Annotated in this window: 47 protein-coding genes and 2 pseudogenes; 22 read left to right on the top strand and 27 right to left on the bottom strand. The window is 58.4% G+C overall.

The window, feature by feature from the left end:
* Nucleotides 1-30 precede the first annotated feature (30 nt).
* The 5 genes from F8N21_RS19870 to F8N21_RS19850 form a co-directional block, all read right to left on the bottom strand.
* Nucleotides 31-1,005, bottom strand: a complete 975-nt coding sequence (locus tag F8N21_RS19870; RefSeq protein ID WP_150643730.1) for a serine/threonine protein kinase — start codon at nucleotides 1,003-1,005, stop codon at nucleotides 31-33.
* 359 nt (nucleotides 1,006-1,364) lie between these two features.
* Entirely contained in the window at nucleotides 1,365-3,266 is a 1,902-nt protein-coding gene (locus tag F8N21_RS19865; protein ID WP_150643729.1) for a PhoX family protein, read from the bottom strand.
* A gap of 283 nt (nucleotides 3,267-3,549) precedes the next feature.
* Nucleotides 3,550-4,314 (bottom strand): TOBE domain-containing protein, encoded by a 765-nt coding sequence (locus F8N21_RS19860; RefSeq protein ID WP_150643728.1) that lies wholly within the window; start codon nucleotides 4,312-4,314, stop codon nucleotides 3,550-3,552.
* A gap of 101 nt (nucleotides 4,315-4,415) precedes the next feature.
* Nucleotides 4,416-5,720, bottom strand: a complete 1,305-nt coding sequence (locus F8N21_RS19855; protein WP_150643727.1) for a hypothetical protein — start codon at nucleotides 5,718-5,720, stop codon at nucleotides 4,416-4,418.
* On the bottom strand, nucleotides 5,710-6,207 hold the full coding sequence (locus tag F8N21_RS19850; RefSeq protein ID WP_150643726.1) for a glycine-rich domain-containing protein: 498 nt from the start codon (nucleotides 6,205-6,207) through the stop codon (nucleotides 5,710-5,712). The genes F8N21_RS19855 and F8N21_RS19850 overlap by 11 nt, the downstream gene beginning before the upstream one ends.
* Between F8N21_RS19850 and F8N21_RS30510 the strand changes: the two genes are divergently transcribed.
* On the top strand, nucleotides 6,207-6,419 hold the full coding sequence (locus F8N21_RS30510; protein ID WP_191624359.1) for a hypothetical protein: 213 nt from the start codon (nucleotides 6,207-6,209) through the stop codon (nucleotides 6,417-6,419). The genes F8N21_RS19850 and F8N21_RS30510 overlap by 1 nt on opposite strands.
* Nucleotides 6,420-6,614: 195 nt before the next feature.
* Here the strand turns inward: F8N21_RS30510 and F8N21_RS19845 are convergent, their stop codons facing one another.
* Nucleotides 6,615-7,349 carry a ComF family protein gene (locus F8N21_RS19845; protein WP_150643725.1) on the bottom strand — a complete coding sequence of 245 codons (735 nt, stop codon included), beginning with the start codon at nucleotides 7,347-7,349 and terminating at the stop codon, nucleotides 6,615-6,617.
* 94 nt (nucleotides 7,350-7,443) lie between these two features.
* On the opposite strand from F8N21_RS19845, the gene bioB reads away from it, so the two are divergent.
* The 8 genes from bioB to F8N21_RS19800 all read left to right on the top strand — a co-directional run bounded on the left by bioB (nucleotide 7,444) and on the right by F8N21_RS19800 (nucleotide 18,476).
* Nucleotides 7,444-8,499 (top strand): biotin synthase BioB, encoded by a 1,056-nt coding sequence (gene bioB, locus F8N21_RS19840; protein WP_150643724.1) that lies wholly within the window; start codon nucleotides 7,444-7,446, stop codon nucleotides 8,497-8,499.
* A gap of 139 nt (nucleotides 8,500-8,638) precedes the next feature.
* Nucleotides 8,639-9,817, top strand: coding sequence for an 8-amino-7-oxononanoate synthase (gene bioF / locus F8N21_RS19830; RefSeq protein ID WP_150643723.1), 1,179 nt, complete (start codon nucleotides 8,639-8,641; stop codon nucleotides 9,815-9,817).
* A complete protein-coding gene (locus F8N21_RS19825; protein WP_150643722.1) occupies nucleotides 9,810-10,541 on the top strand; it encodes an alpha/beta fold hydrolase in 732 nt (243 codons plus the stop codon). The genes bioF and F8N21_RS19825 overlap by 8 nt, the downstream gene beginning before the upstream one ends.
* Nucleotides 10,534-11,346: a malonyl-ACP O-methyltransferase BioC gene (gene bioC, locus F8N21_RS19820; protein WP_150643721.1), complete on the top strand. Its 813-nt coding sequence runs from the start codon at nucleotides 10,534-10,536 to the stop codon at nucleotides 11,344-11,346. The genes F8N21_RS19825 and bioC overlap by 8 nt, the downstream gene beginning before the upstream one ends.
* Nucleotides 11,343-12,023, top strand: a complete 681-nt coding sequence (gene bioD / locus F8N21_RS19815) for a dethiobiotin synthase (protein ID WP_150643720.1) — start codon at nucleotides 11,343-11,345, stop codon at nucleotides 12,021-12,023. Before bioC ends, bioD begins: the two co-directional genes overlap by 4 nt.
* 311 nt (nucleotides 12,024-12,334) lie before the next feature.
* Nucleotides 12,335-14,140, top strand: coding sequence for a phenylacyl-CoA dehydrogenase (locus F8N21_RS19810; RefSeq protein WP_150643719.1), 1,806 nt, complete (start codon nucleotides 12,335-12,337; stop codon nucleotides 14,138-14,140).
* Between the two features lie 425 nt (nucleotides 14,141-14,565).
* Complete coding sequence (locus F8N21_RS19805) at nucleotides 14,566-16,362, top strand: acyl-CoA dehydrogenase C-terminal domain-containing protein (protein WP_150643718.1); 1,797 nt, start codon at nucleotides 14,566-14,568, stop codon at nucleotides 16,360-16,362.
* A gap of 335 nt (nucleotides 16,363-16,697) precedes the next feature.
* Nucleotides 16,698-18,476, top strand: coding sequence for an acyl-CoA dehydrogenase C-terminal domain-containing protein (locus tag F8N21_RS19800; RefSeq protein WP_150643717.1), 1,779 nt, complete (start codon nucleotides 16,698-16,700; stop codon nucleotides 18,474-18,476).
* A 301-nt stretch (nucleotides 18,477-18,777) separates the two neighbouring features.
* On the opposite strand, the pseudogene F8N21_RS31025 reads toward F8N21_RS19800, so the two are convergent.
* A pseudogene (locus F8N21_RS31025) lies at nucleotides 18,778-18,957 on the bottom strand (hypothetical protein); the annotation flags it as partial.
* On the opposite strand from F8N21_RS31025, the pseudogene F8N21_RS30505 reads away from it, so the two are divergent.
* Both F8N21_RS30505 and F8N21_RS19785 read left to right on the top strand, forming a co-directional pair.
* A pseudogene (locus tag F8N21_RS30505) lies at nucleotides 18,958-19,128 on the top strand (hypothetical protein); the annotation flags it as partial.
* Nucleotides 19,129-19,170: 42 nt separating this feature from the next.
* Nucleotides 19,171-19,329 carry a YqaE/Pmp3 family membrane protein gene (locus tag F8N21_RS19785; protein ID WP_003228885.1) on the top strand — a complete coding sequence of 53 codons (159 nt, stop codon included), beginning with the start codon at nucleotides 19,171-19,173 and terminating at the stop codon, nucleotides 19,327-19,329.
* A gap of 10 nt (nucleotides 19,330-19,339) precedes the next feature.
* Here the strand turns inward: F8N21_RS19785 and F8N21_RS19780 are convergent, their stop codons facing one another.
* Both F8N21_RS19780 and F8N21_RS19775 read right to left on the bottom strand, forming a co-directional pair.
* Nucleotides 19,340-19,972 carry a TetR family transcriptional regulator gene (locus tag F8N21_RS19780; RefSeq protein ID WP_150643716.1) on the bottom strand — a complete coding sequence of 211 codons (633 nt, stop codon included), beginning with the start codon at nucleotides 19,970-19,972 and terminating at the stop codon, nucleotides 19,340-19,342.
* Nucleotides 19,973-20,141: 169 nt separating this feature from the next.
* Nucleotides 20,142-20,612: a hypothetical protein gene (locus tag F8N21_RS19775; protein WP_150643715.1), complete on the bottom strand. Its 471-nt coding sequence runs from the start codon at nucleotides 20,610-20,612 to the stop codon at nucleotides 20,142-20,144.
* 388 nt (nucleotides 20,613-21,000) lie between these two features.
* On the opposite strand from F8N21_RS19775, the gene F8N21_RS19770 reads away from it, so the two are divergent.
* Nucleotides 21,001-23,070 (top strand): AsmA family protein, encoded by a 2,070-nt coding sequence (locus F8N21_RS19770; RefSeq protein ID WP_150643714.1) that lies wholly within the window; start codon nucleotides 21,001-21,003, stop codon nucleotides 23,068-23,070.
* Between the two features lie 101 nt (nucleotides 23,071-23,171).
* Here F8N21_RS19770 and F8N21_RS19765 read toward each other — a convergent pair whose 3' ends face one another.
* The 3 genes from F8N21_RS19765 to F8N21_RS19755 form a co-directional block, all read right to left on the bottom strand.
* A complete protein-coding gene (locus F8N21_RS19765; protein ID WP_150643713.1) occupies nucleotides 23,172-24,026 on the bottom strand; it encodes a hypothetical protein in 855 nt (284 codons plus the stop codon).
* On the bottom strand, nucleotides 23,956-24,717 hold the full coding sequence (locus F8N21_RS19760) for a hypothetical protein (RefSeq protein ID WP_150643712.1): 762 nt from the start codon (nucleotides 24,715-24,717) through the stop codon (nucleotides 23,956-23,958). Before F8N21_RS19760 ends, F8N21_RS19765 begins: the two co-directional genes overlap by 71 nt.
* Nucleotides 24,718-25,029: 312 nt before the next feature.
* On the bottom strand, nucleotides 25,030-25,938 hold the full coding sequence (locus tag F8N21_RS19755; protein WP_150643711.1) for a LysR substrate-binding domain-containing protein: 909 nt from the start codon (nucleotides 25,936-25,938) through the stop codon (nucleotides 25,030-25,032).
* A gap of 141 nt (nucleotides 25,939-26,079) precedes the next feature.
* Here F8N21_RS19755 and F8N21_RS19750 point away from each other — a divergent pair, with 141 nt between their 5' ends.
* From F8N21_RS19750 to F8N21_RS19740, 3 genes are all read left to right on the top strand, one after another.
* Complete coding sequence (locus tag F8N21_RS19750) at nucleotides 26,080-26,718, top strand: FMN-dependent NADH-azoreductase (RefSeq protein WP_150643710.1); 639 nt, start codon at nucleotides 26,080-26,082, stop codon at nucleotides 26,716-26,718.
* Nucleotides 26,719-26,727: 9 nt separating this feature from the next.
* A complete protein-coding gene (locus tag F8N21_RS19745; RefSeq protein ID WP_150643709.1) occupies nucleotides 26,728-27,033 on the top strand; it encodes a DMT family transporter in 306 nt (101 codons plus the stop codon).
* Nucleotides 27,034-27,129: 96 nt separating this feature from the next.
* Complete coding sequence (locus F8N21_RS19740; RefSeq protein ID WP_150643708.1) at nucleotides 27,130-28,020, top strand: esterase/lipase family protein; 891 nt, start codon at nucleotides 27,130-27,132, stop codon at nucleotides 28,018-28,020.
* Nucleotides 28,021-28,190: 170 nt separating this feature from the next.
* Here F8N21_RS19740 and F8N21_RS19730 read toward each other — a convergent pair whose 3' ends face one another.
* A complete protein-coding gene (locus F8N21_RS19730) occupies nucleotides 28,191-29,078 on the bottom strand; it encodes a DMT family transporter (RefSeq protein ID WP_150643707.1) in 888 nt (295 codons plus the stop codon).
* Nucleotides 29,079-29,175: 97 nt separating this feature from the next.
* Here F8N21_RS19730 and F8N21_RS19725 point away from each other — a divergent pair, with 97 nt between their 5' ends.
* From F8N21_RS19725 to F8N21_RS19715, 3 genes are all read left to right on the top strand, one after another.
* Nucleotides 29,176-29,964 (top strand): AraC family transcriptional regulator, encoded by a 789-nt coding sequence (locus tag F8N21_RS19725; protein WP_150643706.1) that lies wholly within the window; start codon nucleotides 29,176-29,178, stop codon nucleotides 29,962-29,964.
* 70 nt (nucleotides 29,965-30,034) lie between these two features.
* On the top strand, nucleotides 30,035-30,337 hold the full coding sequence (locus tag F8N21_RS19720) for a PsiF family protein (protein WP_150643705.1): 303 nt from the start codon (nucleotides 30,035-30,037) through the stop codon (nucleotides 30,335-30,337).
* Nucleotides 30,338-30,546: 209 nt separating this feature from the next.
* On the top strand, nucleotides 30,547-31,557 hold the full coding sequence (locus F8N21_RS19715; protein WP_150643704.1) for an AI-2E family transporter: 1,011 nt from the start codon (nucleotides 30,547-30,549) through the stop codon (nucleotides 31,555-31,557).
* A 162-nt stretch (nucleotides 31,558-31,719) separates the two neighbouring features.
* On the opposite strand, the gene F8N21_RS19710 is transcribed toward F8N21_RS19715, so the two are convergent.
* Nucleotides 31,720-32,988, bottom strand: a complete 1,269-nt coding sequence (locus F8N21_RS19710) for an Hsp70 family protein (RefSeq protein ID WP_150643703.1) — start codon at nucleotides 32,986-32,988, stop codon at nucleotides 31,720-31,722.
* A gap of 295 nt (nucleotides 32,989-33,283) precedes the next feature.
* Between F8N21_RS19710 and cbpA the strand changes: the two genes are divergently transcribed.
* Both cbpA and F8N21_RS19700 read left to right on the top strand, forming a co-directional pair.
* Entirely contained in the window at nucleotides 33,284-34,234 is a 951-nt protein-coding gene (cbpA, locus tag F8N21_RS19705; RefSeq protein ID WP_150643702.1) for a curved DNA-binding protein, read from the top strand.
* Nucleotides 34,235-34,236: 2 nt separating this feature from the next.
* On the top strand, nucleotides 34,237-34,542 hold the full coding sequence (locus F8N21_RS19700) for a chaperone modulator CbpM (RefSeq protein ID WP_150643701.1): 306 nt from the start codon (nucleotides 34,237-34,239) through the stop codon (nucleotides 34,540-34,542).
* A 173-nt stretch (nucleotides 34,543-34,715) separates the two neighbouring features.
* Here the strand turns inward: F8N21_RS19700 and F8N21_RS19695 are convergent, their stop codons facing one another.
* Entirely contained in the window at nucleotides 34,716-35,096 is a 381-nt protein-coding gene (locus F8N21_RS19695; RefSeq protein ID WP_150643700.1) for a DUF6124 family protein, read from the bottom strand.
* Between the two features lie 481 nt (nucleotides 35,097-35,577).
* Nucleotides 35,578-36,393 (bottom strand): RHS repeat-associated core domain-containing protein, encoded by an 816-nt coding sequence (locus F8N21_RS19690; protein WP_263597304.1) that lies wholly within the window; start codon nucleotides 36,391-36,393, stop codon nucleotides 35,578-35,580.
* Here F8N21_RS19690 and F8N21_RS31020 point away from each other — a divergent pair.
* Complete coding sequence (locus F8N21_RS31020; protein ID WP_224788256.1) at nucleotides 36,298-36,555, top strand: hypothetical protein; 258 nt, start codon at nucleotides 36,298-36,300, stop codon at nucleotides 36,553-36,555. The two genes, F8N21_RS19690 and F8N21_RS31020, sit on opposite strands and share 96 nt — an antisense overlap.
* Before the next feature lie 169 nt (nucleotides 36,556-36,724).
* Here the strand turns inward: F8N21_RS31020 and F8N21_RS19685 are convergent, their stop codons facing one another.
* Nucleotides 36,725-37,870, bottom strand: a complete 1,146-nt coding sequence (locus F8N21_RS19685) for a sensor histidine kinase (protein ID WP_150643698.1) — start codon at nucleotides 37,868-37,870, stop codon at nucleotides 36,725-36,727.
* 281 nt (nucleotides 37,871-38,151) lie between these two features.
* On the opposite strand from F8N21_RS19685, the gene F8N21_RS19680 reads away from it, so the two are divergent.
* Entirely contained in the window at nucleotides 38,152-43,290 is a 5,139-nt protein-coding gene (locus tag F8N21_RS19680) for an NEL-type E3 ubiquitin ligase domain-containing protein (protein ID WP_191624358.1), read from the top strand.
* A 63-nt stretch (nucleotides 43,291-43,353) separates the two neighbouring features.
* On the opposite strand, the gene ureC is transcribed toward F8N21_RS19680, so the two are convergent.
* From ureC to urtB, 10 genes are all read right to left on the bottom strand, one after another.
* Complete coding sequence (gene ureC / locus F8N21_RS19675) at nucleotides 43,354-45,054, bottom strand: urease subunit alpha (RefSeq protein ID WP_150643696.1); 1,701 nt, start codon at nucleotides 45,052-45,054, stop codon at nucleotides 43,354-43,356.
* 259 nt (nucleotides 45,055-45,313) lie between these two features.
* Nucleotides 45,314-45,622, bottom strand: coding sequence for an urease subunit beta (locus F8N21_RS19670; RefSeq protein WP_150643695.1), 309 nt, complete (start codon nucleotides 45,620-45,622; stop codon nucleotides 45,314-45,316).
* A complete protein-coding gene (locus tag F8N21_RS19665; RefSeq protein WP_150643694.1) occupies nucleotides 45,619-46,152 on the bottom strand; it encodes a GNAT family N-acetyltransferase in 534 nt (177 codons plus the stop codon). The genes F8N21_RS19670 and F8N21_RS19665 overlap by 4 nt, the downstream gene beginning before the upstream one ends.
* 6 nt (nucleotides 46,153-46,158) lie before the next feature.
* A complete protein-coding gene (locus tag F8N21_RS19660) occupies nucleotides 46,159-46,692 on the bottom strand; it encodes a GNAT family N-acetyltransferase (RefSeq protein WP_150643693.1) in 534 nt (177 codons plus the stop codon).
* 9 nt (nucleotides 46,693-46,701) lie between these two features.
* On the bottom strand, nucleotides 46,702-47,004 hold the full coding sequence (gene ureA, locus F8N21_RS19655) for an urease subunit gamma (RefSeq protein ID WP_150643692.1): 303 nt from the start codon (nucleotides 47,002-47,004) through the stop codon (nucleotides 46,702-46,704).
* Nucleotides 47,005-47,156: 152 nt separating this feature from the next.
* A complete protein-coding gene (locus tag F8N21_RS19650; RefSeq protein ID WP_150643691.1) occupies nucleotides 47,157-47,996 on the bottom strand; it encodes an urease accessory protein UreD in 840 nt (279 codons plus the stop codon).
* A 30-nt stretch (nucleotides 47,997-48,026) separates the two neighbouring features.
* A complete protein-coding gene (urtE, locus tag F8N21_RS19645; RefSeq protein WP_150643690.1) occupies nucleotides 48,027-48,725 on the bottom strand; it encodes an urea ABC transporter ATP-binding subunit UrtE in 699 nt (232 codons plus the stop codon).
* A gap of 183 nt (nucleotides 48,726-48,908) precedes the next feature.
* Nucleotides 48,909-49,769 (bottom strand): urea ABC transporter ATP-binding protein UrtD, encoded by an 861-nt coding sequence (gene urtD, locus F8N21_RS19640; protein WP_150643689.1) that lies wholly within the window; start codon nucleotides 49,767-49,769, stop codon nucleotides 48,909-48,911.
* Nucleotides 49,766-50,845, bottom strand: a complete 1,080-nt coding sequence (gene urtC / locus F8N21_RS19635) for an urea ABC transporter permease subunit UrtC (protein WP_150643688.1) — start codon at nucleotides 50,843-50,845, stop codon at nucleotides 49,766-49,768. The genes urtD and urtC overlap by 4 nt, the downstream gene beginning before the upstream one ends.
* Nucleotides 50,845-52,347 carry an urea ABC transporter permease subunit UrtB gene (gene urtB, locus F8N21_RS19630; RefSeq protein ID WP_150643687.1) on the bottom strand — a complete coding sequence of 501 codons (1,503 nt, stop codon included), beginning with the start codon at nucleotides 52,345-52,347 and terminating at the stop codon, nucleotides 50,845-50,847. The genes urtC and urtB overlap by 1 nt, the downstream gene beginning before the upstream one ends.
* Nucleotides 52,348-52,650: the final 303 nt, after the last annotated feature.

The following is a 52,650-nucleotide window of genomic DNA, read 5'->3' as shown; positions in this document are numbered from 1 at the left end:
GCCGCAGGCTGCGATCTTTTGATCTTGAAATCAAAACAACTTCAGAGGTTCTTCATTCAGCGCCGAAAGCTGCTCACGCAACGCCAGCACCTGATCGCCCCAATAGCGCTCGGTGCCAAACCACGGGAAGCTGCGCGGGAACGCGGGATCATCCCAGCGGCGGGCCAGCCAGGCGCTGTAGTGCATCAGCCGCAGGGCGCGCAACGGTTCGATAAGTGCCAGTTCACGCGGGTCGAAGTCATGGAACTCGCGGTAGCCATCCATCAATTCCGACAGCTGGCCCAGGCATTCCTGACGGTCACCGGCGAGCATCATCCACAGATCCTGCACTGCCGGGCCCATGCGGCAGTCGTCGAGGTCGACGATGTGGAACATCTCGTCGCGGCACATCATGTTGCCGGGGTGGCAGTCGCCATGCATGCGGATGTTCTGATGGGGCGTGGCCTGGTAGACCTCTTCCACTCGCTTGAGCAGATCCCGGGCGACCGACTCGTAGGCCGGGAGCAGGCTGCGAGGCACGAAATTGCCTTCGAGCAGGGTATTGAGCGAGTCATGGCCGAAGTTCTTCACGCCGAGTGCTTCGCGGTGTTCGAACGGGCGGGTGGCGCCGACCGCGTGCAAGCGGCCGAGCAATTGCCCGAGGCGATACAGTTGATCCAGGTTGCCGGGCTCTGGCGCTCGGCCGCCACGGCGAGGGAACAGGGTGAAACGAAAGCCGGCGTGTTCGAACAGGCTTTCGCCGTTGTGGATCATCGGTGCGACGACCGGCACCTCGCACTCGGCGAGTTCGAAGGTAAAGCGGTGTTCTTCGAGGATCGCTTCGTTGGTCCAGCGCTGTGGACGGTAGAACTTGGCGATCAGCGGCTCGGAGTCGTCGATGCCGACCTGGTAAACGCGGTTCTCGTAGCTGTTCAGCGCCAGGATGCGGGCGTCGCTGAGAAACCCGATGCTTTCAACAGCATCGAGCACCAGATCGGGGGTAAGGGTTTCAAACGGATGGGCCATGCTGACTCCTGCGCGCAGCAGGCTGCCGCGTCCGGCCAGACATGGTAGCGCAGACGGGCTGTCTTTAGGGGTTGGGATTCAGATGAGTGTGGCCAAGCCCAATGCCGGTCAGTAAAGGCGTTACGCGAACCGTAGCAGCTGGCGAAGCCTGCGTTCGGCTGCGCAGCAGCCGTAAATCCTGCTTGCACGGTGTGTCGGAAATACCGCGGCGCTTGATTTTACGGCTGCTGCGCAGCCGAACGCAGCCTTCGGCAGCTGCTACGGGGAATGTGCGGGGCGAGAAAATCCTTGGGGCAAACCCGCTTCTACAAGGGTTGCACAAAACCAGTGGGAGCCCGGCTTGCCCGCGAATGGATTGATCAGGCGCCGACGATCCCGCCATCTTCACGGGTGATCGCCATCACCGACGATCTTGGCTTGCCGTTCGGCAAATGCTCGGGGAAGGTTGAACCGCCGTTCTCCCCCGGGTGCTGAATGCCGACGAACAGGGTTTTCTGATCTGGCGAAAAACTGATGCCAGTCACCTCGCAACCCACCGGGCCGACCATGAACCGACGAATTTCACCGCTGACCGGATCGGCGCAGAGCATCTGATTGTTGCCCATTCCGGCGAAATCGCCGCTGTTGCTGGCGTCGCCATCGGTGAGTATCCATAGTCGGCCAGCGTCGTCGAAACCCAGGCCGTCCGGGCTGTTGAACATATTCTGCGGGGTGATATTCGCCGAACCGCATTTTGGCGTGCCGGCATGCACAGCAGGATTGCCCGCGACCATAAACAGATCCCAGGCAAAGCTCATGGCTCCATGGTCATCACGGTTTTCCTGCCAGCGCAGAATCTGCCCGTAGAGGTTCTTCTCCCGCGGGTTCGGGCCGCCAACCGGCTGGCCGTCTTCGCCGCGCTTGGCGTTGTTGGTGAGGGTGCAGTAGACCTGGCCGTCTTTCGGGCTGACAACTATCCATTCCGGGCGGTCCATGCGGGTGGCGTTGACCACGCTGGCGGCGAGTCGGGCGTGGATCAGCACTTGGGCCTGATCGGCAAAACCACTGCTGGCGTCGATGCCGTTTTTACCATGGGTCATTTCGATCCACTGGCCCTGGCCTTTTGGCTGGTCGGAATTGCTGTCGCCCGCGTCGAAACGTGCGACGTACAGCGTGCCGTGATCCAGCAGGTCGCGGTTGGCTTGCGGATCCTGATGATTGATCTTGTCGCGGCTGATGAATTTGTAGATGAACTCACCGCGTTCATCGTCGCCCATATAGACCACAGCGCGCCCGTCGCCGGTCTCGGCCAGCGCGGCGTTTTCATGTTTGAAACGGCCCAGCGCGGTGCGCTTGACCGGGGTCGATTGCGGGTCGAACGGGTCGATCTCGACGATCCAGCCGTGACGGTTGAGTTCGTTGGGGGTTTTCGCCAGGTCAAAGCGCGGGTCGTGGGGGTGCCAATTGATCTCCTTGCTGCTGGCCACCGCGCCATAGCGTTTTTGCGCCGAATCGAACTTCTGCTCGGGGTTGCTGCTGCCGAAGCAGTCGGTGAAGTTCTCCTCACAGGTCAGATAAGTGCCCCATGGGGTCTTGCCGTTGGCGCAGTTCTGGAAGGTGCCGAGGACTGTATGGCCCTGCGGATCGGCGCTGGTTTTCAGCAACTCATGCCCGGCGGCCGGACCGCTGACGCGCAGTGGCGAGTTGCCGTGGATGCGACGGTTGTAGCTCGAACCCTGGACAAATTGCCATTGGCCGTTCTTGCGTTGCACCTCGATCACTGAGACGCCTTCGCTGGCCAGCGCCTTGTGCACATCCTGCGCCGACTGCGGCATGCCGCCGTGAGGGTAGAGGTAGCGGTAGTTGGTGGATTCATTGTTGATCGCCATCAGCGCGCGGTCGGGGTCGCCGGGAAAGGCAAACAGGCTCATGCCATCGGTGTTGTCGCCGAACTGGACTTCCTGGGCCTGGGCCGTGCCATTGCCGCTGGGGTCGAAAGCCGGGCCGTCCTTTTGCAGAGGTTGCCCCCAGCTGATCAGTACCGACGATTTATAACCTGGCGGCAAGCTGATGGAGTCGCTGGTGGCGGCGGCAATGCTGTTGAAACCCAGCAGCTTGCTGGCGCCGGAACTGACGCTGGCGGCCAGGACGCTGCGGCTCAGCAGGGTGCCACCGAGAAACATCGCCGCACCGCACAGGGCGCCAGCACTGATGAAACCGCGGCGGCTGAGGCCGACGATGGTTTCGAGGTCGGTGGGCTGATTTTCTTCGAGTAATTTCACATCAAGCTCCCTGCGGGTTTTTGCAGACACCTTAAAGAGCGCCGATGACGGAAATGTTGCAGCGGGATGTCGGGCTGCGCCACGAATCGTTGTAGCAGCTGCCGGAGGCTGCGTTCGAGCGCGCAGCGGTCGTAGTTCAGCTGACTCGGTAAAAGGTCAGAATCGCGGTGGCAGGTTTCTTTACGACTGCTGCGCAGCCGAACGCAGCCTCGCAGGCTCGGCAGCTGCTACACGCAGCCGAACGCAGGCTTTGCCAGCGGCTACGAAAAGCGTGTCTGGCCGATTACAGCGGTGTACCAATCAATACGTTGGACGCTGCGAACTGCACCAGCACCGCTTTCCCTGCCATCAGCGCCAAAGCGCTCAGGTGTAATGGCTCGGCCAATGCACACAAGGTTTGCCCATTGGGCAGGGCGATGCGTACCTCGCTGGGGCCGTCTTCGGCGTCGAGAATCTCGACGATGCTGCCGCCCAGGCAATTGTGCCCGGCGGTTGCTGCTTGATCGACGGCCAGCAAGTCCAGCCAGCCAGCCTTGATCAGCGCCACCACTTCAGTACCCATTTCCAGCTCCAGACGCAGGGTGCTGTCATGGGTGATCTGCGCCTGAATCCTCAGCCCTTCTGCCAGTTCAAGGCTGATCAGGTCATTGCGCCCCTGGCTGTCGATGGCTACGACCTTGCCGTGCAGTTGGTTGCGTGCGCTGGTTCTGAGCATCAACCGGCCGAGCAGGTCCAGGTCGCTGGCATCTTCGGCGGCTTCCAGCACCTGTGCCTGCAACGCTTGCAGGCGCTGATAAAGCCGTAGCACCCGTTCACCTTCGCTGGACAACTTCGCCCCACCGCCGCCCTTGCCGCCGACGCTGCGCTCGACCAAGGGTTTCTGCGCCAGGTTGTTCAACTCATCGATGGCGTCCCAAGCGGCCTTGTAGCTCAAACCCGCGCTTTTCGCGGCGCGGGTGATCGAGCCCTGCTCGGCGATGTGTTGCAGCAGGGCAATGCGCTGCGGGCGACGGACCATATGCTGGGTCAGCAGTGTAGGTAGGGGCATGGGGCGGTCTTTTTGTGAGTGGCGTTTGAGTCGAGTGTAAGGGAAATTTTCTTGGCGCGAGGCCTGCCTGCGAACCGCTTTTAGGAGGCCCTCTTGATGCACTACCGCTGTCCATGCCCTCTTGCCAATAGGACGCTAGCTGATTTTTCGTCGCTTCTGTGAACAAAAAAAATCCTTGCACACAACAATAGAAAACCGGCGAATGTCGCCGCACTTTGGAGCAACAAGAAAGTCTCCATATCCGGGGTGTTGAGGTTAAGGTTGTAGAGGGCAGGAGTCAGAACCGCCAGCATGATTGTATTAATCAACAATTGCGGGATAAAGATCTCACTCCTGGCCCGTAGGTGGGCAAACGCGAGGGAAAGCAATGAACTGCTGGTAAGGCATATCACGAGGGTGTAATACAGCTTCATGCTGTAATCGGTGACGGAACCACCGATTGCAAGGAATGCATATTCTCCGCAGAAGTATAGGATTACGCCGCTCAGCACCATGATGCTGATAACCCAGGTCAGGCCAGCACGATAGCATTGTGCGGACTGTTTAACCTGCCGGCTGACCTGAAGGCTGTGAATCTGGGAGATGGCCAGCGAGGGTATGATCAGAATCCCAATCACCGTCATGAATATGGAAAGCTGTGCTACGAGCTGGGCATCAATTCGCGCCAGTCTTTCAGTCAGCAGGTAGAAATATATTTTTTGGCCGCTTAGTCCAGCTGCTATTGGAATTCCCGTTCGAAGAAAATAACAACTGGTTTTTTTTGCCAGTATAAAAGAGCAGTAACGCTCGCCGTTTGTTAACTTGGTCAGGAGTAGTAGGGTTAGAAATTCAGCGCTCAGGAAATAGGACATTGCATAATATTTGAATTCGTCGGAGCTGATGATTGCAAATAACACCGCCAGCGAGGTGCAACAGAGTGTGGTAATTACTATTTTTGCATTTGCGCAGCTTGAAGCTTTGCCGGTTGCCTCCAGAAATAGCTGTAAAAAATTATTGATCACCAACAAGGGTGTAGAGGCTATATAGATAAGTGAGAGCGTCCAGAAAACCTCTCGATCCAGATGCTGGAGCCCGTTTGTTCTGAGGATGAAATAGGTCGCTGACAAGCAAGCCAAAGACGTTAGCGCTGCAATGAACAGGGCTAGTGTAAACCCGCCGGTAAACAAGTCACGTTGGGCCGATGGGCTGTGCGCTAGAGAAGCGGCTCTATTGCCAATCATGGCCAGGATGATGGAACAGAACGCTGATATAACAGATGCCGCCGCGAGCACGTAAGAAAATACCGGTAGATCTTCAGCGCTTTTATGGGCCATCAACAGGAAAACTATTGAGATTCCGATTGTCGGCGTCAGGCGAGCCATAATAAAAGCCGGCAATGATTTCTTGACTGCCTGGCTATAGTTCAAACTCGTCGCTCCAGATATGAAACATTTTGCTACCGAATTCAGCCTCGTGAAGCTTCTGGATCATTTCAAAAGCAATGTCGAGATTTTCTTTATCGGTTTGATTTCTCGTTCCGAAGTAGGGGTAGTGGTGAAAGTAATAGCCAAATATACCCTCGCAGTCCTTGATGTACTGACGGGTGTTCAGGATGTGATGGTGCCAGATCTCGTCCACCTCCAGCATTGGCGGCAGTACTGGAAATTTACCAAGGTATTTTTTGTTCAGGAATAAAAAATTTTTATAATATTGAATTCCTACTTCTGTTTCTACTGAGGACCACGTCCTGCAGAGTAGTCTGTCTTTCGAGCATAGTTTTTCGCGAAGGGTAGAGAAATCAATGTTGTTGATGTAATCGACTGCCTCTTCCAATGTTGGATAGCCTTTATCGTCCTTGGGAGATTCCATGCTGTGTGGCAGCGTATCCGCTATATTTTTGTAGTGACTGTCCATTGCAGATCCTGATTGCATTTGTTGAGCTGCCAGCTTATTGCTGGCAGCTACTTAGTGGCCTATTACCAGCCGCCGCCGCCTTGACAATGACCGCCACCGCCATTGTTATTGCGTGTGCTCAGGAATTTTTTCGCTTCGGCCGAAAGTTTCTGATCAGGCTTTCTGCTGCTTTTTGGGTTTACATTGCGGTGCATAGTTTTCTTTCTTATTGATAATTGTCTGGATCGTCATGTTGCCACCTTGATTTTATGTAGCGAATAGTTGAATGCAATACATCGTCGGAAAAACAGTAATGTGCTACATACTTTTCGTCGCACTACGTAGGAAAAATCTTGGTTGTGAATTTTAAATATTCCCATGCTGCGTATAAGGGAAACTATCTGCAGTGCTCAAATGCCTCACGTTCCTCAATCCCTTGGCTTCGGCGTGCGGGCCAGACAATAAACGTCGACCCTTGCGGCGCCGGCGTCCATCAACAATCGAGCCAGGGCTTGAGCGGTGGCGCCGGTGGTCAGCACATCATCCACCAGCGCCAGATGACGGCCCTTGATGGACGCACCGGGCGCCAGGACGAAGGCGTTGCGCAGGTTTTTTTTGCGAGCGTCGGCATTCAGGTCCTGTTGCGCGCTGGTGTCCCGGATTCTCAGCAGCAGGGCTTCATCGCACACAATGTCGAGGCTGACGCTCAGCCAGTGGGCGAGCATCGCCGCCTGGTTGAAACCGCGTTGGCGCAGCCGTTTAGTGGCCAACGGCACCGGGACCAAAACATCCGGCCGGTCCAGGTCTTCATCAAAACGATGTTGCAGCGATTGGCTGAGAAGTTCGCCCAGCAGACGGCCAAAAGGCCACTTTGCGTTGTGTTTGAAGCGGGTGATCAGGCTGTCGACCGGAAAGCTGTAAGTCCAGGGCGTTACGACCTGATGAAAGGCCGGAGGCTGCTTCAGGCATTGACCGCATGTCAGGCCTGCCATGGGCAAGGGCAGGGCGCAAACCAGGCACTGATCGCCGAGCCAGGGCAGTTCGCTTTCACAGGGGGTGCAGATAGGATGAGGGGTATCGGTGGATTCGTCACAGAGCAGACAATGCTGGTTGTTTTTTAACCAGATGTAAACCGGCCTTATGTGTCGTGGTTGACAGCGCATGGCTCTTCCTTAAATATGCTGAAACATCCGTGTCGCGTCTGTGGGGATTCCGTTTGATCAGACGCTTGCCAAGCATAAGAAAGGAAATGAGCCGATGAGCGCCAGTATCACCGCCAAATTGCGTCACGATTGGTCTTTGGCCGAAGTTAAAGCGCTGTTCGTTCAGCCCTTCAATGACCTGTTGTTCCAGGCGCAGACGGTGCACCGCGCGCATTTCGACGCCAACCGGGTTCAAGTCTCGACACTGCTGTCGATCAAGACCGGTGCCTGCCCGGAAGATTGCAAATATTGTCCGCAGTCCGGTCATTACAACACCGGGCTGGAAAAAGAAAAGCTGATGGAAGTGCAGAAGGTCCTCGAAGAGGCCGCTCGCGCCAAGGCTATTGGCTCGACCCGCTTCTGCATGGGCGCGGCCTGGAAACATCCGTCGGCCAAAGACATGCCCTACGTGCTGGAAATGGTCAAAGGCGTGAAGGCCATGGGCCTGGAAACCTGCATGACCCTGGGGCGCCTCGATCAGGACCAGACCGAAGCCCTGGCCCAGGCCGGCCTGGACTACTACAACCACAACCTCGACACCTCGCCTGAGTTCTACGGCAGCATCATTACCACCCGTACCTACGGCGAGCGCCTGCAAACCCTGGCTTACGTGCGTGATTCCGGGATGAAGATCTGCTCCGGCGGCATTCTCGGCATGGGCGAGTCCCTTGATGACCGCGCCAATCTGCTGATCCAGTTGGCCAATTTGCCGGAGCATCCGGAATCGGTGCCCATCAACATGCTGGTGAAAGTCGCCGGCACGCCGCTGGAAAACGCCGAAGACATCGACCCGTTCGACTTCATCCGCATGCTCGCGGTCGCCCGCATCCTGATGCCGCAATCCCACGTGCGTCTGTCTGCAGGTCGCGAAGCGATGAATGAACAGATGCAGGCTCTGGCCTTCTTTGCCGGTGCCAATTCGATTTTCTATGGCGACAAACTGCTGACTACCGCCAACCCGCAGGCCGACAAGGACATGCAACTGTTCTCGCGCCTGGGCATCCTGCCGGAAGCTGGCGAAGAGCACGCCGACGAAGTGCATCAGGCGGCCATCGAGCAAGCGCTGGTCGAGCAGAAGAGCAGCGAGCAGTTTTATAACGCCGCTGTTTGACCCGCACGCTTCCCTGTAGGAGCTGCCGCAGGCTGCGATCTTTTGGCATGAGTAAGGTCGCCGAAAATCAAGATCAAAAGATCGCGGCCTTCGGCAGCTCCTACAGATGTTCGTGCCCCTTCCTACTCGTGAGGCCTGCATGTCATTTGATCTCAGCGCACGCCTTGCTGCTCGTCGTGCCGAAAACCTTTATCGCCATCGGCCTCTGCTCGAAAGTCCTCAGGGGCCGGAAGTGGTGGTCGACGGTCAGCCGTTGCTGGCGTTTTGCAACAATGATTACCTGGGCCTGGCCAATCACCCGCAGGTGATCGAAGCCTGGCGTGCCGGAGCGACCCGCTGGGGCGTGGGCGGCGGCGCTTCGCATCTGGTGATCGGTCACAGCAGTCCACACCATGCACTGGAAGAGGCCTTGGCCGATCTGACCGGCCGCCCACGAGCGTTGTTGTTCACTACCGGTTATATGGCCAACCTCGGCGCGGTCACCGCGCTGGTCGGGCAGGGCGACACGGTGCTGGAAGACCGCCTCAATCACGCCTCGCTGCTGGATGCCGGGCTGTTGTCCGGGGCGCGCTTCAATCGCTATCTGCATAACGATGCGGTCAGCCTGGCCAAACGTCTGGAAAAAGCCACGGGTAATACCCTGGTGGTCACCGATGGCGTGTTCAGCATGGACGGCGATCTTGCCGACCTGCCGGCGCTGGCTCGCGAGGCCAAGGCCAAAGGCGCCTGGTTGATGGTCGATGACGCCCATGGTTTTGGTCCCTTGGGCGCCAACGGTGGCGGGATCGTCGAGCACTTTGGTTTGAGCCAGGAGGATGTGCCGGTGTTGGTCGGCACACTGGGCAAGGCCTTTGGCACGGCCGGGGCGTTTGTTGCCGGCAGTGAAGAGCTGATCGAGAGTCTGATCCAGTTCGCCCGTCCGTACATCTACACCACCAGCCAACCGCCAGCCCTGGCCTGTGCAACGCTCAAAAGCCTGGAATTACTGCGCAGCGAGCATTGGCGGCGCGATCATTTGAATCTGTTGATCCGCCAGTTCCGCCAGGGTGCCGAACAGATTGGCCTGCAATTGATGGACAGCTTCACTCCGATCCAGCCGATCATGATCGGCGACGCCGGCCGCGCGGTTCGTTTGTCGCAGATGCTGCGCGAGCGTGGATTGATGGTCACGGCGATCCGTCCGCCGACTGTGCCGGCTGGCAGTGCGCGGTTGCGCGTGACCTTGTCCGCAGCCCACAGCGAGGCACAGGTCCAGCTATTGTTAAATGCGCTGGCCGATTGTTTCAGTGAATTGGGACCGGAGCCAAGCCATGCGTGATCGATTGATTCTGCTGCCTGGTTGGGGCCTCGGCATTTCGCCGCTGGAGCCTCTGGCGGCGGCCTTGCAGGGGTTGGACGAACAGCTGCGGGTCGAGATCGAGCCGTTGCCGGAACTGCAGTCGAGTGACCTCGAAGAGTGGCTCGACGAACTTGATGCAAGCGTGCCGGACAACGTCTGGCTGGGTGGTTGGTCGCTGGGTGGCATGCTCGCTGCGCAACTGGCCGCCCGCCGTGGCGACCGTTGCTGCGGTTTGCTGACCCTGGCCAGTAATCCGTGTTTTGTCGCCCATGCCGAGTGGCCAAGCGCGATGCCCGGAGAAACGTTCGATGCCTTCCTTGCCGGCTGCAGCGCGCAACCGCGAGGAACCCTCAAGCGCTTCGCGCTGCTTTGCGCCCAGGGTGCAGAGGACCCGCGCGGCATGGCCCGATTGTTATTGGGCGGTGCACCCCATACAGCGCCTGCAGTCTTGATGAGCGGATTGGAGTTGCTGGCACAATTGGATACCCGCCAAGCCTTGCAGTCCTTCCGCGGCCCGCAACTGCATCTGTTTGCCGGGCTCGATGGGCTGGTCCCGGCCGAAGCGGCGGGCGAGTTGCTGGTGATGTTGCCGGATGTCGAAATTGGTCTGATTGAACAGGCCAGCCACGCGTTTCTTCTGGAAGACCCCCACGGAGTGGCGGGCGCGATCCAGGCCTTCTTGCATGAGTCCGGTGATGACTGATTTATCCTTCCCCAAACTGCCGGGTGGCTTGCCGGACAAGCGTCAGGTCGCGGCGTCCTTTTCCCGTGCGGCGGTCAGTTACGACAGCGTGGCTGAATTGCAGCGAGCCGTCGGTAGCGAATTGCTGAGTCGTTTGCCCGGCGACTGTTCCCCTGGCCGTTGGCTGGACCTGGGCTGCGGCACGGGGTACTTCAGTCGTGTGCTGGCCCGGACCTTCCCGGAGAGCGAAGGGCTGGCGCTGGACATCGCCGAAGGGATGCTCGACCACGCCCGGCCATTGGGCGGTGCAACGCATTTCATTGCCGGCGATGCCGAACGCTTGCCGTTGCAGACGCACAGTTGCGAGCTGATCTACTCCAGCCTGGCGGTGCAGTGGTGTGCGGACTTCGCTTCGGTGTTGAGCGAGGCGCATCGCGTACTGAAACCTGGCGGCGTGCTAGCGTTTGCCAGCCTGTGCGTCGGTACCCTGTATGAGTTGCGTGACAGCTGGAGTCAGGTCGACGGCATGGTTCACGTCAATCGCTTCCGCCCGTTCAGCACTTATCAACAACTGTGCGCCGCCAGTGGCTTGCGTGTGCTCAGCCTGGAAACTCGCCCGCATGTTCTACATTATCCGGATGTGCGTAGCCTGACCCACGAGCTCAAAGCCTTGGGCGCGCACAATCTGAACCCCGGCCGGCCCGGTGGTCTGACAGGCCGGGCGCGGATACTAGGGTTGATCCAGGCCTATGAACAGTTTCGTCAGGGACAAGGGCTGCCTGCAACTTATCAGGTGGTCTACGCCGTATTGGAGAAACCGCTATGAGCGCAGCCTATTTCATTACTGGCACCGATACCGATGTCGGCAAAACCACCATCGCCGCAGGATTGCTGCATGCCGCGCGGTCGGCGGGGATGAGCACGGCGGCGGGCAAGCCGGTGGCCTCCGGCTGCGAAGTGACGCCCAAGGGCCTGCGCAACGCCGATGCGCTGGCGTTGCTGGCTGAATGTTCCTTGCCGCTGAGCTACGCCGAGGTCAATCCGGTGGCGTTCGAGCCGGCCATCGCTCCGCATCTGGCCGCTCGTGAGGCCGGGGTGACATTGACCGTTCAGTCGTTGTTGCTGCCGATGGAGCACCTTCTGGACAAGCAAGCGGACTTCACCCTGATCGAAGGCGCGGGCGGTTGGCGAGTGCCATTGGCCGATCAGGACAATATGTCGGACCTGGCGATGGCTTTGCGGCTGCCGGTGATTCTGGTAGTGGGAGTACGCCTGGGTTGCATCAATCATGCGTTGTTGACAGCCGAAGCGATTGCCCGGGACGGTTTGCAGTTGGCGGGTTGGGTGGCCAATATCATCGATCCGAAGACTTCACGCCTGGAAGAGAACCTCGCAACCCTGGCCGAACGACTGCCTGCACCCTGTCTCGGTCGAGTGCCGAAACTCAAGGTGCTTACTGCAGAAGCGGTGGCCGAACATCTGCAACTTGAGCTGCTGGACTAGCGCCTGGCCAGGTCAAGGCAAAACCTTTTGACGCAAAGGCTCAGGGCGTGAAGGCGTCTTCACCGCCCCTATAGATCCTGCGTCAACCCTCTGTTCGTCTGCATCAACTATCCTTTTAATCATCACCCAAGATGCTGCTTGATCGCTGCAGGCCTTTGTCTGCGCGGCATTCAGCCCGTCGATGACGAATGGTGGCGGATCGGTGCTTGACAAGATTTGGTGGTAAACGTATGTTTCAAACAACTGTTTGACCGCCATAACAAATCAACGCGGTTGTTCATTCCAGGATTCATCAGCAGAGGTTTATCGCTATGCCTGACTACAAGGCCCCCTTGCGTGATATTCGCTTCGTTCGTGACGAGTTGCTCGGCTACGAAGCGCACTATCAGAGCCTTCCGGCTTGCCAGGACGCTACCCCGGACATGGTTGACGCCATCCTCGAGGAAGGCGCCAAGTTTTGTGAGCAGGTGCTGGCTCCGCTGAACCGCGTGGGTGACATCGAAGGCTGCACCTGGAGTGAGTCCGGGGTTAAGACTCCGACTGGCTTCAAAGAAGCCTACAAGCAATTCGTCGAAGGCGGCTGGCCAAGCCTGGCCCACGACGTAGAGCACGGCGGCCAGGGCCTGCCGGAGTCTCTGGGTCTGGCCGTCAGCGAAATGGTCGGCGAAGCCAACTGGTCGTGGGGCATGTACCCGGGCCTGTCCCATGGCGCGATGAACACCATTTCCGAGCACGGTACGCCTGAGCAGCAAGAGGCTTACCTGACCAAACTGGTTTCCGGCGAATGGACCGGCACCATGTGCCTGACCGAGCCGCACTGCGGCACCGACCTGGGCATGCTGCGCACCAAGGCCGAACCCCAGGCTGACGGTTCCTACAAAGTCACTGGCACCAAGATCTTCATCTCGGCCGGTGAACACGACATGGCCGACAACATCGTCCACATCGTACTGGCACGTCTGCCGGATGCACCGGCCGGCACCAAAGGCATTTCCCTGTTCATCGTTCCGAAGTTCATGCCGAACGCTGACGGCAGCGTCGGCGAACGCAACGCTGTGACCTGCGGTTCCCTGGAACACAAGATGGGCATCCACGGTAACGCCACCTGCGTGATGAACTTCGACGCGGCCACCGGTTTCCTGATCGGCCCGGCGAACAAAGGCCTGAACTGCATGTTCACCTTTATGAACACCGCGCGTCTGGGGACTGCCCTGCAAGGTCTGGCGCACGCCGAGATCGGCTTCCAGGGTGGTCTGAAATACGCTCGCGATCGTCTGCAAATGCGCTCCCTGACTGGCCCGAAAGCGCCGGACAAAGCCGCTGACCCGATCATCGTGCACCCTGACGTACGCCGCATGCTGTTGACCATGAAGGCGTTCGCCGAAGGTAACCGTGCAATGGTTTACTTCACCGCCAAACAGGTCGACATCGTCAAATACGGTGTGGACGAAGAAGAGAAGAAGAAGGCCGACGCACTGCTGGCGTTCATGACTCCAATCGCCAAAGCCTTCATGACTGAAGTCGGTTTCGAGTCTGCCAACCACGGCGTGCAGATCTACGGCGGCCACGGCTTCATCGCCGAGTGGGGCATGGAGCAGAACGTTCGCGACAGCCGCATCTCCATGCTGTACGAAGGCACGACCGGGATCCAGGCACTCGATCTGCTGGGCCGCAAAGTGCTGATGACCCAAGGCGAGGCCCTGAAAAGCTTCACCAAGATCGTTCACAAGTTCTGCCAGACCAACGAAGGCAACGAAGCCGTCAAAGAGTTCGTCGAGCCTCTGGCGGCACTGAACAAAGAGTGGGGCGAGCTGACCATGAAGGTCGGTATGGCGGCCATGAAAGACCGTGAAGAAGTCGGTGCCGCTTCGGTGGACTACCTGATGTACTCCGGTTATGCCTGCCTGGCTTACTTCTGGGCCGACATGGCGCGTCTGGCTGCCGAAAAACTGGCTGCCGGCACCAGCGAAGAGGCGTTCTACACCGCCAAGCTGCAGACTGCGCGCTTTTACTTCCAGCGCATCCTGCCGCGGACCCGCACTCACGTAGTCACCATGCTGTCGGGCGCGAGCAACCTGATGGACATGAAAGAAGAAGACTTCGCACTGGGTTACTAAGCCTTAGCGCAGTCTTTCACAAAGCCGCTGCTCTCTCGGAGTAGCGGCTTTTTAGTATCTGCCTGACGACCGACAACCCTGTGGCCAGGGGGCTCGGTACGCGAACCGTAGCAGCTGCCGAAGGCTGCGTTCGGCTGCGCAGCAGTCGTAAATCCTGCTTCCACGGTGTGTCTGGAATACCGCGGCGCTTGATGTTACGACTGCTGTGCAGCCGAACGCAGCCTTCGGCAGCTGCTACGGTTCGTGTACGACGCCTCATTGCGTTCGGAAACTGTGTCATGGCCTTCGGTCAAAACCGCCGCGGCGCGGTACGCATGGAGACCGCTGCGGGTTGAGTGATGATGGCGCATTCAGCGTCTGGACTGTGATTGTTCGGGGCAGGTCGGCGCAGTAGCTTGGGTTATCTGCTACCGGAGAAAATCACCATGCCCGAGTACAAAGCTCCCCTGCGCGATATGCGCTTTCTGATCGACCATGTCTTCGACTTTCACACCCACTACGCCGCGCTGGGGGCCACCGACGCCAGCCCGGACATGGTCAATGCGATTCTCGAAGAAGGCTCGAAATTTTGCGAAAACGTGCTGGCGCCGCTGAACCGTTCCGGCGATGAAGAAGGCTGCCATTTTGACAATGGCGTGGTCACTACACCCAAGGGTTTCAAACAGGCTTTCGCCCAGTACGTCGAAGGTGGCTGGCACGGCCTCGCAGCGGATCCGACCTATGGCGGACAAGGTTTGCCGCACTCGCTGGGATTGGTGATCAGCGAGATGGTCGGCTCCAGCAACACGTCCTGGGGCATGTACCCCGGTCTGACCCACGGCGCCATGTCGGCGATCCACGCCCATGGTACTGAAGAACAAAAGCACACATACCTGAGCAAGCTGACCGCCGGCCAGTGGACCGGCACCATGTGCCTGACCGAAGCCCATTGCGGCACCGATCTGGGCATTATCAAGACCCGTGCCGTGCCCCAGGCCGACGGCAGTTACGCGATCTGCGGCAGCAAGATCTTCATCTCGGCCGGCGAGCACGACATGAGTGACAACATCATTCATCTGGTACTGGCCAAACTGCCGCAAGCGCCGGCCGGAACCAAGGGGATTTCGCTGTTTATCGTGCCCAAATTCCTGCCTGACGCCGGCGGCGAGGCGGGCGCGCGTAATGGCGTGAGCTGCGGTTCCATCGAACACAAGATGGGCATCAAGGCATCGGCCACCTGCGTGCTGAACTTCGATGAGGCCAAGGGCTTTCTGATCGGCGAGGCCAACAAGGGCCTGAACTGCATGTTCACCATGATGAACCATGCGCGGCTCGGCACCGGGATGCAGGGCTTGTGTCTGGGCGAAGCAAGCTTCCAGGGCGCAATCAAATACGCCCGCGAGCGTTTGCAAATGCGCTCCTTGACCGGTCCGAAAGCACCCGGGAAAGTGGCGGACCCGATCATCGTCCACCCCGACGTGCGCCGTATGTTGCTGACCATGAAAGCCTTCAACGAAGGCAATCGGGCGCTGACCTACTTCACTGCGCAATTGCTTGATGTCGCGCATTTGGGGGCTGACGAAACCCAGCGTCAGGATGCCGAGGACCTGCTGGCCTTCCTGACACCGATCTGCAAAGCCTTCATGACCGAAACCGGTCTGGAAGTGACCAATCACGGCATGCAAGTGTTCGGTGGCCATGGCTTCATCCGCGAGTGGGGCATGGAGCAGTTGGTCAGGGATTGTCGGATTGCGCCGATCTACGAAGGCACCAATGGCATTCAGGCGCTGGACCTGCTCGGGCGTAAAGTCCTTGGCAGTCAGGGCAAGCTGCTGCGCGGCTTTACCAGAATGGTCCACAGGTTTTGCGTGGCGAATGCCGAGCATCCACAGCTCAAAGGCTATGTCGCGCAACTCAACGAACTGAACCAGCAGTGGGGCGAGCTGACCACCCAAGTCGGCATGGCGGCGATGAAGAACCCTGATGAAGTTGGCGCCGCGGCCCTGGATTACCTGATGTACAGCGGTTACATCATCCTCGCCTACCTGTGGTTGCGCATGGCGCTGGTCGCTCAGGCGCAACTGGAGGCAGGCAGCGGCGACGGAGATTACTGCCAGGGCAAACTGGCGACCTGCGAGTTCTACTTCAAGCGCCTGTTACCACGCACGACCGCTCATCGGGCGGCGATGGAGGCGGGGAGCGATTGCCTGATGCGACTGCCTGCAGAGTTGTTCGCACTGTAGGAGCTGCCGAAGGCTGCGATCTTTTGATCTTGATCTTAAAAGCAAAGTCAAAAGATCGCAGCCTGCGGCAGCTCCTACGGTATTGGGTTCACCCGGAAATGAGGGTGAACGCGGTCCGGGTAGGAGCTGCCGCAGGCTGCGATCTTGGCGATCTCCACGCGCCGAGACTTTCTGGTCCGCCTGATCAGCGGAAACTGATGGCAAATCTCGGTGACTAAAAATTACATTTAAGTCACTAGCTGACCCTATGTGTCTTAAAAGTTGTTCGGGTACACTCAGGGTCTAGCATTAAATCGATCCTACGAATCACTTGTTAAGTTCTTGCGAGGTTTGCCATGGCTGACTACAAAGCGCCCCTGCGCGATATGCGCTTCGTCCTCAATGAAGTTTTCGAGGTCGCCAAACTCTGGGCCGAACTGCCTGCCCTGGCTGACACAGTCGATGCTGAAACCGTCGAGGCGATTCTCGAGGAAGCCGGCAAAGTCACCAGCAAAAGCATTGCACCACTGAGCCGGAGCGCCGACGAAGAAGGCTGCCAATGGCAGGATGGCGCCGTCACTACGCCGCAAGGTTTTCCCCAGGCTTACCAGACTTACGCTGAAGGCGGCTGGGTGGGTGTTGGCGGTGATCCGGCGTACGGCGGCATGGGTATGCCCAAGGCCGTTTCGGCTCAGGTCGAAGAGATGGTCAACTCCTCCAGCCTGTCGTTCGGTCTGTATCCGATGCTGACCGCCGGGGCGTGCCTGTCGATCAACGCGCATGCCAGTGAAGAACTGAAGGCGGCTTATCTGCCCAATATGTATGCCGGTATCTGGGCCGGCTCCATGTGCCTGACCGAACCCCATGCCGGGACCGATCTGGGGATCATTCGCACCAAGGCCGAGCCGCAGGCCGACGGTTCCTACAAGGTCAGCGGGACCAAGATTTTCATTACCGGCGGTGAGCACGACCTGACCGAAAACATCATCCACCTGGTACTGGCCAAACTGCCGGACGCACCGGCGGGACCTAAAGGCATCTCGCTGTTCCTGGTGCCGAAGTTCATGGTCAATGCCGATGGCAGCCTGGGCGCGCGCAACCCGGTGAACTGTGGTTCGATCGAACACAAGATGGGGATCCAGGCATCCTCCACCTGTGTGATGAACTTCGACGAAGCCGTGGGTTACCTCGTCGGTGAACCGAACAAAGGCCTGGCGGCCATGTTCACCATGATGAACTACGAGCGTCTGGGCGTCGGTATTCAAGGCCTGGCGTCTGGTGAGCGGTCTTATCAGAACGCCGTCGAATACGCCCGCGACCGCCTGCAAAGCCGTTCGCCAACCGGCCCGCAAGCCAAGGACAAAGTTGCCGATCCGATCATCGTCCACCCGGACGTGCGCCGCATGTTGCTGACCATGAAAGCCTCGAACGAAGGCGGCCGGGCGTTTTCCACCTACGTGGCCATACAACTGGACGCCGCCAAGTTCAGTGAAGATCCCGTCACCCGCAAACGCGGCGAAGACCTGGTGGCCTTGCTGACGCCGGTGGCCAAGGCGTTCCTCACCGATCTGGGCCTGGAAACCACCATTCACGGCCAGCAGGTATTCGGTGGCCATGGCTATATCCGCGAGTGGGGCCAAGAGCAATTGGTCCGTGACGTGCGGATTACCCAGATCTACGAAGGCACCAACGGCATTCAGGCGCTGGACCTGGTGGGTCGCAAGATCGTTGGGAACGGCGGGGCCTACTACTCGCTGTTCGCCGACGAGATTCGCCATTTCACTGCGACCGCCAGTGCTGATCTGGCCGAGTTCACCAAGCCGCTGAATGAGGCCGTCGATACCCTCGACGAGCTGACCTCCTGGTTGCTGGACCGCGCGAAAAACAATCCCAACGAAATCGGTGCGGCATCGGTCGAGTACCTGCAGGCATTCGGCTACGTGGCTTATGCCTACATGTGGGCGTTGATGGCTGAAGCGGCCTTCGGCAAAGAGGCACAGGACGACTTCTACGCCAGCAAACTGGGCACTGCGCGTTTCTACTTTGCCCGCTTGTTGCCGCGGATTCACTCGTTGAGCGCCTCGGTCAAGGCCGGCAGTGAATCACTATTCCTGTTGGACGCGGAGCAGTTTTGATCCAGGTAACATCATGTAAGCATTCTCTTACGTGACGCGCTGCTGTTCTCCCATAGCCCAGGATTGGATCCAGAGCTAATCTACTTCACATGGACGTCGCGCAGGAAGCGCAAAGCAACAACACGGACACGTAGGATTCTGCCAGGATGGCGGAGTGAAATGGATGTCAGGGAAACAGTCTGCAAAGCCCCGCCTCGGCGGGGTTTTCTTTTTTGTGGCGAGGGAGCTTGCTCCCGCTCGCGTGCGCAGCGCTCGTAAAAACCGACCCCTCGGTATGCCTGACAAAATGCAGTTGCTGGCTTTAGGGGCCGCTACGCGCCCCAGCGGGAGCAAGCTCCCTCGCCACAAGGCTCGCCCGTCGCCTGTCGGGCCCATTCATCATGTCTTCCAGCAGATTGCGCAGTAACTCCAGCGTGGCTTGTTGCCACTGCACATCGCGACACACCAGATCGACTTTCAACGGCACCCGCGGTTCGCTCAAGTGGCTAATGATTCGGCCGACGCGGTGGTCAAGGCCGCGCTTTACGAAGGCTTGCTGTTGAATGCGCCACAAGCCGATTGCCTGCGCTTTACTTCCGCACTGACCGTCAGCAAAGCCAATATCGACGAAATGCCGACAAATGAACCCTGCTGCTGGTTGCGGGTCGATTAGCTGTGTGGCTCACGCGAGCCGATTTTTATCAGGAGCTGACCCATGGACTTTATCCGCATCATCATCGCCATCCTGTTGCCGCCGCTGGGGGTGTTTCTGCAGGTGGGTTTCGGCGGCGCGTTCTGGCTGAATATCCTGCTGACCTTATGCGGCTACATCCCGGGAATCGTGCATGCGGTGTACATCATTGCCAAGCGTTGAGGTGCGTCGCTTACTCGGTGCTGCCCAGCCCTTGCCAGTGCTTGAGCCCGATAAAGATAAAACGCAGTTGCTGGGTGATTTTCGCCTGGGGCGTGAGGTGTTCGGGCAGCGCCTCGGCCGGAGGGTCGATGATGTCCGGCAAAGTGGCGAACACGCTTTTGACGATCAAGTCGGCCATGACTGTCAGGCCGTCGACCTCCAGGTGTTGCAGTTTCGGCATCAAGGCCAGGTCCGCCGCAAGGTCCGAGCTGATGGCTTCCCGCAGGGCGCCGATCGCCTGACGCACCGGCTGTGAGCCGCCATATTGTTCGCGGGCGAGAAATAGAAACTGCGAACGATTGGCTGCCACCACGTCGAGAAAGATTCGCACCGAGGCATCGATGATCCCACCCATGACAAATTCGTTGTGTCGCACCAGGCGGATGGTGGCACGGAAGGTCTGACCGACTTCACTCACCAGCACCAATCCAAGCTGGTCCATGTCGGCAAAGTGCCGATAAAAACCCGTGGGAACTATCCCGGCGGTTTTCGCCACTTCGCGCAGGCTCAGGCTGCCGAATCCTCGGCCGCTTTCCATCAAGTGGCGGGCAGCGTCCATCAAGGCGTTGCGGGTCTGTTGTTTCTGTTCGGCGCGGGGCAGCATCGGGTGGCTGATTTCTGGACAAGGACAGCGGCACACTCTAGCAAATCAACTTTGCCGGCGTCGAACTTGAGTAGAGGAGATAAGAGGCGGGTGGAGCAAAGGCGGGGCTATCTACACAAAAACAAAGCCCGATCCAGGGATCGGGCTTTTTCTCAGGGCCGGCATGGGCTTAGCTCACGGTCTGATGACGTTCGGCCAGGCGATCAGCACCGCCTTCGGCAACGGTTTGACCTTGAGGAGTGCTTTCGTAGCCATCTTCGGCAACGGTTTGACCTTGAGGAGTGCTTTCGTAGCCATCTTCGGCAACGGTTTGACCTTGAGGAGTGCTTTCGTAGCCATCTTCAGCTACGGTTTGACCTTGAGGAGTGCTCTCATAGCCATCTTCGGCAACAGTCTGACCTTGAGGAGTGCTCTCGTAGCCATCTTCAGCAACGGTTTGACCTTGTGGAGTACGGTCAGCACCATCGGCAGCGACTTTGTTACGTTCAAGCAAACGGTCTGCTCCCCCTTCAGCGACGCTTGGGCTGAACACCGAGTGACTTTCTTTTACTTGAGGAGTGGCTTGCTCGGCAGCAGGCAAGGCGAAGGCATTGGCCGCAAGTATCGAGAGTGTCAGGCTAAGCAGTAATTGGCGTTTCATGATCGGTGTGCTCCGTGGACGGGGGATAAAGTGGGTACGGAGCCAATGTTACTCGCGCTAAGTCGATAGAGAAGTTCATAAGGGCAATGGTAATAATCAACGGAATTGATTGTCCGGCGCGGAGGCTCTAGACCGGTTGTTTCAGGCGAGTAATCGAGCATTTTAAGTGGGAATATTCGACCCGTTTTCACTCTCGCGATAGTGCGAGGGGCGGTAACACAGCCAGCCGGGCATTCGGGAAATTGCCGATGGTTGCATTTAAATTGCCTTTCCTATTAAACCTGCGGGCCATTTGCCAGTCGTAGTTTTCATAGCGGGTCGCTTCCAGGCCTGGCGCTTCACACGTGCGTCGGTTCTGACGCTCAGCCGTATTCAGGAGTCCCGTGCAATGACGCGCACTCGTAAAATTCTTGCCTGGACAGTCGCCAGCCTGGTTGTTCTGTTCGCCGTACTGGTTCTGGTCATCGCGTTCTTCGATTGGAACCGGATCAAGCCGCCACTCAACGCCAAAGTCTCTGAAGAACTGCACCGACCTTTTGCCATCAACGGCGACCTGGCGGTGATCTGGCAGCGCGAGCCCGACGAGGGTGGTTGGCGGGCCTGGGTTCCGTGGCCGCATGTGGTGGCGCAAGACCTGAGCCTGGGCAATCCGGACTGGTCGAAGAGCCAGCAGATGGTCAGCCTCAAGCGCGTCGAGTTACGTATTTCGCCCCTGGCATTGCTGGCACAACGGCTGGTGATCCCGCGTATTGATCTCACCGAGCCCAATGCCACCCTTGAACGCCTGGCTGATGGGCGTGCCAACTGGATGTTCCAGTTCGACCCGAAAGACCCGAATGCCGAGCCTTCCAGCTGGGTAGTGGACATTGGAGCCATCGGTTTCGATAAAGGTTGGGTCACCCTCAATGATCAAAGCCTGAAAACCCAACTCGAGTTGCTGATTGATCCATTGGGCAAGCCCATACCGTTCAGCGACATCGTCGGTGACAAAGCGGCGAAAAATGCCAGCGAAAAGGGTTCTGCGCCACAGGATTACGCGTTTGCCTGGCAGGTCAAAGGCCAGTATCGCCAGCAGAACCTCGCCGGCACCGGCAAAGTCGGCGGCCTGCTGGCGTTGCAGGACGCCGCCAGGCCATTCCCGCTGCAGGCCCAGGTCAGGATCGGTGATACCAGCGTCGAACTGGCCGGGACCCTGACCGATCCGCTCAATCTCGGTGCGCTGGATTTGCGCCTGAAACTGGCCGGCTCCAGCCTGGGTAACCTCTACCCCCTGACCGGCGTGACGCTGCCGGATTCGCCGGCCTATGCCACCGACGGCCATCTGCTCGCCAAACTGCAGGAACCCGAAGGTGCTTCGTTTCGTTATGAGCAATTCAACGGCAAAATAGGCAGCAGTGATATTCACGGAGATCTGGCCTATGTCGCCAGCAAGCCTCGGCCCAGACTCAGCGGTGCGCTGGTCTCAAATCAACTGCTGTTCGCCGACCTCGCGCCGCTGATCGGCGCCGATTCGAATGCCAAGCAAAAAGCCCGTGGCGGCGAAAACAAACAGCCGGCGGGCAAGGTGCTGCCGGTCGAGGAGTTTCGTACCGAGCGCTGGCGCGCTATGGATGCGGACGTTGAGTTCACCGGCGAACGTATCGTCCACAGCGCCAGATTGCCGTTCACCGATCTCTACACTCACTTGATTCTCAACGATGGCCAGCTCAGCCTTGAGCCCCTGCGTTTTGGCGTGGCTGGCGGCAAGCTGGATGCGCAGATTCGTCTCAATGGCCGCACGACACCTCTGGAAGGCCGGGCGAAGCTGACGGCGCGCAACTTCAAGCTCAAGCAACTGTTCCCGACCTTCGAGCCGATGAAGACCAGTTTCGGCGAGCTCAACGGTGATGCCGATATCGCCGGTAGCGGCAACTCGGTGGCGGCGTTGCTGGGCAGTGCCAGCGGTGAGCTGAAAATGCTCATCAACGATGGCGCCATCAGCCGGGAGCTGATGGAACTGGTCGGGCTCAATGTCGGTAATTACGTGGTCAACAGGATATTTGGCGACAAGGAAGTGAAGATCAACTGCGCGGCGGCCGATTTTGATATCAAGACCGGTCTGGCCACCACTCGCTTGTTTGTATTCGATACCGAGAACGCAATTGTCTACATCGATGGCACGGTGAACATGGCCACCGAGCAGTTGGACCTGACCATTACTCCCGAATCCAAGGGCCTGCGGCTGTTCTCCCTGCGTTCGCCGTTGTATGTGCGTGGGCCTTTCATCAAACCGGATGCCGGTGTGAAAGGCGTGCCATTGATGTTGCGCGGAGCGGGGATGGTGGCGCTGGGCGCGATCGCCGGGCCTGCGGCCGGGTTATTGGCGTTGGTGGCGCCGAGTGGCGGGGAACCGAATCAGTGCGCGCCGTTGCTGGAGCAGATGAAGGCAGGCAAGGCGCCCAAGACAGTCAAAGGCTGAAGGCCGTGCCTTCATCTTCCTTGGGCGCTAATGGAATGTGAGGTCAATAGCGCTATGGGCGGTCGTCTCCAGCCTTTGCCTTAATCCGTTGGCCGAGGCTCTTATATTGGAAGCAGGTGGGTTTTCGATTTGCTGCCAAGCTTTTCAATGACCTGGTTTCTTACCGATGCGTATTTAGCTTCTATCAGGCAGGTAGACCACAGAGTGATTTCAACGGCGCCAAGGATATTATTTTCAGGGAGTGCCTGGTCAAGAATCGTGATGTCAACGGTATGGGAGGATTCGAACGATGCTTGAAATGAAATGATTGTTTTGTTTTCGCAAACGATTGTCAAAAGCGTACTGATAGTGACGGTGGTTTTTTCATCTCCTGGATTGTCTCCGAGTCCAGAAGTTGGAATGCTTTTCTTTTGGAGTTTATTCAGTATCGCTGCAATGGCGGGTGAGTCGTCGGGCAGCTGCTTTATGATGGATAATGCATTGGTCAACTGTTGCAACTGCTCTCTATGCAATACTTTGGATAAGCTGATTTGTGCAAGGCTTAAAACGCTGAAAGATTCAGCTTTGATGTTTTTGTTTTCAAAGCTATTGAGAGACCAGAACAATGTGCTGAGGATTTTTTTGTAGGCGGCGAACCAGGTGTCGACGCTGGTATTATCACTTTCGGCGACCAACTGTCCAAGCAGGGCGGAGTGCAGAACGTCTTTTTTGAAACTTTCGGGGTGTGAACCGAGAAATAGCGTAATGTTTCCGTTGACGATGTAAATGTCTGGTGAGAGAGGTGTCATAAGTAATCCGGATAAAATTGGCGAGATCTGCTTGCCATGATGGGCACCGGGAGCAATGTATTTACGGGCCTGGTACCCATCAGGTTTATTAAATAAATTATTGGAAACCCGGAATCCCTTCCAGGAAATCCTCGGCAGCTCGCCCAAGCTTTTTAAGGACGGATGCACGTATCTGATCGTAGACTTTTACGTTGAGATAAGCTGCCGTTGCCGCCGATTTTACAGTGGTCGATTGACTGGTCGACTTCCACCAGAGTATGCCTCGGCTACTTTCGCTGACATCCACGGATGTGCAGTTAAATATCATCATTGGCGAACCATCGCTGGTTTGCCAGACCGGAGAAATATCAAATTTTGCCTCGTGGCCGACTTTGGTATTGCGATTATAAATATCGATCAGCCCTTGGTCGTCTTTAATGCCACTCACGGCCTTGCCGGCAAGTTCCAGTAATCGAGGTGCATTAGCGCCGACAAGACCCTGTAGTATTTCAAAGGCCACCGCGTCCATCGTCAAGCCGGTCTTTTTAATGGTTATGTCCTTTACCTGATGGGCCTGAGTGACCCACCCGAGTTTGGAAAGGCCCTCGGTATAGAATTTGTACCATTCATGCAGCTGTTTGGTTGGGTCGTATTTTTGAGAGGCGGCGTTCTGCATAAGCAGTTTGCAGTTGTCAACATCCTCGCGATTTTGTACGGCTACACCCGGGAGATATACATTCATCATTTCCGGACCAACAGTACCACTCTCTTTGGATGGGTCGATCGGTGGGATGAGAGAGGCGACTCGAGGCGTCCTGTATGGTGCGGGTGTTGGTTTTGGCAGTAATTCAATGAATTCGAGACGTTGTTCCATGTGCATGATAGTAGTCCTTTACTGGTTAGGGTCTGTGCAAGTTGTGTGGTTGCGAAGTTGAAGATAAGCCAACTGCTCGGGATGTACAATAGTGCTTTGTAACTGAATAGTTCTTTCTGGCGCGTAATAAGTTGGTTGTCAGTAAGTGTTGCTTGTTTGTTGTTGGTTGAAGTTGCAGGGGTTCGGTAGTGAGGGCGCTTATATATGAGAGCGCTTGTTTGTCATTGCGCCTTCAGGGAACTCGGCGAGGCCTGCTAAGGTGTACGTGACAATAGAAGCGTATTTTTTATGCGATTTAACGATAGACGCTGTATAGCGTTACTTGACGGGCAGGGCATGACCCGAGAGCAACGCCTCTTCGCGCAACCACTGGAAGAATGCCCGCACCGGCGGATGTCGCTCGCGCCCGGGCACGCAAAGCGCGCTGTAGCCGGCGCCGTTAACGTGGATATCGGGGCGATAGGGTTGCAGTAAACCGCTGGCGACGCTTTCCGAGACCAGAATGTTGCTCGCCAGTACCAGGCCCTGGCCGGCAATCGCCGCTTGCAGGGCGTAATGCTCTTCGTCGTATTCGCGGATCATCGGCTGGCCTTCGAGCCAGTTCTCCCCAGCCTGTGCGCACCAGGCTTCCCAGCCATAAGCGTAGAGTTTGGAGTTGTGCCAGCGCACGCTGATCAGCGTCGGTTGCCGGGTGGCGGCCAGAGCGATTTGTTCGGGTGAGCCATAGACCGCAAAACACTCGTCGAACAGGCACAGCCCGTAGAGATTTGGGTAGTCGTCGAGGCTGTAGCGAATCACCAGATCGACGCTTGCGTCCTGATGCAAATCGATCACCTCGCAGTGGGTGTCCAGGCGCAGGTTGATGTTCGGATGGCGGGCATAGAAGCGCCCAAGTCGGGGCACCAGCCACAGCGTCGCAAAGGCCGCCGTGGTGGAAATCATCAGGTTGGCGCTGCTGCGTTGCGGGCGCAGGGTGTCGACGCTTTGCGCGACCTCCAGCAATGCGCCATGCAGGCTGTGGAACAGCCGTTCGCCACTTTCGGTCAGGCGCACCTGGCGGGGCAGGCGTTCGAACAATGACACGCCGAGCCAGCTTTCCAGCGAGCGGATCTGATGAGACACCGCGGTCGGGGTGACCGACAGCTCTTGGGCGGCAGCCTTGAAACTCAAGAGGCGCGAAGCGGATTCGAAGGCGCGCAGGGCGGTCAGCGGTAGCGAGGCAAACATCTGAGGGCTCCATGGATGAAATGAACTCATCCTGAATGACTTCTGATCAGTTGAAGGGGAGCAGCTGCGAGCTTCAAGCTGCAAGCCACAAGCTTTGAAGCAGTTTGGTCTTTTGATATTAGCCCTTTCACGGAGATTCAGATGAACAGAATTCTTGCCATACACGCCAGCCCCCGGGGCGAACGCTCTCACTCCCGGCGCTTGGCGGAGGTGTTTCTTTCGGCCTGGCAGGCCATTCACCCTGAATCGCAGCTGACCCGTCGCGAGGTCGGGCGGGCGTTGATCCCGCCGGTTAACGAGGAATTCATCGCTGCTGCGTTCTACCCCGAACCCGACGCCCGGCCACTGTCGATGCAGGCCGATCTGGCGTTCAGCGATGAACTGGTGGCGGAGTTGCTGGGGCATGATCTGTTGGTGATCTCGACGCCGATGCACAACTTCAGCGTTCCGAGCGGTCTCAAGGCCTGGATCGATCAGATCGTGCGCCTGGGCCTGACATTCAACCACTCCCTGGACAATGGCGTCGCGCAGTATGAGCCGCTGGTACGGGGCAAAAAGGCCCTGATCATTACCAGTCGCGGCGGACACGGCTTCGGCCCCGGTGGTGAAAACGAGGCGCTGAATCATGCCGATCCGCTGCTGCGCACCGCACTGGGCTTTATCGGCATTGATGACATCACGGTGGTCGCGGCCGAGGGCGAAGAGTCGGCAGAACGCACCTTCCTGGTCTCGTCTGCCGAGGCTGAACAGCGTTTGCTGGCGCTGGCCAGGATGTTTTGAGGAGGCATCATGGCCTGGGTGTTTTTGCTGATCGCCGCGGGTTTCGAAGTCACCTTCGCCATGGGCATGAAGTACGCCGAAGGTTTCACCCGACTCTGGCCGTCGCTGCTCACGGTGGTGGCGGCGGTGGGCGGTATCTGGTTTCTGACCCTGGCCATGCGCGAACTGCCGGTGAGCATCGCCTACCCGATCTGGACCGCCATCGGTTCATTGGGCACGGTGTTTCTCGGTTTTGCGTTGCTGGGTGAGAGTCTGACGGCGATCAAGCTGGTGTCAGTCGGGCTGATCGTGGCGGGGGTGGTCGGGTTGAAATAACGTCATGGGCTTGTCATGCCGCCGGCCGATGCTGGCACATTCCCCAGCCATTGCGTCTAGGATGGCCTGATCAGCTCAGTTCAGGGACGTACGCCCATGTCGCAAGAGTCCGCCACCCGTTATCCATTGGTGCTGGTCCCGGGGATGTTGGGGTTTATCCGTCTGGTGCTGTACCCCTACTGGTACGGGATTATTCCGGCCTTGCGCCGTGGCGGGGCTGTGGTGATCGCGGTGCAGGTCTCGCCGCTCAACTCCTGTGAGGTGCGTGGTGAGCAGTTGTTGCTACGCATCGAAGAGATTTTGCGCGAGACCGGCGCCAGCAAAGTCAATTTGCTCGGCCACAGCCAAGGGGCGCTCACCGCGCGTTATGCCGCGGCCAAGCGCCCGGATTGGGTGGCCTCGGTGACCTCGGTGGCGGGGCCTAATCATGGATCGGAGCTGGCGGACTATTTGCACACTCATTACCCGGGCGACAGCCCGCTCGGGCGGGTGCTGAAAGTGCTGATTCGACTGATCGCGGCCTTGATGAGTCTGCTGGATACCGGCTATCGCGGGCCGAAATTGCCAGTGGATATCCATGCTGCACACCAAGCGCTGACGAGCGAGGGCGTCGCCCTGTTTAACCAGAAGTACCCACAGGGCTTGCCCGACACTTGGGGGGGGCAGGGAGCCGAGGTGGTCAATGGGGTGCGTTATTACTCCTGGTCCGGGACCTTGCAACCGGGCAAGACCGATCGCGGGCGCAACCTGTTCGATGGCACCAACCGCAGTTGCCGGTTGTTTGCCAGAACCTTCGTCCGCGAAGCCGGGCATTGCGACGGGATGGTCGGGCGTTACAGTTCCCATCTGGGCACGGTGATCGGCGATGAGTATCCGCTGGACCACTTCGACATCGTCAACCAGTCTTTGGGGCTGGTAGGCAAGGGCGCTGAGCCGATTCGGTTGTTTGTCGAGCATGCACAGCGGTTGAAAGTGGCGGGACTGTAATTGCGTTTCGCAGTCCATTGTGGCGAGGGGGCTTGCTGTGGCGAGGGGGCTTGCCCCCGTTGGGTCGCGCAGCGGCCCTAAACCTGCGATCACATTTTGTCAGGTACACCGTATTCATAGGTTTTGCGGCTGCTGCGCACCCGAGCGGGGGCAAGCCCCCTCGCCACAACTCAAGCAATCCTAACCCTGCGCCCTAGCACCGTCCTCCAGCGCTCCGACACAATCACCCCACCCAAGGTCAAGGCGCCACCGACCAGGTGATACAGCGCCAATTGCTCCTGCAGCACCACGGCGGCAATCAATGCGGTGATCAGCGGCAACAAGTTGAAGAACAACGTCGTGCGGCTTGGCCCCAGGCGTAGCACCGCTTGCATCCAGGCCAGTGGTGCGATCATTGAGGCCAGCAGGCAGGCATAGAGCACCAGAGGAATATTCTGCAGGGTCAGGCCGACTTTCGGTGAGGTGAGGAACAGCGGAAACAGCACCACCACCGCTACCAGTACCTGCAAGTAGAGCAGCACCAGCGGTGGCAAACGCAGCTGCCATTTTTTCAGCAGCGTGCTGTAGATCGCATAAGCCAGGGTGGCGATCAGCATCATCCCGTCGCCCAGGTTCACGCCGTGTTCCAGCAGCGCGCCGAGGCTGCCGGAGGACACCACCACCAGCACCCCGGCGAACGACAGTACCGCACCGGCCAGCGCACCGGCAGTCAGGCGTTGACCCAGGCTGACAATCGCCATGGCCAGCGACATCAAGGGCATCAGCGACAGGATGATCCCCATGTTGGTAGCCGAGGTCAGGGTCGCGGCGAAGTAAGCCAGACTCTGATAGACCGCCATACCGAGCACGCCGAGGATAAAAATCTTGCCCAGGTTCGGCCGGATCAATGGCCAATGGGCGATCACCGGCTTGAGCATAAAGGGCGTGAACAGAATCCCTGCCAGCAGCCAGCGGTAGAGACCGATCTCGGCCGGAAAAATCGCCCCGACTGCCAGTTTGTTGATCACGGTATTGCCGGCCCAGATAAAAATGGCCAGCAGTGGATAAGCGTATTGCATGGGGACAAGCCAGAGCGTAAATGAACGGGGATTATCCACCTGTCCGGATCAATGCCTATACTTCGATCCAGACAACCCGCCTCTGTATTCGGACAGCATGAACAAAAAGCCCATCGATCTTCTGGATTTCAGCGGTTTGCCGACGCCGGTGTATTTTCGCTATGCCGATTTCGACGCCCATAGCCATGCATTGGCTCACCGCCACCCTTGGGGCACTCTCGAGTATTCGGCCTTTGGAGTGATGCATATGGAAATTGCCGGACGGCGTTTTATGTCGCCGCCGCAATACGCGGTGTGGGTACCGCCGGATACCGAGCATAGTTTCTACAGCGCCCAACCGATCAATTATCGCTCGGTCTGTCTGGCGCCCGAGCTGTGCCGCGACTTGCCGCAGCAAGCCTGCACGCTGGCCATCAGCGACATACTCAAGGCCATCCTCAAGGACTTCGCGGCTCGCGACGTGAAGATCCCTGAGCACGAAACCGATGTTCGCCTGGCCCAGGTGCTGGTCGACCAATTGCAGAAAGCGCCCACGCATACCTGCTATTTGCCTTACGCCAGCAGCCCCGCCTTGCTCAGTGTGCTCGAAGCCCTGCAGGCCGAGCCGGGGGATAACCATCCGCTGGCGCACTGGGCCGATCAGGTGCATGTCAGCGAGCGCACTCTGGCCCGGCAGTTTGCCCGCGAGTTGGGCATGAGTTTTGGCGAGTGGCGTCAGCGTCTGCGCTTTCTGGCGTCGATCGAAGCCCTGGACAGTCAGCGCAGCATCCAGGAGGTTGCGTTCGACATGGGCTACAGCACCGGGTCGGCGTTTATCGCGATGTTCCAGCGCCAGGCCGGCTGCACCCCCGAGCAGTATCGACGGACCCGTTTGCAGGTCAGGTGAAGGTGTAACGAGGTTTGTCTACACTCCGACAGAGGCCGTGCCCCTCGGTGCGGTAACAAGGAGAAACTCCATGAAGATGTTGCGCATCCCTTTGTTGATGGTGGGTCTGCTGATCTGTTCCCAGGGCTTTGCCGCCACTGCCCAACAGAACAAGATGACCACCTGCAACGCCGAGGCCACCGCGAAAACCCTCAAAGGTGACGAGCGCAAAGCCTTCATGAGCACGTGCCTCAAAGCCGCACCGGCAGAAGCCGCCAAACCCATGACGCCTCAACAGGAGAAAATGAAAACCTGCAACGCCACCGCCGCCACCCAGGTGCTTAAAGGTGACGCGCGCAAAGCCTTCATGAGTGAATGCCTGAAGAACAAATAATCCGTGAATTGTACTGCGGTCTAGTCATGTGGGAGCGGCGGTGCGGCGATCCGACTTGCTCGCGATACAGGCACCTCGGTGTATCTGATGACTGCGGTGATGCTATCGCGAGCAAGCTCGCTCCCACAGGTTGTCCCCCCAATCCCTAGTGTTGGCTCCAGAACGCTGGCAGACTGCCGATCCTCTATCGCCGTTCGTTTTGAGGCTTTATGCCAACGTTTTCGCAGCGTCATCTGTTGTACTTCAGTTGGGTGATCATTTTTGGCGGGTTGTTGCTGGTCTTGCCGCTACGGCTGTTGCCGAGCCTGCTCGCCGGGTTGTTGGTGTTCGAGCTGGTCAACATGCTTACCCCGCAACTGCAACGACTGATCGAAGGACGCCGGGCACGTTGGTTGGCGGTGGCGTTGCTGGGTACTCTGGTGGTCAGCGTGCTGACGCTGATCTTTGCCGGTGCTATCAGTTTCCTGCTGCATGAAGCGGAGAATCCCGGGGCTTCCCTGGACAAGTTCATGCTCGTGGTGGACAAGGCCCGCGGGCAGTTGCCACCATTTATCGACGCTTATCTGCCGGCCAGTGCGGCGGAGTTCCGGGTAGCCATCGGCGACTGGATGAGCAAGCACCTGAGCGATCTGCAACTGGTGGGCAAGGACGCGGCGCACATGTTCGTGACGCTGCTGATTGGTATGGTGCTCGGTGCGATCATCGCCTTGCAGCGGATCCCGGATCTCACCCAGCGCAAACCGTTGGCCGCGGCGTTGTTTGATCGCTTGACCCTGCTGGTCAAGGCGTTTCGCAATATTGTCTTCGCGCAGATCAAGATCTCCCTGCTCAACACCATCTTCACCGGGATTTTCCTGGCCGTGATTCTGCCGATGTTCGGCATCAAGCTGCCGCTGACCAAAACCCTGATCGTGCTGACCTTCCTGCTCGGCCTGCTACCGGTTATCGGTAACCTGATGTCGAACACCCTGATCACCATCGTCGGCCTGTCGCTGTCGATCTGGGTGGCGATGGCGGCGCTGGGTTATCTGATCTTTATCCACAAGCTGGAATACTTCCTCAACGCGCGGATCGTCGGCGGGCAGATCAGTGCCAAGTCCTGGGAATTGCTGCTGGCGATGCTGGTGTTCGAGGCCGCGTTCGGCTTGCCTGGGGTGGTGGCGGGGCCGATTTATTACGCGTATCTGAAGAGTGAGTTGAAGCTGGCGGGGTTGGTTTAGCGCGGGAAGCCTGTTGTGCCTGTGTTGTCAGTGCTGGCCCCATCGCGAGCAAGCTCGCTCCCACCTTAGATCTCCTGTGCACATAAATACTGTGAACGGCAGAGATTCAATGTGGGAGCGAGCTTGCTCGCGATGGAGTCGCCTCGGTCTCTCAGGGAGAACTCAGCAGCCGTACCGCTTCATGGCCTCGATCGCCAGACCGCTGCCGATGCTGCCAAAGATATTCCCTTCCACATGCCGCGCGTTCGGCAGCATCGCCGAGACGCTCTGGCGCAGGGCCGGGATGCCGCTCGAGCCGCCGGTGAAGAACACCGTATCGACCTGATCGACGCGTACATCGGCATCGCTGAGCAGTTGGGTGACGCTGTTGCGGATGCGTTCCAGCAGGTTGTCGATGGCCGACTCGAACAGCGCCCGGCTCAATTCCACACTCAGGCCCGGTTCGATGCGATCGAGCGGTACATGACGGCTTTCGGCCTGGGTCAGCTGGATCTTGGTTTCTTCCACTTCCATCGCCAGCCAGTGTCCGGCGCGCTGTTCGATCAACTTGAACAGGCGATCGATGCCGCCGGTGTCTTCGATGTCGTAGCGCATGCTGCCCAGCGCCAACTGGGATTTCTGCGAGTACACCGAGTTGATGGTGTGCCAGGTCGCCAGGCTCATGTGCTGACTGGTGGGCATGTAGGCGCCGCTCTTCATCCGGCTGCCGTAACCGAACAGTGGCATCACGCCCTGCAGGCTCAACTGCTTGTCGAAGTCGGTACCACCCACATGCACACCACCGGTGGCGAGGATGTCGTCGTGGCGGTGGTCGATGGCGCGGCGCTCGGGCGACAAACGCACCAGCGAGAAGTCCGAAGTACCCCCGCCGATGTCGACGATCAGCACCAGCTCTTCGCGTTCGATGGTCGACTCATAGTCGAAAGCGGCGGCAATCGGTTCGTACTGGAAGGACACATCCTTGAAGCCAATGGCCCGTGCCACGTCCACCAGGGTGTTTTCTGCTTCCTGGTCGGCCAGCGGATCATCGTCGACAAAAAACACCGGCCGGCCGAGTACCACTTCTTCGAACTCACGACCGGCGGTCGCCTCGGCGCGCTTCTTCAGCTGGCCGATGAACAGCCCGAGCAGGTCCTTGAACGGCATGGCCGTGCCGAGCACGCTGGTATCGTGCTTGATCAGCTTGGAACCCAGCAGGCTTTTCAGCGAGCGCATCAGCCGGCCTTCGTAACCTTCCAGGTACTCGTGCAGCGCCAGCCGGCCGTAGACCGGGCGGCGTTCTTCGATGTTGAAGAAGACCACCGAGGGCAGGGTGATCTTGTCGTCCTCCAGCGCGATAAGCGTTTCCATGCCGGGGCGCAGCCAGCCGACAGTGGAGTTGGACGTGCCGAAGTCGATGCCGCAGGCACGGGCTGGAGATGCGTTTTTCATGTCTATCGAGTTCCGGTTAAAAAACGGCCGCGCAGTGTATGCCAGTGCGGCGAATAATCGTAGGCCGACTATCCGCTAAATCGCAGCGATAAGCGTCTTGAAAGGCTATCCTTCGCCCCAAACTTGCAGGCACGGCCCTGGCAACCTGCGCGCATTCAAGAGTTGGGCGCCGGTTGTCGATAAACTTCTGACGCGCTGCCCGGTCACAAGATTGAGATCGGTCAATCCAAATGCGGTTAAAGAGAGCATGCTGTGCCTGGCTGCGCGATATCGATAACGGATGGTGATGCCCTCGATGGACTTCAAAGACTATTACAAGATTCTCGGTGTGGAGCCGACGGCGGACGACAAGGCGATCAAGGCCGCGTACCGCAAGCTGGCGCGCAAATACCACCCCGATGTCAGCAAGGAAAAGGACGCCGAGGCGAAATTCAAGGACGCCTCGGAAGCCTATGAGGCACTGAAAAGTGCCGACAAACGCGCCGAATACGACGACCTGCGCAAATATGGCCAGCATGGCCAGCCGTTCCAGGGCCCGCCGGGCTGGCAGGGACGTGGCGGTTTCAGTGGCGGTCAGGACACGGGCGATTTCTCGGACTTTTTCAGTTCGATCTTTGGCTCGCGTGGCGGTGGTGGTTTCAGTGGTGGGCAATCAGGCCGTAGCACCGCTCGTCGAGGACAAGATGTGGAAATGGAATTACCGGTTTTTCTAGAGGAAACCCTGTCGACCGAGTCGAAGAAGGTCAGCTTCCAGGTGCCGCAGTACAACGCCGCCGGCCAGCACGTCAGCAACACCAGCAAAAGCCTGAACGTGAAAATCCCGGCCGGCGTCGCCGACGGCGAGCGCATCCGCCTCAAAGGCCAGGGTGCCCCGGGCGTGAATGGCGGGCCCAATGGTGACCTGTACCTGATCATCCGCTTCGCGCCGCATCCGAAGTTCGATGTCGAAGGTGAAAACCTGATCGTCACCCTGCCGCTGGCCCCTTGGGAACTGGCGCTGGGCGCTGAAGTCGGCGTGCCGACCCTGACCGGCAAGATCCATCTGAAAGTCCCGGCCGGCAGCCAGAACGGTCAGCGCATGCGGGCCAAAGGCCATGGCCTGCTGAACAAGGCGGGGCACCGTGGTTATCTGTTCGTGCAATTGAAAGCGGTCATGCCCAAACACAGCGACGAGGCGGTCAAGGCGTTGTGGCAGGAACTGGCGGAAAAAGCCGCTTTTAACCCGAGAGAACACTGGAGTAGCTGATCATGAGCAGTCCCCTGATCGTTCAACTGGGCATGGAAGAATTCTGTGAGGCGACCGACCTGTCGGCCGTCTACGTGATCGAAATCGTCGAACACGGCATCCTCGAACCTCAGGGCAAGGCGCCCAAGGATTGGTTGTTTACCGACTACGAACTGGCCCTGGCCAAACGTGCGGCCAAGCTGCGCCGCGATCTCGAGCTGGAATGGGAAGGGGTCGCCCTGGCCCTGGACCTGCTCGAGGAGGTCCAGCAATTGCGGGCCGAGAACCGGATGCTCAAGCAGCGGTTGGGGCGGTTGGTGGTGGAATGATCCGGGAACATTGTTGACCTTGAGGCCGCTATCGCGAGCAAGCTCGCTCCCACAGGTTATGTGTCGATCACACAGGCTGGCCTGACATAAATCCACTGTGGGAGATCCACTGTGGGAGCGAGCTTGCTCGCGATGGTCTTCAATTCACCAATATCTACCTGACAAACCACGCTCTACCCCTTGCCCGAACACCCCCGCCGATCCACCTGCTCCAACGCCTGATCCACCAACAACTTGCACAACTCGACCATCTGATAAATCCCCAACGCCACGCTACGCCGCGAACCTTCAAGCTCAAAGGCCAGGTCGCCGGCGATGGCATTGACCGACGCCAGCGTTTCGGAGGCATTGGCCAGCAGGCTTTCGGTGTCGATGTGGGTGGCGACGGTGAAGAGATTTGTCGTGGGGGAGTCGGAACTGCGGAGGTTGTCGAGTGACGGCTTGAAGTGATGATCGAGGGCTCGTTCGGCTGCCTCGTGGAGCTTTTTGGGATCGAAGGGATCGTAAGGGGGAACGCTTGGGGTTTCTGGTGGATCGGGGGTAATCTTTTTCATAGTGAAGCTCCTTGATCAAATGGAGCTGCCACTACCTGCTGTCAAACAAATGGGTGGCAGCTGTACGCGGGTTGACAGACCGAGGATCAAGGAACCCGGCGCACCCGAAGATGCCCCACGCACAGCCGCCATAATACGGAACGGCGGACACAAAAAAAGTGCCGACTGTTCGCATAGCGGCACTTGCATGCCTTGATACTATTCGGTCTGTCAAAACCGGTCGCTGATTTTGCAAGCGACCCGCGAAGATTATCCGCGGCACTCAATCAACGCAACCCTCAAACCTCGTCGGAAAATTCTTGAGCGAAGTGCCCGCTCTTGATGGTTACTGGCATCACGGACCTCATAGCGGGCAAGCCTCGCTCATGCATTGGACTGGTGTCTGTCGCAGTAAATAAATCCGTCCCCTTTTTTACACTTTTTTACCTTTTTTACACTTTTTTAATGATCGCTTTTTGACGAGCCCTGATTGCAGAAGGGATTATTCCCGTATTCTCTTTCCGCCTCTAATTTGCTCTTTGGCTGCTTCTATATCAAAATATGTTGAACCATCAGCACGACGCATATTGTAATTTGGAAGCAGTCTGTCAGGAACAGGCGGAGGAGGCGGACCCGGACGCAAGACGATTCGGTCTACACCTTGAGCATCACGACCAGCATCGTGCCACTGTAGAGGGCGCCTGGATGGACCAGGGTTTGAGGCGAACATTGCGTTAGCCGGCGTCGAGCTCCTTCCAGAGGGACCGTGAGGGGTCCTGGCGATTTCCTCAAGATATCGGGACCAAGGTATTGTTTCCGGTTCTGGACTCCGTGGTGGCACCCAACTCCGGTAATTATCAGGTAGGCCCATTGACCTATTTCTTTCCACTGAGCTGGATACGTGCGAGGACGGCGAAGACGTCGCACCTCCAGCGGATATGGGTGTGGCCGTAGAAGACGAGGCCGTTGGAACTGCTGCATACTCATTACGGCTAACTGGTGCTAGACCGCGACTTTCAAGAGTTCTTCGAACGTTGAGTGTGGCAGTGGTATTCCTGAGGGTAGGTGGTGAGTGGGGTGGACTAGATGCACCAGTTGTACGAGCTCTCCAAAACCTCCATCTCATATGCCCTGTCGGATCCGAAAAATTCACCGGATCCCCCACGCAGTACATATATGCATTCAACCCACCCCTTCCAAACGGGCTCCAACTGTCCGGGCTATGAAAGCGCATCAATATCGGGTTGTAAGCGCGGTAGCCGTTACCCAGCAAATACCAGCCAATACGCGCCTCGCGCAATTCACCGTTGAAACCCAGGCGCGTCGCGATCTCTTGTTGCGCGGACTGTTGGCCATAGGCGGAATAGGCGATGGAATTTGGTTTGTCCTCCGCGATTTCGGCGAGGACGGAGTTTTTATCGTCGGTTGCCAGCAGGATGGTGCGTTGTTGGCGCGAGTTGTTGTGCTCATCAACCATTGAGTGGGTCATGAAGAGGCCGTCCTTGTTGAGCTCGTCGACTTTAATCAAGGCCCCCAGTTTTACTCGTTCTGCATAGCGCTGGGTACTAGCAGATCTGCTAGTAACGATGGGTTTCAGGTGCGAAGGGGAGGCGCAAAGCGCCGGTTTGATCAGGAAAAAACCAACCGTCCTACAGAGGCTGCGCAGGCTGTGCACATTTGGGCAAAACCACCGTAAAGGTGGTGCCATCTGCCTCATTCGAGCTGACTTCGATCGTGCCCTGATGGGCAATCACCACTTCCCGGGCAATGAAAAGCCCCAGGCCGAGGCTGGTGGAGCGGCCGGCGATTTCCTCGCTGGCGCTGCGTACCAACGGGTCGAAGATGGTGACCTGGGCGTCTTCGGGAATCGGCTCGCCATAGTTGTGCATGGTCAGGCTGACCTGTTCTTCGCCGCCGGTGATGCTCAAGGTCACCGGGCGTTTATTGGCGCCATGCTGCAGTGCGTTGCCGATCAGGTTTTGCAGCAACTGATCAAGCCGGCCACGGTCCCATTCCCCTTGGGTGTCTCCCTGGACATTCAAGGTTGCCGTGCAGTCGGGCTGCCCGGCGCAGGCTTCATCGATGGCGGCCTGCGCGGCACTGGCCAGGTCCATGAGTGTCGGTTCGATGGGCAGGCTGTTGCCCAGCCGGCTGCGCACGAACTCCAGCAAATCGTTAACCATCACGGCCATATGGCGGGCACCGTTCTTGATGAGTGAAACGTAGTTCAGCGCATCGGTATCCAGTTTGGCTTTGCGCACCAGCATCTCGGCGGACATGCTCACGGCCTGCAAGGGCGCGCGCAGGTCATGGCCGAGGATGGCCAGGAAGATGTCCCGCGAACGGTTGACCTGCTCGGCGTAAGCGGCGGTGGACTCGGCCAGGGCTTCGTCGATGGCTTCATTGAAACGGATCATGTCCTGGAAATAAGCCAGATCGGGCGACTCCAGGCTGCTGACCCACAGCCGAATCACACAGGCGCGTAAATGCCGAAATTCGGCGGTCATCTGCACCAGATCAAACCCGGCGGTATGCCTGAGCTCGCCGTGGCTGGCCGCGGCCTGATCCAGGCTCGGGGTTTTCTCCGGCCCTTCGCCCTTGGCTTTCGCAGCCTGTTCGCTGGCGGTTTGCGCGGTCTTCATGTCCCGTGACGCGGCCAGCAGGATCGACCTGGCATGGTCGCGCAGCATCGCCCGGCTCATTGAGTCGACGTCAGGTGCGATGGCTTTGGCGAACTGCTCCCACTCATCGACGATGCGATCCACGTGTTGCACGATGAATTCGGATAGGCGCATGGCCGGTGACCTTGTTGGGGCAGTGATAGTCAGGAAGTGTGGCGCATCCTGGCGCCTTTGTCGTTCCCCTCCGGCACGCACCGACGAAGGTGCCGGCCTCGATGTGCTGACGAGGTGGTATTTAGTTATTTTTAACGACTGTTTATTTGAAGTGTTAGGGTTGTTTTCTGCATGTTAGATGAGTTTATTGGGTTTTTTGTTTTAGGTGAGGATGAGTAAACTGAGCGCTTCTATACGTGCTGAGGTAGTTGTAAATGTCAGATCATGGAGCTGTTAAAGCTATGGAAGGTTCGCCCTCTTTGTCGGCCGAGAACAATGGGGTTCATTATCAATTCTTGAAAGAAAAAATCCCCCAGTGGTATTTGGGCGCTTCCGATAAAAGACAGGAAGAGCTCAGTGCTCATCAGCTGGTTCTTCCCGAGTGGTATAAAAAAGCATCTTCTGTATTGAAAGTTTCCTCAAAAGAAAGCCATGCGGCTTATCGAAAGTCGCTCAATGAAGTCGAAAAAATATTGAGCGGTATTCAGGATATCCTTGAATTTGCCGAGCCATTACTGACCCAGGCCATTCAGGATAAATTCAAACTGCAACTTAATGTCAGACAAGTCTTTTTTGCCCGTAAGTACCGTGCTGGGGGAGGGGGGAGGCACGGCTTTGATCGGGTACTGGAGTTGGATAAAGAAACAGATTCTTCTCTGAACGATTTCTATAAAGGCATCACCCTACTGGAAGCCGCGCTGGGTAACTTCGAACCCGATGAAGCTCGGAAAAGCAGCTGTGACGATTGTCAAATCATCACCCGATGGAGTTCTTACGGCGGCGAGATCATCGCGACCAAGGATGAGGTCATGAAACTGGCCGTATCGATCGCGCCCGAGGCATTTGCCGAGCTATGTCGCAGCCTGGACCTGGGGCGTCAATATCAGGAGCATATCAGTGCCGTTCTCCAGCAAGATGACGCTTGGGAGCGTGCGGTAGTGGAAACAACGCTGAGCAGCAACCAAAAGCACATGCTGGCTGTATCGGCACAGGTCGCCTATATGCAGCATCTGGAGTCGACATCGGACGGGGCGAACTCAGGCATTAGCGCCGATGCCTACCAGATGCTGCTGCAGGTAGTGGGTGACAAGCCTGGTATTACCCTGGATGAACGAGCGGTGTGCTATGCCGGTCTGAAGATGCTGGACGTTGAACTGAGCGGGATCCTGCTGATCGGTCCCGATCGCCTGGGCAGCGACCGTGTCGAACGTTTGGTCGTCTATATCCCGGGCGATCCGGCTCAGCCTCTCAAAGAGTACGCATCGTCTGAGGATTTCGAAGCCGATCTGAAGGCCCGCTTGCATACGTCCGCCTATCGGCTTTTTTTTAGCCGTTTTGTTCCACAGCGCCACCAGGGGACTTTTTTCCGGTCATTGAGTGAAAAACTCGATCCATCTGAAGCCTATTCACAGGCCAAGGATTACGCGCCGATCCCGAATCAGCGACGCGTGCGCCTGTCGGTAGGGGAAACCCTTGTTCAGGGCAATCTCTGGAAGTACCTACGCGAAGAAAGAATCAACAAAATCATCAATGATGCCCGGGCGGTGGCGGTACCTACCGGCGATGAAGACAAGAAAGCCCGCCTCAAGAAGATGGAGAGTTACATCAGCGCGGTCCAGAGTGTGTTCAACCTTGCCGCCTTTGTGGTGCCCGGGCTTGGCGAAATCATGTTGGCGGTGGGCGCCGCCCAGATGATGTCCGAGGTGTTCGAGGGAATCGAGGCCGCCGAGCAAGGCGAATTCAAAGAGATGTGGGAACACTTTTCGAGTGTGGCGTTGAATGTCGCTTTTATTGCAGCGGGTGCAAAAGTGATACCCGCGATCAATGCCCCAGGGGTCGTCGATGCTTTGAAACCCGTCAAGATGCCTGACGGGAAGAGTCTTTTATGGAAGCCCTCGCTGGAAGGCTACGAGCAGAAAATACCGACACTGGGTACGAAGCCAGACGATCTGGGCCTGCATCAATACGATGGTCAGGACATTTTGCCGCTGGAAGATAAGTACTATGCGGTGAAAAAAGAGCCGGCTAACGGCAAGTACAGAATTCAACATCCTGCGCGCGAGGATGCGTACACACCTGAACTGAACACTAACGGCACCGGTGCCTGGAGTCATGAATTGGAACAGCCTCAGACCTGGGAGGGGCCGGAGCTGATGCGGCGCCTGGGTCACTCCGTCAGTGAGTTCAGCGACGCGGAGCTGGAACAGATTCGCAGTGTCAGCGCCACCGATGAGGACGTCTTGCGCAGAATGCATGTCGAGCATGAACCCCCTGCGCCGATGCTGGCCGATACGATCAAACGGTTTGACGCTTATAAGCAGGTCGAGGATTTTATCGCCGACATGAAAAGCGACAGCTCAGCGGTGTCTGCCAAGGATCATTCAATCGATCAGCTGCTTGTCATGACGCGTTATGGCAAGTGGCCGGACACGGTTTCGATACGGATTATCGATGCACAGGCCAAGACGACCTGGCAATACGTCACCCCAAGGAGTGCTCAGGGCGAGATCCGTACCGTGCAGATACACGATGCGCAGTTGCGCAGCGGGGAGTTGCTGAAAACGCTCCTGGAAGCCCTGGATGAGAACGAAACCAATACGATACTGGAGCAAAAGCCTGGAACCCCGCGTGGTTCTCTGGATGAACGCATCGCGAAACTGCGCAGGAAGATCGCCACGGTTGCCGAAAGCCGTAAAGCCTCGCTGTTCAATAACGTCTACAACGCCAAGAGCGTGAGCAACGATCCTCGGGTCAATCTGCTTAAAGCGCGCTTTTCCAATGTGCCCACGAACGTTGTCGAAGAGCTGCTGGCCGACGCCAGCAGTGCGCAACGACAACAAATGGCCAAATGGGACTTCGCCGACAAGCTGCAGACCAAGCCCATACCGCTGGGGCTGGCAGAGGCGTTGCGCTGGATTCAGCGCGAAGTGCGTCTGGCGCATGCATATGAGGGGCTTTATCTGGAAGCGCTGATCAGCCCGGACACAGAGAACCTCGTGCTCAATACGCTCAAGAAGCTGCCTGGCTGGTCGAACGATTTGCGAGTTGAAGTTCGAGAAGGTTCGTTCAGTGGAAAATTACGGGCAAGTGTCGGGCCTGAGGATGCTGCAAGTCGCAAGGTTCTGGTGCGAAATGAAAAAGGATCGTATGAGGCGCGTGATGAGAAAGATGGTCACTTGCACGGCGCCGACGACCTCTACGCCACCCTTCAGCATGCCTTGCCCGATACACATCGCGACGCTTTGGGTCTGCCTCACGTGGGGCATGGGCCGGAACTGAAAACCTTGATCAGGCAGCATGCACTCTCGCGCAATGAGCTGCGCTCGGTGTTGAAGATGCAGCCAATCAAACCCTGGTTCAAGGCACCCAGGCACTGGGTCAATGGTCGTCCGGGCTATCCACTGAGTGGGCGTGGGGCAGGCGTGAGCCAGCGACTGCTAGCGGATCAGCACAGGGTACTCAGACTTTTCCCCGATTATACCGATGCACAAATTGACAGGTTTCTGGAGCAGACAGGGGCCCGGCGTGAGTTGTATCTGGTCAATCTCGAGGCTGAGCTTCAAGGCTTGCGCAACGAGTTGCGGCAATGGGAATCGACACCTTCTACGCGCACTCTGCCGGATGGAAGTGGTGTGCCTGTCGAGCCGTATGAAAAGAAAGTCGTCGCGCAATTGCTCGAACGTTGCTGGCAGAAACGCCTAGGGACAATGCAATACGCGGAGAATGGTTCTGAAATGGGTTATGAACTCAATCTTCGAGGTCGCACAGTCGGAGAGCTTCCAGCTCTGACAGGGTATTTCCCTCATGTGCGGTTTTTGGACTTGAGTAACCGGGGGCTTGTGGCGATGCCCAATGAGTTCCTCGATTCATTTCCGTCTATCGTGGAGTTGAAGCTGCGAAACAATGGGCTGCGTGATTTCCCGACACAAGCCGCTGAGATAGATTCCCTGCTGCATCTGGATGTTTCCAGGAACAACATCACGCTAACGGACGAAGCCACCGCCGCTCTGGCCAAAATGAATCAACTCGCTATTTTGCAGCTAAGCCACAATCCGCTGACGCGTCTCCCGGACTTCAGTCAGATGACGGCATTGGTCGAGGTCCGATTGCAGGCGACCGGCATCACTGAGTGGCCAGTCGGGCTCCGTGACCAGGCAGGTCTGGAGATGGTCGATTTGCGTGATAACCAGCTCGTCTCGTTTCCTGAGTGGGCGGTGAATCCGCCGCCGGAACAGGCGGCAAACATCAACAAGGTGTTGAAAATCACCGAGTTGAACGGCAATCCTCTTTCTGATCAAGGCCTGCAGCAGTATGCGGACATCCTGGCACGTATCTACCTGGATGACGATCAGGCCGGGTTGATGCCGGTACCACCTGATGGTCCTGATGAACGGGGTGCTCAAGGGGGCACTTTAGCGCCTTCGGCGCAGCGAGTTGATCGATGGCTACGAGATACTCCCCAGGCGGAACTCGGTGCAAGAAAGGCGCAGTGGGAGCTTCTCGATAAAGAAGCCCTCGATAGAGAAGCATCCGGAGAAGCTGGTAGAGCGGTCAGTGAAAGCGAGGAGTTTTTCAGGTTATTGGAAAAACTGAGTGAAACGGCTGAGTACAAGAAGGCCTACCCGGATCTCCAGGCACGGGTTTGGGCGGTGCTGGATGCAGCTGAAGAAAATGAAGTACTGCGTAACGAGCTGTTCAAAGCGGCGGGTGAACCAGAGACTTGTAGTGACCGTGCCGCGTTGGTGTTCAGTCAACTGGAAATCAAGGTACAGATTCATAAAGCCTTGGCGCTTGCCGGCGACAATGGCGCAGGTCTCGAATTGCTCGAGTTGGCCAAAGGTCTTTTCCGTCTGGATGAGGTTGAAGCGTTCGCGCTGAAAGACATAAAAGAACGCATCGAAGTGATTGTCCGTTCCGACATATCCGTGAAGGAAAAGGGTCGTCAACTGTTGTTGATGGATCAAATCGAAGTACGGCTGACTTATCGGGTGAACCTCAGGGACAGGCTTGACTTGCCCGGGCAGCCCACAAAGTCTGAATATGCCGGTCTGGAATACGTGTCTCGAGCCAAGCTGCGGGCAGCAGAGGAACATGTCAACAGTCTGAGAGATTCGAAGGCAGAGATTGAGTCAATCGCTCGTCGTGACTTCTGGGGTGAATACCTGAAAGAAAAATACCGTTCCAGGTTCGATTTGGCTTATGAGCCGATCTATGAGCGCATGGAGCAGCTTGAGATAACGAAGGGAACAATGACCAGTGCTGAATACAACAGCAAATTCGGAGCATTGGCTGCCGAGATCAGGACTGCAGAGCGAAAGCTCATTGATCTGCTGACCCCGCAGGAAATACTCAATCTGGAAGATGTCGATACCGACGCGTGACGATGCGCGATGGATGAATCGAACCCCGAATGCAGTTAGTGCAGCATTCGGGGTTTTTCTGTGTCAGAACAGGAAATAGCGCTGCGCCATCGGCAGCACTTCAGCCGGCTCACACCAGAGCAACACGCCGTCGGCCTTGACCTGATAAGTCTGCGAATCGACCTCGATGTTCGGCAGATAATCGTTGTGGATCAGGTCGGTTTTCTGCACCTCGCGACAGCCTTTGACCACGGCGATTTTCTTCTTCAAACCCAGGGCTTCGGGAAGACCGGCGTCCTGCGCCGCCTGGCTGATGAAGGTCAGGCTGGTGGCGTGCAGCGAGCCGCCGAAACTTGCGAACATCGGTCGGTAGTGCACGGGTTGCGGGGTTGGAATCGAGGCGTTGGCATCGCCCATCAGGCTGGCGGCAATCGCTCCGCCTTTGAGGATCAGGGTCGGTTTGACGCCGAAGAACGCCGGGCGCCAGAGCACCAGGTCGGCCCATTTACCCACTTCGATCGAGCCCACTTCATGGCTGATGCCGTGGGTGATCGCCGGGTTGATGGTGTACTTGGCGATGTAGCGTTTGGCGCGGAAGTTGTCGTTGCCTTCACCGTCGCCGGGTAGCGGGCCGCGCTGCTTTTTCATCTTGTCGGCGGTTTGCCAGGTGCAGGTGATGACTTCTCCGACCCGGCCCATGGCCTGGCTGTCGGAGCTGATCATCGAAAATGCGCCGAGGTCGTGCAGGATGTCTTCGGCGGCAATCGTCTCGCGGCGGATGCGGCTTTCGGCGAAGGCCACATCCTCGGCGATGCTCGGATCGAGGTGATGGCAGACCATCAGCATGTCCAGGTGTTCGTCGATGGTGTTGCGGGTGAACGGTCGGGTCGGGTTGGTCGAGCTTGGCAGTACGTTGGGGAAGCCGCAGGCCTTGATGATGTCCGGGGCATGACCGCCGCCCGCGCCTTCGGTGTGGTAGGTGTGGATGGTCCGGCCCTTGAACGCGGCGAGGGTGGTTTCGACGAAGCCGGATTCGTTCAGGGTGTCAGTGTGGATCGCCACTTGCACGTCGTATTGGTCGGCGACGCTCAGGCAGTTGTCGATGGCCGCCGGTGTGGTGCCCCAGTCTTCATGCAGCTTGAGACCGATGGCCCCGGCCTTGACCTGTTCGATCAGCGGCTGCGGCAGGCTGGCGTTGCCCTTGCCGGTGAAACCGATGTTCATCGGGAAGGCGTCGGCGGCTTGCAGCATGCGCGCCAGATGCCACGGGCCAGAGGTGCAGGTAGTGGCGTTGGTGCCGGTGGCCGGTCCCGTGCCGCCGCCGATCATGGTGGTGACGCCGCTCATCAGCGCTTCTTCGATCTGCTGTGGGCAGATGAAGTGGATGTGGGTGTCGATACCGCCGGCGGTAAGGATCATGCCTTCGCCGGCAATCACTTCAGTGCTGGCGCCGACGGCGATGGTCACGTCGGGCTGGATGTCCGGATTGCCGGCCTTGCCGATGGCGGCGATGCGGCCGTCCTTGAGGCCGACGTCGGCTTTGACGATGCCCCAGTGGTCGATAATCAGCGCGTTGGTGATCAGGGTGTCGACCACCTGGGCGGCGAGCAACTGGCTCTGGCCCATGCCGTCGCGGATCACTTTGCCTCCGCCGAATTTCACTTCTTCGCCATAGGTGGTGAAGTCTTTTTCCACCTCGATCCACAGTTCGGTGTCGGCCAGGCGGACCTTGTCACCGACGGTGGGGCCGAACATGTCGGCGTAGGCTTGTCTTGAGATTTTCATGGGGTTGCCTTGGGATTCAAGTGGGTTTGAGACCGCTCGCGTCGCTCGCTATCGCAGCCTTCGGCAGCTCCTACATTCGCAGCCTCGCTGCGCTCGGCAGCTCCTACGGGGGGATGCGTACGATCGCGAGATTTCGGGTGCGTTAGGGCGTTCGCATGGGATTTCGGGTGCCTTGGGGGTGTTCACATGAGATTGCGGGTGCCTGCGGTCGGCGTAGGAGCTGCCGCAGGCTGCGATCTTTTTGGGGGCACCGAAAATTTCAATCCAGATCACCCATGATCCTGCCGGCAAACCCGAACACCCGGCGCAGTCCGGCCAGGTCTACCAGCTCGATGTCCCGCGTCTGCCCCGGTTCGAAGCGCACGGCAGTGCCGGCCGGGATGTTCAGGCGCATCCCGCGGCTGGCGGCACGGTCGAAGGTCAGGGCGTCATTGGCTTCGAAAAAGTGATAGTGCGAGCCGACCTGGATCGGCCGGTCGCCGCTGTTGGCAACACTCAGGTTCAAGGTGCGGCGTCCGGCGTTGAGTTCGATTTCGCCGGGCTGGATCTGATATTCACCAGGGATCATTCAACGGCTCCGAGGATTTTGTAGTAGAGGGCGGTCGGGCGGTACTGGCCGCTCGGGTCGCAGGCGTAGTCGGGGATTTCACCGGCTCGGGTGTAGCCCTGAGCGCGATAGAAGGCTTCGGCAGTCGAACCGGCTTCGGTGTCGAGGTAGAGCATGCCGCGTTTGTGCTGGCGAGCGCCAAGCTCCAGGGCACTCAACAACTGCTGGCCCAGACCACGCCGACGTGCGTGTTCACGCACCAGCAGCTTCTGGACTTCGGCGCGATTACGCCCGTTGGTTTTCTGGCAGAGTGCAAGTTGCACGCTGGCCTGTACCTGTTCGTCCTTGACCACCACCCATAGCAACACGCTGCCTTGCTCAAGACTGGCCTGCACCTCATCGAAATAAGCACGGGCCTGAGTGGCATCCAGATCGGCCATGAAGCCGACACTGGCGCCATAACCCACGGCGTCGAGCAGCAGATCGATCAAACCCTGGCGGTAGTGCGCAAAGCTTTCAGCATGGACTCGACGCAGTTGAGCGGCGTTCATCGGGTATTACTCCTGATCGGCGACTGGCGGCTCCGCGCCTGGGTTGAGGGTCAGCTGCATAAAGGTCAGGTCGAGCCAGCGGCCGAACTTGGTGCCCACTTGGGGCATCTGACCGGTGATGGTGAAGCCGGCTCGTTGGTGCAGGCGAATCGAGACGGCATTTCCGCTCTCGATGGCCGCGACCATCACGTGTTTGCCGCAGCCTCTGGCGCGCTCGATCAGCGCTTCCATCAGCCGTGGACCGAGGCCATTGCCCCGTTGGTCGCTGCGCACGTAAACCGAGTGTTCGACGGTATGCCGGAAACCCTCGAAGGGCCGCCAGTCACCAAACGAAGCGTAGCCCAGTACGCTGTTGTCGCCGTCGACAATGACCAGAATCGGATAACCCTGGGATTGCCGGGCGCTGAACCAGGCCTGACGGTTGTTGAGGTCGACGGCTTGTTCGTTCCAGATCGCGGTGGTGTTGAGTACGGCATCGTTGTAAATGTCGAGGATCGCCGGCAGGTCTGCATGCTGCGCGTCACGAATGCGGTAAGTCATGGTGCGGTCTCAGGCGATGGGTTGGTGGACGGTGACCAGTTTGGTGCCGTCGGGGAAGGTCGCTTCGACCTGGATTTCCGGGATCATTTCCGGGATGCCCTCCATCACCTGCTCGCGGCTGAGCAGGGTGGTGCCGTAGTGCATCAGCTCGGCCACGGTGCGGCCGTCACGGGCGCCTTCGAGCAGGGCGGCGGAGATGTAGGCCATGGCTTCCGGGTAGTTGAGTTTCACACCGCGGGCCAGCCGCCGCTCGGCCACGAGACCGGCGGTGAAGATCAGCATTTTGTCTTTTTCGCGTGGGGTCAGGTCCATCGTTTGGAATCCATTGTTGGCAGATTAAAATCTTATGTCTTACACCCCGTAGGAGCTGCCGCAGGCTGCGATCTTTTGATCTTCCCGAGGCGCGCCATCCAAAGATCAAAAGATCGCAGCCTGCGGCAGCTCCTACAGGGGGAGGGCGGTGTTCAGGTACTCCATATTCTTGGGGGGACGGCCTCGCGGCCGAGCAATACCGGCCTGAGCAACCGCCACAAATCGATCAACCAACCTCGCGCTTGCAAGGCTTCACTGGCCAGGCAACGGGCGACCAGCAGTCCAGGCAGTTGGGTCAGGTCACCGCGCACCGGATTGGGCAACGAGCGGCAGACTTCCAGCAACTCGCTATCAATTTCACCGGTTACCAGCAAGGTTGCAAACACCGGCTGGCCATCGAGGCCGATCGGCGAGTCGAGTAAACCGTCGTTACCGACGATGCGCTGGCGTTCGTGCCAGAGCAACTGCCCATCGCGGCGGATATCCAGTTGCGCCTGGAAATGCCCCAGATCAAAGCGCTCACCGCTGGCCGGACGACCCAAGGCCACCAGATCCCAATAGAACAGCCGGGCGTCGCCTTTCAGTTCGATTGTCGTGCCGAGTTCGGCCTGGGCGGCGCTGAAGATGATGGTTTCCTGCGGCAGCCATTCCAGAGTCGCACCGGCTGCAACGTGCAAGTCCAGCTTCTGGTAGGCCGGGCCGGCGGCGCGATACCACTTGGCCGCACCGGGGCTGGTCAACTGCGCCCAGGCATCGGTGCCGACATGGGCGCTGATGTCCAGTCGATCGCCGCCGGCAATTCCGCCGGGCGGGTGAACGATGATGTGCTGGCAGACTTGCGGGCCTTCGGCATACAAATGCTTCTGCACGCGCAGCGGACCCTTGTGCCGGCGCTGGACCGGACGCGTGCTATCGCCGAAGCGGGCGTAGCCGAGTTCCAGCTCGGCGTGCCAGCTGGGGGTGAACAGTGCGGTATGGGCAGGAAGATTCATGATTTCCAGTTATTGTCAGGACACTACAGGTTAGATCGTAACCAATCCGCGTACACCTTCGGCTTGCATGTTTTCGCCACGGCCTTGCTGGACGATCTCGCCCCGGGACATCACCAGGTACTGATCGGCCAGTTCGGCAGCGAAATCGTAAAACTGCTCCACCAGCAGAATCGCCATGTCACCGCGTGCTGCAAGCTGCTTGATCACCGCACCGATCTCCTTGATCACCGAGGGTTGAATGCCTTCGGTGGGTTCATCGAGAATCAGCAGGCGAGGGCGGCTGGCCAGGGCACGGCCGATGGCCAGTTGTTGTTGCTGACCGCCGGACAGATCGCCGCCACGGCGTTGCTTCATTTGCTGCAGTACCGGGAACAACTCGTAGATAAAGGCCGGAACCTCTTTGGCTGCGGAACCCGGGAAGCGCGACAAGCCCATCAACAGGTTCTCTTCCACTGTCAGCCGACCGAAGATTTCCCGGCCTTGGGGCACATAAGCGATTCCGGCATGCACTCGCTGGTGCGGTTTGTAGCCGGTGATGGCCTTGCCTTCCCAGTTCACTGCGCCTTCTTTGGCGGGCAGCAGGCCCATCAGGCATTTGAGCAGCGTGGTCTTGCCGACGCCGTTACGCCCGAGCAGGCAGGTGACCTCGCCGACCTTCACGTCGAACGACAGGCCCCGCAGGATGTGGCTACCGCCGTAGTATTGATGCAGCTTGTCGACTTGTAGCATGTTCGAATTCCTTATGGTTCACGCTGACCCGCTCTCGTAGGAGCTGTGTAGGAGCTGTCGAGCGGAGCGAGGCTGCGATCTTTTGATCCTCCTGAGGTGCGATATACATAGATCAAAAGATCGCAGCCTCGCTCCGCTCGACAGCTCCTACACACACACACAGGTCCGGCAGGGAGGGGTCGGCTACCGGCCTAAATACACCTCGATCACCCGTTCGTTTTCCTGCACCTGCTCCAGCGACCCCTCGGCCAACACACTCCCTTGATGCAACACCGTGACATGATCGGCAATCGAGCCGACGAAGCCCATGTCGTGTTCCACCACCATCAGCGAATGCCTGCCGGCCAGGCGCTTGAACAGCTCGGCGGTGAATTCGGTTTCGGCGTCGGTCATGCCCGCCACCGGTTCATCGAGCAGCAGCAGTTGCGGGTCTTGCATCAATAGCATGCCGATCTCCAGAAACTGCTTCTGACCGTGAGACAGCAAACCCGCCGGGCGATTGACCGAGGGGGTCAGGCGAATGGTTTCGAGTACTTCGCCGATGCGATCTTTCTGTTCGCCACTGAGTCGAGCCCGCAGGCTGGCCCATACCGACTTGTCGGTTTTCTGCGCCAGTTCAAGGTTCTCGAATACGCTCAAGGCTTCAAACACCGTGGGTTTCTGAAACTTGCGACCGATCCCGGACTGGGCGATCTGCACCTCGCTCATTTGCGTCAAATCCAGGGTCTCGCCGAACCAGGCCTTGCCATGGCTGGGCCGGGTCTTGCCGGTGATCACGTCCATCAACGTGGTTTTGCCGGCGCCGTTGGGGCCAATGATGCAGCGCAATTCGCCGACGCCGATGTACAGGTTCAAGTCGTTCAGCGCCTTGAAACCATCGAAGCTGACGCTGATGTCTTCCAGGGTCAGGATGGTCCCGTGACGGGTGTCCAGACCCTTGCCGACACGTTGCCCCAGACCGATGGCATCGCGGCTGCTGCCCTGGTCTTTGTTGGGTTCGAGGATCGGCTCCAGCATGAATTCGGCCGTTGGTGTGATTCTCATGGTTCGCCCCTTTTCTTCAGCAGACCGATCACGCCTTTAGGCAGGTACAGGGTCACGACGATAAACAATGCGCCGAGGAAGAACAGCCAGTACTCGGGGAAAGCCACGGTGAACCAGCTCTTCATACCGTTGACCACACCCGCACCCAGCAGTGGCCCGATCAGCGTGCCGCGACCGCCGAGGGCGACCCATACGGCGGCTTCGATGGAGTTGGTCGGGGACATTTCGCTGGGGTTGATGATCCCCACCTGCGGCACATACAGCGCACCTGCCAGACCACACAACACGGCACTCAGCACCCAGACGAACAGCTTGAACCCACGCGGGTCGTAGCCGCAGAACATCAGACGGTTTTCCGCGTCACGCAGGGCCGTCAGTACCCGGCCGAACTTGCTTTGCGCCAGGCGCCAGCCGATGAACAGGCTGGCCACCAGCAACAGCACCGTGGCGACAAACAGTACCGCCCGGGTGCCTGGTTCGGTGATGCCGAAACCGAGAATGCTGCGAAAATTGGTGAAACCATTGTTGCCACCAAACCCGGTTTCGTTGCGAAAGAACAACAGCATCCCGGCGAAGGTCAGGGCCTGAGTCATGATCGAAAAGTACACGCCCTTGATCCGCGAACGGAAGGCGAAGAAGCCGAACACCAGCGCGAGCAGACCTGGCGCCAGCACCACCAGGCACATCGCCCAGAGAAAGTGGCTGGTGCCGGTCCAGTACCAGGGTAATTCGGTCCACGACAGAAAGGTCATGAATGCCGGCAACCCATCGCCCGCGGCCTGGCGCATCAGGTACATACCCATCGCATAACCGCCGAGGGCGAAGAACAGCCCGTGGCCAAGGGACAACAAACCGGCGTAACCCCAGACCAGATCCAGTGCCAGCGCGACAATCGCGTAGCAGAGAATCTTGCCCACCAGGGTCAGGGTGTAGGCCGAGACATGCAGCGGATGGTCCGCCGCCAACAGCGACAGCAGCGGCAAGGCCAGCAGCAGCGCGAGCAGCACACTGCCGACGATCAGGGTGACTTGGGTTCCGGCCTTTTGCGTAGCCGTGAGCATCAGTGGCTGGTTCATCAGTCGATCACCCGTCCTTTCAATGCGAAGAGTCCTTGCGGGCGTTTCTGGATAAACAGAATGATCAGCGCGAGGATCAGGATCTTGCCGAGCACGGCACCGATCTGGGGTTCGAGGATTTTGTTGGCGATACCCAGGCCGAAGGCCGCCAGCACGCTACCGGCCAACTGGCCGACACCGCCGAGCACCACCACCAGGAACGAGTCGATGATGTAGCTTTGGCCCAGGTCCGGGCCGACGTTGCCGACCTGACTCAAGGCCACGCCACCGAGCCCGGCGATACCCGAGCCAAGGCCGAAGGCGAGCATGTCCACCCGCCCGGTGGGCACCCCGCAGCAGGCGGCCATGTTGCGGTTCTGGGTCACGGCGCGCACGTTCAGGCCGAGACGGGTCTTGTTCAGCAACAACCAGGTCAGCACCACCACAAACAGGGCAAAGGCGATGATCACGATGCGGTTGTACGGCAGCACCAGATTGGGCAGCACTTGAATCCCGCCCGACAACCAGGCCGGGTTGGCGACCTCGACGTTCTGCGCACCGAACAGCAGGCGCACCCACTGGATCAGCATCAGGCTGATGCCCCAGGTCGCCAGCAGGGTTTCCAAGGGACGGCCGTAGAGGTGGCGAATCACCGTGCGCTCCAGCGCCATGCCGATCCCGGCGGTGACAAAAAACGCCACCGGCAGCGCCACCAGCGGATAGAACTCGATGGCTTGCGGGGCGAAGCGCTGGAACAGCAACTGCACTACATAGGTTGCGTAGGCACCGAGCATCAGCATCTCGCCGTGGGCCATGTTGATCACGCCAAGCAAGCCGAAGGTAATTGCCAGACCCAGCGCCGCCAGCAGCAGAATCGAGCCCAGCGACATGCCGCTGAAAGCCTGGCCGAGCATCTCGCCGACCAGCAGTTTGCGTTTGACCTGGGCCAGGCTGGTTTCGGCCGCAGTGCGAACATTCGCGTCGGTTTCGACGCCGGGTTCCAGTAACCCTTCGAGGCGCGTGCGGGCCAGCGGATCACCGGTTTCACCGAGCAGTCGCACGGCTGCCAGGCGCACCGCCGGATCGCTGTCCACCAACTGCAGGTTGGCCAAGGCCAGGCTCATGGCGGCGTGAACGCCTTCATCCTGTTCACCGGCGAGTTGTTGGTCGAGGAATTTCAGCTGCGCCGGTTTGGCGCTTTTTTGCAGTTGCTGCGCAGCGGCCAGACGCACTTTGACGTCAGCGGCGAGCAGTTGATGACAGGCCAGCGTGGTATCGATCAGACCCCGCAGGCGGTTGTTCAGGCGCAGGGTTCTGGCTAGGCCATCGACGGTCAGCGCACCTTGTTGCAGGGCGTTGATCAGCTCGACTCGGGCCGGATCGGGTTGCGCGGCCCAGGTTTCCAGTAATTTGGCTTGCTGCACGGGATTGGCCGCGACGAAGTCTTCGGCGTCGCCGGCGTGTGCTGCAAGGGGCAATAGCAGCAAGACAGTTAAAAAAAATCGGTAGAGGGCAGTGGGCATAGCGGTGTCCCTGTTCAACGGGTGCCTATGAGGTTGTGTCCGGCGTTGAATCGACCCCTCACCCTAACCCTCTCCCCGAGGGGGAGAGGGGACTGATCGAGGTGTGTGGCCGAGCTGCTGCGACCTGAAAGTTCGAGTCGAACTCGGGCCTTGAGACGCATGAAGATCGGCTCCCTTTCCCCCTCTCCCCCTTGGGCATAAGTATCTACACAACTTTGAAATACGGCGTAGGGCTGAATCCGTAGCAGCTGCCGCGCCTGCGAGGCTGCGTTCGAGGACGCAGTCGTCGCAAATCCTATGCCC

The organism is Pseudomonas fluorescens (assembly GCF_902497895.1).
GTDB lineage: Bacteria > Pseudomonadota > Gammaproteobacteria > Pseudomonadales > Pseudomonadaceae > Aquipseudomonas > Aquipseudomonas fluorescens_BP.
Note: the sequence above shows the minus strand (reverse complement) of the source record. Positions and strands in the feature narration are given on the sequence as shown.

Coding starts and splice junctions, on each gene's coding strand:
- F8N21_RS19845 (WP_150643725.1), bottom strand. CDS start 7,349: ATGCGCTGTCAACCACGACACATAAGGCCGGTTTACATCTGGTTAAAA.
- F8N21_RS19725 (WP_150643706.1), top strand. CDS start 29,176: ATGAACAAAAAGCCCATCGATCTTCTGGATTTCAGCGGTTTGCCGACG.
- F8N21_RS19665 (WP_150643694.1), bottom strand. CDS start 46,152: ATGAACGCCGCTCAACTGCGTCGAGTCCATGCTGAAAGCTTTGCGCAC.
- F8N21_RS19700 (WP_150643701.1), top strand. CDS start 34,237: ATGAGCAGTCCCCTGATCGTTCAACTGGGCATGGAAGAATTCTGTGAG.
- F8N21_RS19780 (WP_150643716.1), bottom strand. CDS start 19,972: ATGCTGCCCCGCGCCGAACAGAAACAACAGACCCGCAACGCCTTGATG.
- F8N21_RS19680 (WP_191624358.1), top strand. CDS start 38,152: ATGGAAGGTTCGCCCTCTTTGTCGGCCGAGAACAATGGGGTTCATTAT.
- F8N21_RS19775 (WP_150643715.1), bottom strand. CDS start 20,612: ATGAAACGCCAATTACTGCTTAGCCTGACACTCTCGATACTTGCGGCC.
- F8N21_RS19740 (WP_150643708.1), top strand. CDS start 27,130: ATGTCGCAAGAGTCCGCCACCCGTTATCCATTGGTGCTGGTCCCGGGG.
- urtB (WP_150643687.1), bottom strand. CDS start 52,347: ATGCCCACTGCCCTCTACCGATTTTTTTTAACTGTCTTGCTGCTATTG.
- F8N21_RS19660 (WP_150643693.1), bottom strand. CDS start 46,692: ATGACTTACCGCATTCGTGACGCGCAGCATGCAGACCTGCCGGCGATC.
- ureC (WP_150643696.1), bottom strand. CDS start 45,054: ATGAAAATCTCAAGACAAGCCTACGCCGACATGTTCGGCCCCACCGTC.
- F8N21_RS19695 (WP_150643700.1), bottom strand. CDS start 35,096: ATGAAAAAGATTACCCCCGATCCACCAGAAACCCCAAGCGTTCCCCCT.
- F8N21_RS19850 (WP_150643726.1), bottom strand. CDS start 6,207: ATGGACAGTCACTACAAAAATATAGCGGATACGCTGCCACACAGCATG.
- F8N21_RS19750 (WP_150643710.1), top strand. CDS start 26,080: ATGAACAGAATTCTTGCCATACACGCCAGCCCCCGGGGCGAACGCTCT.
- F8N21_RS19800 (WP_150643717.1), top strand. CDS start 16,698: ATGGCTGACTACAAAGCGCCCCTGCGCGATATGCGCTTCGTCCTCAAT.
- F8N21_RS19710 (WP_150643703.1), bottom strand. CDS start 32,988: ATGAAAAACGCATCTCCAGCCCGTGCCTGCGGCATCGACTTCGGCACG.
- bioB (WP_150643724.1), top strand. CDS start 7,444: ATGAGCGCCAGTATCACCGCCAAATTGCGTCACGATTGGTCTTTGGCC.
- ureA (WP_150643692.1), bottom strand. CDS start 47,004: ATGGACCTGACCCCACGCGAAAAAGACAAAATGCTGATCTTCACCGCC.
- urtE (WP_150643690.1), bottom strand. CDS start 48,725: ATGCTACAAGTCGACAAGCTGCATCAATACTACGGCGGTAGCCACATC.
- urtD (WP_150643689.1), bottom strand. CDS start 49,769: ATGAGAATCACACCAACGGCCGAATTCATGCTGGAGCCGATCCTCGAA.
- F8N21_RS19715 (WP_150643704.1), top strand. CDS start 30,547: ATGCCAACGTTTTCGCAGCGTCATCTGTTGTACTTCAGTTGGGTGATC.
- F8N21_RS19810 (WP_150643719.1), top strand. CDS start 12,335: ATGCCTGACTACAAGGCCCCCTTGCGTGATATTCGCTTCGTTCGTGAC.
- F8N21_RS19870 (WP_150643730.1), bottom strand. CDS start 1,005: ATGGCCCATCCGTTTGAAACCCTTACCCCCGATCTGGTGCTCGATGCT.
- F8N21_RS19760 (WP_150643712.1), bottom strand. CDS start 24,717: ATGCACATGGAACAACGTCTCGAATTCATTGAATTACTGCCAAAACCA.
- bioF (WP_150643723.1), top strand. CDS start 8,639: ATGTCATTTGATCTCAGCGCACGCCTTGCTGCTCGTCGTGCCGAAAAC.
- F8N21_RS19720 (WP_150643705.1), top strand. CDS start 30,035: ATGAAGATGTTGCGCATCCCTTTGTTGATGGTGGGTCTGCTGATCTGT.
- F8N21_RS19650 (WP_150643691.1), bottom strand. CDS start 47,996: ATGAATCTTCCTGCCCATACCGCACTGTTCACCCCCAGCTGGCACGCC.
- bioC (WP_150643721.1), top strand. CDS start 10,534: ATGACTGATTTATCCTTCCCCAAACTGCCGGGTGGCTTGCCGGACAAG.
- F8N21_RS19860 (WP_150643728.1), bottom strand. CDS start 4,314: ATGCCCCTACCTACACTGCTGACCCAGCATATGGTCCGTCGCCCGCAG.
- urtC (WP_150643688.1), bottom strand. CDS start 50,845: ATGAACCAGCCACTGATGCTCACGGCTACGCAAAAGGCCGGAACCCAA.
- F8N21_RS31020 (WP_224788256.1), top strand. CDS start 36,298: ATGAAAGCGCATCAATATCGGGTTGTAAGCGCGGTAGCCGTTACCCAG.
- F8N21_RS19770 (WP_150643714.1), top strand. CDS start 21,001: ATGACGCGCACTCGTAAAATTCTTGCCTGGACAGTCGCCAGCCTGGTT.
- F8N21_RS19825 (WP_150643722.1), top strand. CDS start 9,810: ATGCGTGATCGATTGATTCTGCTGCCTGGTTGGGGCCTCGGCATTTCG.
- F8N21_RS19785 (WP_003228885.1), top strand. CDS start 19,171: ATGGACTTTATCCGCATCATCATCGCCATCCTGTTGCCGCCGCTGGGG.
- F8N21_RS19745 (WP_150643709.1), top strand. CDS start 26,728: ATGGCCTGGGTGTTTTTGCTGATCGCCGCGGGTTTCGAAGTCACCTTC.
- F8N21_RS19730 (WP_150643707.1), bottom strand. CDS start 29,078: ATGCAATACGCTTATCCACTGCTGGCCATTTTTATCTGGGCCGGCAAT.
- F8N21_RS19755 (WP_150643711.1), bottom strand. CDS start 25,938: ATGTTTGCCTCGCTACCGCTGACCGCCCTGCGCGCCTTCGAATCCGCT.
- F8N21_RS19670 (WP_150643695.1), bottom strand. CDS start 45,622: ATGATCCCTGGTGAATATCAGATCCAGCCCGGCGAAATCGAACTCAAC.
- F8N21_RS19805 (WP_150643718.1), top strand. CDS start 14,566: ATGCCCGAGTACAAAGCTCCCCTGCGCGATATGCGCTTTCTGATCGAC.
- cbpA (WP_150643702.1), top strand. CDS start 33,284: ATGGACTTCAAAGACTATTACAAGATTCTCGGTGTGGAGCCGACGGCG.
- F8N21_RS19685 (WP_150643698.1), bottom strand. CDS start 37,870: ATGCGCCTATCCGAATTCATCGTGCAACACGTGGATCGCATCGTCGAT.
- bioD (WP_150643720.1), top strand. CDS start 11,343: ATGAGCGCAGCCTATTTCATTACTGGCACCGATACCGATGTCGGCAAA.